A 55,691-nucleotide genomic window follows, 5' to 3' on the forward strand; every position below is an offset into this window, starting at 1 on the left:
GCGGCCAGCTCACCGGTCGGCTTGTCCCCACCGTTGGGCGAGAGGATCTTCCACCACACCAGGTGCAGCGAGTGCCCGGCCAGGTTGAACGCCAGAGTCGTCTCCAACCCGACGATCGACGAGAAGTCGCCCTTGTCCCGCGCCTCCGCGATCTTCTCGACCGTGTCGTTGGCACCCTTGACGTAGGCCGCGTGGTGCTTGCTGTGGTGCAACTCGTTGATCTCACCGGCGATCGCCGGCTCCAACGCCGCGTAGTCGTAATCCAACTCCGGCAGGACGTACTGCTGCGCCATCGAACCTTCTCCCTTCGCTATCAACAGTCTCTAGCTACTGCCACATTCTTGCAACTAGGCCGGATGGAGGCGTTGATCTCATCTGCCGGGCGAGTTGCGCGAACAGCCTTGCTGATCAGCGAAAACACTGCGGTGTGGGGAAATTTGCCCGGTTGACCCGGCTCGGCGGCGTGGTGCAGCATCCTCTGCGACCCCGCGAGTGGGAGAAGTCCGGTCGAAGTCCGGCGCTGACCCGCAACGGTAGGCCGCGCACGTCGCGGCAAGCCCGATCACCTGCTGGCGAGGGATGACTCCAACGACTGCCGCGGTCTGCGGTCGGGGTCTGGGACGCCTGCGTGCGCTCCTGGTCTCGCGCAACCGTGCACGACCCTGGAAGGCACGATGCGCCGCACATTCGCCCTGTTCCTGGCCGCGCTGTTCCTGGCCGGCTGTTCCAGCGCCGAGCCGCAGGCGAACGGTCTGCGCGTCGAGAACTGCGGCAGCGTCGAGACCTTCGCCAACCCGCCGAAGCGCGTGGTGAGCCTCAACCAGCACGCGACCGAGATCCTGCTGGCGCTCGGGCTGGGTGATCGGCTCGTCGGCACCGCCTTCCCGGACGACCACGTGCCGCCGCCGGAAGTCGCCGCCGGTTACGCCGAAGTGCCGTTGCTGGCCGATCGGTACCCGTCCTACGAGCGGATTCTCGAAGCCGAGCCGGACCTGGTCGTCGGCGGCTACGCCAGCGCCTTCGACGAAGCCGAGGGTCGCGGGCGCGAGGCGTTCGAGAAGAACGGCATCAACACCCTGCTGCTGTCGGAGTCGTGCGCGTCCGAGCCGAGCGGAATGGACACGCTGCTCGACGACATCTCGATGTTCGGCGAAGCACTCGGATTGCAGGACAACGCGCGCAAGCTCAACGACGACATCAAGGGGCGGGTGCAGGCGGTCGAGCAGCGGCTGGAGGACGTGCAGCCGGTCGACGTCTTCGTCTACGACTCCGGCGAGCAGACCGCGTTCACCTTGGGCGGCAACGGTGTTGGCAACGACGCGCTGCGCCGGGCCGGCGGGCACAACATCTTCGGCGATGTGCCGAAGGCGTTCGAGGACGTCAGCTGGGAGCAGGTCGCAGCGCGGAATCCGCAGGCCGTCGTGCTCGTCGCTTACCTCGGAGCTCCGGTGCAGAACAAGCAGTCCTACCTGGAAGGACACCCGCTGGTCTCGGGCACGCCCGCGGTGCGGGACCGGCGCTTCAGCACCATCCCGCTCGTCGAGCTCACCGAGGGGATCCGGTTCCCCGCCGCCGTCGAGCGCCTCGCCCGAGACCTGCACGGCGCATGAGCAGGCGAGTCGTGCACGACCGCACCTCAGGGGACCGTGACGCAAACCAGCCACAGGAAACCGTCGAACGCGAGATCACCCCGGGGCGCGACCATAACTGTGATTCGCGGAGAGGCGGGACTGGCATGAGTAGGCGAGTCCTGCGCAACCGCACCTCAGGGGACCGTGACGCAAACCAGCCACAAGAAACCGCAAAACGCGAGATCACCCCGGGACGCAACCACAACTGTGATTCGCGGAGAGGCGGGACTGTGCTGGTGCACGCCGCTCTGCTGATCGCGCTGGTGGTGGTCGGCGGCCTGGCGGTGTCGCTGGGTTCGGTGCGGCTGCCGCTGGGGCAGGTGTGGCGGATCGTGCTGGAGCCGGTGATGCCATGGATCGAGCAGGACTGGACCCCGGCGCGCGCGGCGATCGTCTTCGACTCGCGGATGCCGCGGGTGGTCGGCGGCATGCTGGTCGGCGCGGCCCTGGCGCTGTCCGGCGCGGTCGCGCAGCTGGTCACGGCCAACCCGCTGGCCGATCCGTACCTGCTCGGCGTGTCCGAAGGGGCCGGGTTCGCGGTGTCGCTGACGATCGTCCTGGGCATCGGCGCCGGGACCACGGGCCTGCCGATCGTCGCGTTCCTCGGCGGTTTGGCGGCGTTGCTGATCGTGCTGGCGGTGTCCGGGCATTCCGGGTCGGTGACGGCTTTGGTGCTCGGTGGTGTGGCCGTCGGGCAGGTGGCGTTCGCGATGACTTCGTTCGTCCTGCACGCCTTCGGCACCGGTGACCAGGCCAAGCAGGTGCTGTTCTGGATCAGCGGCGGACTTGGGGGAGTGCGCTGGGATTCGTTGCCGGTTCCCGCTGCGGTGCTGGCGATCGGGTTGATCGCGGCTGTTGCGGCGGGGCGTTGGATGAACGTTCTGCACAGCGGTGACGACGCTGCGGCGGCGCTCGGGGTCAACGCGCGGGTGTTCCGGACGTTCTGCCTGGTCATGATCTCCTTGCTGGCGGGGACTGCTGTTTCGGTGGCGGGCGGGATCGTGTTCGTCGGCCTGCTGGTGCCGCACGCGGCCACGTTCCTGGTGGGGTCCGAGGCGCGGCGGCTGCTGTCGGTGTCGGCGCTGCTCGGCGCGGTGTTCCTGGTGGCGGCGGACCTGGTGGCGCGGCTGGTCGTCGCGCCATCGGAACTGCCGGTGGGCGTGCTCACCGCGTTGGTGGGCGGGCCGGTGTTCCTGGTGATGTTGCGGCGTCGACGGAGGATCGCGTGAGCCTGCGGGTCTGCGGCGTCCAGGTGTCCTTGGGCGGCCGATCAGTTCTGTCCGATGTGGACGTCGAGGTGCGGTCTGGCGAGGTGTTCGGGCTCGTCGGTCCGAATGGCAGCGGCAAGACGACGTTGCTGCGCACGCTCTACCGGGCGGTTCAGCCGGTGGCTGGGACTGTGGAAGTCGCTGGTCTGACGGCTGGTGGTCGGCGCGAGCTGGCGCGCATCTTGGCTGCGACCACGCAGGAGACGGAGGCCCGCGCGGCGCTGACCGTCCGAGAAGTGGTGTCGCAGGGTCGAGTTCCGCACCTCGGCCTGTTGGATCGGATGCGCGCGACTGATCACGAGATCGTCGACTCGGCCCTGCGATCCACGAGCCTGCTCGACGCGGCGGAGCGCGATGTGCGGCTGCTGTCGGGAGGTGAGCGGCAGCGCGTGTCGATCGCGCGGGCGCTCGCGCAGCAGCCGAAGGTCCTCGTCCTTGACGAGCCGACGAATCACCTCGACCTGCGCCACCAGTACGGAGTCCTCGCGCTCCTGCGCTCCCTCGCCCGCGACGGCCTGACGGTCCTGCTGACGCTGCACGACCTGCGCCTCGCCGTGGAGTTCTGCGACCGCCTAGCGGTCCTCGACGCCGGCCACATCAAGGCAACCGGCACACCCCCCGAAGTCCTAGAACCGGGCCTCCTATCCGAAGTCTTCGGCGTAAACGCCCACCTGACCTCCAACAACGGCCGCCAAACCCTCAACATCACCGGCGCCACCCAGCTGCCCCCGGACTAACCCCACCCAACACGCGAACCCCACCAAAACCACCCCAAAGACCAACCCAGATCCGCCGCTTCCTGGGGAAGGTTGCCAATTTCGCGAGAAATCGACCACCCCTAGGGTGACCTAAGTCCTGGGTGAGGTTGGAGGGAATCCCAAGTTTAGGGAAATTTGGGAGGTCCTCAGCCTACGGGCCAGGTGTGGACTGGGGTTCCTTCGTCGGCGAGGGCGATGTAGTGGTCCAGCATGGTGGCCAGGGCTTTGGGGCGGTCCATGCCTCTTTCCTCCAGGCGTGCCACGGTTTCTCGTTGCCAGGTCGCGCCGTTGCGGCGGGCCAGGCAGCGCTGTTCGACCACGCCCAAGTAGTGCTCGCGGGCTTCGTCGGAGACCCCGCACGCTTTGAGGCCTTCGTGCGCCATCGGCAGCAGGCGGCGCATCACCAGCTCGTCAGGGGCGACCCAGCCGGTGCCCGGCCAGTACAGGTGGGCGTCGAAACCACTGCGGGCACCGGAGAACAGGTTCTCCTCCGCCGCCGTGAAGGACATTTGCGTCCACAATGGACGATCTTGTTCGGTGAGCGCCCGCTGGGCTCCGTAGAAGAACGCCGCGTTGGCGACGATGTCCACCACCGATGGGCCGGAGGGCAGCACCCGGTTCTCGATGCGCAGGTGCGGGACCCCGTCCACCAGGTCGTAGACCGGGCGGTTCCAGCGCCAGATCGTGCCGTTGTGCAGCCGCAACTCGTTCAGCGTCGGAGCCCGGCCGGCCTCCAGCGCGGCCACCGGATCCTCCTCCTCGGGATCGGGCAGCAGCGCCGGGAAGTACCGGACGTTCTCCTCGAACAGGTCGAAGATCGAGGTGATCCACCGCTCACCGAACCACACCCGCGGCCGCACGCCCTGGTTCTTCAGCTCCTCGGGCCGGGTGTCGGTGGCCTGCTGGAACAGCGGGATCCGGGTCTCGTGCCAGAGCGCTTTGCCCAGCAGGAACGGTGAATTCGCGCCGATCGCCACCTGCACGCCGGCCAGGCACTGCGCGGCGTTCCAATGCGCGGCGAAGTCCTCCGGGGCGACCTGCAGGTGCAGCTGGACCGAGGTGCACGCCGATTCCGGCAGGATCGAATCGGCATAGGAGCGAAGCCGCTCGGTGTGGTAGGCCTCGCCGAGCGGCTCGCCCTCCATGTCCAACAGCATTTCCTCGCCCCGCGCCAGGAAGATCTGCTCGTTGAGCAGTGAGTAGCGGGGGTTGCGGGACAGCCAGCTCGGATCGAAGTGCGCGCTGCGCAACGTCGGGAGCGTGCCGATCATGACGATCTTCGCGCCGACGTCGTGCGCACCGCCGTCGGCCCGCTGGAGCGCGTCGCGCATGCGTTCCTCAAGTCTCAGCGCACTGTCCCCGGCCAGCACTCGCGGCTCCACGTTGAGCTCGATGTTCTGCTGACCGAGCTCGGTGGTGAACGCCGGTTCGTCGATCTTCTCCAACACCTCGGCGTTGGACATCGATGGTTCCATGCTCCGATCCACCAGGCACAACTCCATCTCCAGCCCCATCTGCTGGTGCGGGAAGGAGAAGTTGCCCTCGGCGAGCATCCGGGCCAGGGCGTCGAGGCCGCGCTGCATCTTGTTGCGATACCGCTGCCGGTCCACCGGCTTGAACGCTCGATCGTCCACGTGCCGTCCCATGCTGTCTCTCCGCTCGATCGGCAGCACGTCAGCGCGCAGCGCTGGGGAAACCACCGTGACACATCGGTACCCGCCGAACCAGCGGCCAAAACGGTGTCGCCGAGCAGGGGGTTAGACGATCACGCAGAGGCGTCGTCGAGGCGCTGAACCTCCTGCGCGGTGAGGTCCAGTTCGGCCCCGCGCAGCAGGTCGGCGAGCTGATCGATGTTGCGGGCACTGGCGATCGGGGCGGTGACGGTGCGTTGCGCGCGCAGTCAGGACAGCGAGATCGACGCCATCGGGGCATTACGCAGCGTTGCGATCTCGTCCAGTGCGGTGAGGACTCGAAGGCCGCGCTCATCCAGGTGGGCGCGGGCGCCTTCAGCGCGTGGGCTGCCGGAGTTGTCCTGGCTCAGGCGGTACTTCCCGGTCAGGAATCCCTTGGCCAGCGCATAATACGGCGCCATGCCCAGGTTCTCCTTCGCGCAGAGATCGGCCAGTTCGCCCTCGAAGTCGTTGCGCTCCACCAAGTTGTACTTCGGCTGCATCGCGGTGAACTCCGCCAAACCTTCGCGGCGCGAGACCTCCAGCGCCTCGGCGAGCCGCGGGGCGGTGTAGTTCGACGCACCGTTGTAGCGGACCTTGCCCGCGTGCACCAAGGCATCGAAGGCCCCGAGCGTCTCGGCGAGCGGGATGGTCGGGTCGTCGTCGCCGTGGGCGTAGTAGAGGTCGATGTGGTCGACGCCCAGGCGGCGCAGTGAATCTTCAGCAGCCGCCGCGATGTTCGCCGCCGACAGGCCGCGCCGCTGCGGCATCTGGCCCACCTTGGTGGCGATCACGACGTCGTCGCGGTTGCTGCGGGCGCGCAGCCACTCGCCGAGGACCGTCTCGGATTCACCGCCCTCGTTGCTCGGCACCCAGACGCAGTACGCGTCAGCGGTGTCGATGAAGTTGCCGCCCGCCGCCGCGTAGCCGTCGAGCACGGCGAACGATTCGTCGCGATCGGCGGTCCAGCCGAAGACGTTGCCACCGAGGCAGATGGGGAAGACGTCGAGTTCAGTGCTGCCGAGTCGAGCCGTACCCCGAACGTGCTCCCGCGAGGCGACCGAGCGTGTCCGCCGGAATCCGGTGCGGGGTGGACCGACCGGGGCGGCGGTGCTGGAGCGGGTGCGAGAATGCGGTGCGTGGCGCACATTGTCGAGATCAGCGAGGCCGACGATCCGCGGGTCGACGACTTCCGCGATCTGTCGCGCGCGGACCGCCGACCGGACCGGCCGGGCGGACGTGGGCTGGTGATCGCCGAAGGCGTCGTGGTGGTCGAACGGCTGCTCGCCTCGCCCTACCTGGTGCGCGCGCTGTTCGGGGTGCGCCGCCGGATCGACGGCCTGGCGGAAGCCACCGCCCTCGACGTGCCCGCCTACGTCGCGAGCGCTGACGTGATTGCGCAGGTCGTCGGGTTCCACCTCAACCGCGGCGTGCTGGCCGTGGCCGACCGCGCCCCGGTGGTCCCGCCGACGGAGCTGATCGGCCGGTCCCGCCGCCTGGCGGTGCTGGAGGGCATCGGCGACCACGAGAACCTCGGCGCGCTGTTCCGCAACGCTGCCGCGCTGGGCGTTGACGGCGTGCTGCTGGGCGCGGGCTGCTCGGATCCGCTGTACCGGCGCAGCGTCCGGGTGTCCATGGGGCACGTGCTGCGGGTGCCGTTCGCGCACCTGGAGTCCTGGCCGGAAGATCTCAAGCTGTTGCGCGACAACGACTTCCGCCTCGCTGCGCTGACACCCCGAGCGGACTCGAAATCCCTTCGCGATGCTGGCCTGGACCAGGGACGGGTCGCGGTCCTGCTCGGCTCGGAGGGTCCTGGGCTCACCGACGAGGCGATCGACTCCGCCGACCTGGCGGTGCGGATCCCGATGGCCAGCGGCGTGGACTCGCTCAACGTCGCGACGGCCGGGGCGATGGCTTTCCACGCGATGAGCGGGGCGTGATGCGCGAGTCAGGCTGGGAACTGCACGCGCGCTCCGGTCGCGCGGTGCTGGTGCGCGACACCGACCACGAGGTGGACCCGGGCCGCCTGCGGCTGCCGGACTCGCTGGTCGACGCCCTCCACGAGTGGGCGCACGTCGCCGAGGCGGCGAACTCCCCGGAAACCGCGGACGCCGACCGCGAACTGATCTCGAAGCGCGGACGTCAACTGGCGGTGCGCCTCGCCGCGGAAACCGGCGGCCAGATCGGCTACCTCGACCCGCTCAGCGGTCGCCTCGACCAGATCGGCCGCCCCCGCCCGGCCCGCCCGACCCCACGCCGTCAACCGGTCCCGGCTCCCGCCGACGAACCAACGCCGTGGGGCCCGGGCCTGTTCGTGAGCGCGGTCATCGCGGCGATCACCACGGTGATCCTGGTGGTGGTGACCCGAGGCCTCGCGGACGTCAGCGGAATCCTGGCAACGGTGGTCAACCTGGCGGTAGCGGCGGGCTTCGCCCCCTCGATCTGGCTGGGCCGCCGAATCGCGGTCTGGCGCTGGGTCGCCTATGGAACCGCCGCTGGCATCGTCCTCGCCTGGCTGGCCCTCCTCTTCAGCCTCCTCGGCGACCCGCCCCCACCCCTCTGACCACATCCGCTCCGCGACTTCCCCGGTCGGGAGTGGCTGCCGTTGAACAGCAGAAGGCCGGGGTGAGCTGGTGCTCGCCCCGGCCTTCTACCGTCTTTTTGAGTTAGCGGTGGGAGCGGACTCCGAGGAGGACGTCTTCCCAGGACGGGACGATCGGGTGGCTCTTCCGCCCCCTCCGCGGCTCCGCCGCGTCCTGTACCTCCGCCTCCTCGGCGGTCGCGCCTTCGGCGCTCTCCGCCGCGGGCTCCGCTTCCGGGGCTCCCGGCTCCGCCGGTCGCTCCGGCGCTCCGGTGTTCAGGTCCAGCGTCGGTGCCTCCGCCAGCAGCGGGGCCGGCACCTCCGGCACCAGCGGAGCCGTCGGCTCCTCGGGCCGTTCCTGGCGGCTCTGCTGGTCGAGCTGGAGCGCTTCGCGGGCCAGCTCGGTGACCGGGCGGACCGTGCGCAGTGGACGGTTGGGCGACGGGTCGAGCAGATCGGCCGCGTGGTCATCGAGGGGTGCCACGGTGCCGCCGTGCGCGCCGGGGTGGAACACCCAGTGCGCGAGGTTCTCGGAGCGGCCCGCCTGCCAGGTCAGCTGGATTACCCACTTGCCGTCCTCGCCGCGCCAGGAGCCCCAATCGGCTTCGGCGTACTCGTGGCCGCGCATGCCGAAGGTGTGCGCGACGACCTCGCCGAGGGTCTGCACGTCCGGGCCGTCCTCGCGGACCGGGTGCGCGCGCTGGGCCATCTCTGCGATCTGGCGGCGTTCCAGCAGGACCGGGTAGGCGTAGCGCTCGATGCGGTGCTCGGGGATGCCGGAGGATTCGGCGATCTGCTCGACGGACGCGCCGGAGCGGATGCGGGCCTGGATCTCGCGCGGCCGCATCTGGGCTTCCATCTCGATCTGGACCTGGCCGAGTCTGGTGAGGTCACCGCGTGCCGCGGCGCGCAGTCGCTCGTCGGCGGGCACGGTGAAACGCTCGCCGTTCTCCGGGTCCTCGCAGATGACGGATTCACCGTCCTCGTCGAGCCCGACCACTCGCAGCGCTCGCATACGTGTGCCTCCCGCCGACCTACATGTCACCAAGCTGTGACGGTAACCCGGCGCGCCGCCTTGACGCGGGAGGCACGCCGGGCACATTGCGTCACTGTTGGCCACTCTCCCGGCATCGATCTTGCCGGAAAGGGGGCGTCGCGGCGAACGAGTAAAACCACTCATGTTTGCTGAGCAATACCCAGAGTGAGTGAATTTTCACTCTGCATGGTGAGATTTGATACAAAACTGCCGGGGCCCGTGGGGGACCCCGGCAGCGCTGCGTCGTCAGGAGAGCTGCGAAACCACCCAGTCGATGGACTTCGTCAGTGAGGTGACGTCATCCGGCTCGATCGCCGGGAACATGCCGATGCGCACCTGGTTGCGGCCCAGCTTGCGGTACGGCTCGGTGTCCACGATGCCGTTGGCGCGCAACGCCTTCGCGACCGCGGCGGCGTCCACCGAGTCGGCGAAGTCGATGGTGCCGACCACCTGCGAGCGCTTCGCCGGGTCGGTGACGAACGGCGTGGCGTACTCCGAGGCCTCGGCCCACTGGTAGAGGCGCTGCGAGGACTCGCGGGTGCGCTGCGAGCACCAGTCCAGGCCGCCCTGGCCGTTCATCCACTCGATCTGGTCGGCCAGCAGGAACATGGTGGCCAGCGCCGGGGTGTTGTAGGTCTGGTCCTTGCGCGAGTTGTCCAGCGCGGTCGGCAGCGACAGGAACTCCGGCACCCAGCGGCCCGAGGCGCCGATCTCGCCGATCCGCTCGATCGCGGCCGGGCTCATCGCGGCCAGCCACAGCCCGCCGTCGGCGGCGAAGCACTTCTGCGGCGCGAAGTAGTAGACGTCGACGTCAGCGGCGTTGAAGGACAGGCCGCCCGCGCCGGAGGTCGCGTCCACCGCGATCAGCGCGTTCTCGGAGCCCTCGGGGCGGGTCGGCGCGAGCATCACGCCGGTGGAGGTCTCGTTGTGCGCCCAGCCGATCAGGTCGACGTTCGGGTCCGACACCGGCTCCGGGGCGTCGCCCGGCTCGGCCGAGACGACCACCGGGTCGCCCAGGAACGGGGCGGTCTTGGCGGCCTTGGCGAACTTCGAGGAGAACTCGCCGTAGGTCAGGTGCAGCGAGCGCTCGCGAATCAGGCCGAAGGTCGCCGCGTCCCAGAACGCCGTGGTACCGCCGACACCGAGCACGATCTCGTAGCCGTCCGGCAGCGAGAACAGCTCCCGCAGTCCCTCGCGAACCTGGCCCACCAGGGACTTCACCGGCTTCTGGCGGTGCGAGGTGCCCATCACGGCAGCGCCCTCGCTGGCCAGCCGGGACAGCTGCTCGCTGCGCACCTTGGACGGTCCGCAGCCGAACCGGCCGTCAGCGGGCTTGAACTCTTCGGGCAGCTTCAAGGTCGTCGGGTCGATGGTCTCGGCCTGCGTCATGCCGGCGCCTCCGGGCGTTGTTGTGGTGATCGTGCAGGGGGCGGGACCGCGCCTCCCCGCGCGCCAGTGGCCTGTTGACCGGCGCCGTTGCCGGTTCGGCTCAAGTCTTGCAGCAGGGTTGGCGGCAGGTGAAGCCGCGTCCGCTGCGAGCAGCCGCCCCGCAACTTACTGCGACCCGCGCTCGTTGGCCAGCACCGCATCAGGCGAAGCCAGGGCCCCGCAGCACTTCTTGTACTTGCGTTCTGAACCGCACCAGCAGGGCTCGTTGCGACCGGGCGGCCACGAGGTGGTCTGGACAGCTTCGGCCACGAACTCCGCGCGGGTCGACAGCTCCTCCAGCGGGAGCTCGCGGGACTCGGCGAAGGCGACCAGCGCGTCGAGCGATCCGGTGGCGAGCAACGAGTTCGGTTGCTCCGCCAGCGTTCGCTGGACTTCCTGGCGGTGCTGGAGGTGGGTGCAGTTCGGGTGCCAGTCCGGGTGTCGGCGCTGGACTTCGGCGAACTCCGCTTCGGGCCAGTAGAGGACCGCGGTCGGGTCGTGCCGGTGGCTGATCTCCTCGATCTGCTCGAAGATCTGGTGGGCGCGCTCCTGGAGGTGGGCGTGCAGCTCGTCGTACTGGTCGGCGGGCATTCCCAGCTCGCGGCGCAGCACGGCGCGCTGCCGCAACACCGCGAAGCCGGGATCGCCGTGCTCCAGCTCGGCGTCGAGGTCCGGGACGAAGCGGGTGACGCCGACGTTGAGCCACCGCAGCGCTTCCTGCGGAGAGCCGATCGCCTCGTAGCCCGCCGCGGCCTCGGCATAGGCCCACTCGCAGTCTGAGCCGCGGCGAAGCAGCTGCGCCAAGAGCTGCTCGCCTTCCTCGTAGCGCCCGTGGGTCAGCAGGAAAGTGGCGTAGGAGGCGTGACCGCTGAGCACGTTCCCGCCGTCGTCGACCTCGGCGGCGGCAGCCAGCGCGCGTTCCTCGCGCTCGTGGTCGCCAGCCATGTGCCAGTAGCCGCCAGCTTCGACAAGGTCGTCGCAACGCTGGTCGCTGTCCTCAGCGTCCTCTTCCAGCGCCTCGGCGTATTGGACGTAGAGCTCGCGCTGCTCGTCGGTAGGTAGTGCTGCCACTTCTCCACGCTACCGCTGCGCCCGACACGCCTGGACGTGTCGGGCGCGGGAACAGTTTTGCCCGGGCGCGTGGGGTGTCAGCTATAGGCAAAACCCCACCCGGAGCGCATCACACCGGAGCGATGAGCTGGTCGAGGTCGTCCCAGCCCTGGACGTCCTGAGGGGAGCGGGGGCTGGGGCCGATGTACTGGGCCGAAGGGCGGACCAGGCGGCCGGTGCGCTTCTCCTCCAGGATGTGCGCCGACCAGCCCGCGAGGCGGGCGCAGGTGAACATCGCGGGCATCATCGCGGTGGGCACCGCCGCGAAGTCGAGCACGACGGCGGCCCAGAACTCGACGTTCGTCTCGATCTGCCGGTCCGGACGCCGCTCCCGCAGCACCGTCAGCGCGGCCTGCTCGAGCTCGCGGGCCACCTCGAAGCGCGGCGCGCCGAGCTTCTCGCAGGTGTTGCGCAGGACTCGGGCCCGCGGGTCCTCGGCGCGGTAGACGCGGTGGCCGAAGCCCATCAGCCGGTCGCCGCGATCCAGGATCGACTCCACCACGCGGCGGGCGTCGCCGGTGCGCTCGGCTTCCTCGATCATCGGCAGCACGCGAGCCGGGGCGCCGCCGTGCAGCGGCCCGGACATCGCGCCCACCGCTCCGGACAGACAGGCCGCGACGTCGGCACCGGTGGAGGCGATCACCCGGGCGGTGAAGGTGGAGGCGTTCAAGCCGTGCTCGGCGGCCGACACCCAGTACGCGTCGAGGGCCCGGACGTGCGTGGGATCGGGCTCGCCGCGCCAGCGGGTGAGGAACTGCTCGGTGGCGGTGGTGGCCTCCGCGATCCGGGACTGCGGGACCGCTGGCTGGTCGCCGCGCGCGGACTGCGCGACGAAGGACAGCCCGAGCGCGCAGGCGCGTGCGAGCTGGTCACGGGCCTGCGTCTCCTCGACGTCGAGCAGCGGAGCGAAACCGTAAGCAGGCGCGAGCATCGCCAGGGATGCCTGCGCGTCGGCGCGTACGTCGCCGGTGCGGACCGGCAGCGGGGTGTCGTCCGCGGCCGGGAGGCCGTTGCCGAACTCGCCGTCCACCAGCAGCGCCCACACATCGCCGAAAGATGCGGTGCCCACGAGATCTTCGATGTCGACCCCGCGGTAGCGCAGCGCGCCGCCGTCGCGGTCGGGCTCGGCGATCTCGGTGCGGAAGGCGACCACGCCCTCCAAGCCGGGGCGGAACTCGGGCTGACCTGCACTGCTCATGGCTACCTCGCCTCCTCGCTGGTTGCGTGCGCGCGGATGCGCGGACGCGGGGAGTGGCGGGGTGCAGGCGTCTTGACCACAGTGCACCTGCCCGGCTCGGCGCACAATCCCGGCCGTTGGAAAAAAATCACATGGTGACCCGAATCATGCGAAGTGCCGAAAATTCCGTTAGCGATGCAAAAGTCTGGAAAAATGGTTGTAATGGGGCAATTGTTCGGTACTAACGCTGCATGACATGGCGGGCGCGGTATTTTTCCGCGTGTTAAACAAGTTTCATGCATCTTGCTCCTCATGAGCGCGACAAGTTGCTCGTCTACGTGGCGGCTCGATTGGCGCGCGAACGGCTGGATCGCGGACTGAAGCTGAACTACCCGGAATCGGTCGCGCTGATCACCGACCACGTGGTCGAAGGGGCTCGGGACGGCCGGACCGTCTCCGAACTCATGCAGAGCGGTCGGCAGGTGCTGCGTGCCGACCAGGTCCTGGACGGCATCCCCGAGATGATCCACGACGTGCAGGTCGAGGCGACCTTCCCGGACGGCACCAAGCTGGTCACCGTCCACGACCCCATCAGCTGAGCGCCGATCTTCGCCCGGGTGGGGAAGCGGTGCTCTCGGTTCCCGCCGCGGGCCCGATTCGCTCACGCCTCGACACACATCGCTAGGGAGATGCCATGCGTCCTGGGGAGATCATCACCGCGGAAGACCGCATCCCGCTGAATCCGGGGCGGGAACGGATCCGCCTCACCGTCGTCAACCGCGCCGACCGCGCTGTGCAGGTCGGCTCGCACTACCACTTCGCCGCGGTCAACCCCGGTCTCGAGTTCGACCGGGCCAAGGCCTGGGGCCACCGCCTGGACGTGCCGTCGGGCACCGCCGTGCGGTTCGAGCCGGGCGTGGCGCGCGAGGTCGACCTGGTGCCGGTCGGCGGCAGCCGGCTGGTGCGCGGCCTGCGCCTGGAGTACGCGGGCGAGCTCGACACCCGCGACCACGAACCCACCCCGTTCACCTACGGCGAGAAAGGCGAGGGACACCACGGTGAGCACATCATCCATTGACCGGTCCCAGTACGTCGAGCTGTTCGGCCCGACCACCGGCGACCGGATCCGGCTGGCCGACACCGACCTGCTGATCGAGGTCACCGAGGATCGCAGCCAGGGCCCCACCGGCTCCGGCGACGAGGTCGTCTTCGGCGGCGGCAAGGTCATTCGCGAGTCGATGGGCCAGTCCGCCGCCATCCGCGCGGAGGGCACGCCCGACGTGGTCATCACCGGTGCGGTGATCCTGGATCACTGGGGCGTCATCAAGGCCGACGTCGGCATCCGCGACGGCCGCATCGTGGGCATCGGCAAGGCCGGTAACCCCAGCGCCAACAACGACGTGGACAGCTCGCTGGTGATCGGGCCGTCGACCGAGGTCATCGCCGGCAACGGCAAGATCCTCACCGCCGGTGGCATCGACTCGCACGTGCACTTCATCTGCCCGCAGGAAGTCGACACCGCGCTCGCCTCCGGGCTGACCACGCTGATCGGTGGCGGCGCCGGACCGGGCGAGGGCAGCAAGGCCACCACGGTCACGCCCGGCGCTTGGAACCTGCGGATGATCATGCAATCCATGGACACCATGCCGGTCAACGTGCTGCTGCTCGGCAAGGGCAGCACCATGCGCAGCGAAGCGCTGTGGGAGCAGCTGCGCGCCGGTGCGGGCGGGTTCAAGATCCACGAGGACTGGGGCGCGACCCCGGCGGTGCTGGACAGCGCGCTGCGCGTGGCCGAGGAATCCGGCGTCCAGATCGCCCTGCACGCCGACACCCTCAACGAGGCAGGGTTCTACGAATCCACGCTGGAAGCGATCAACGGCCGCTCGATCAGCGCGTTCCACGTCGAAGGCGCCGGTGGTGGGCACGCCCCGGACATCATCCGGCTCGCCTCGCACTCCAACGTGCTGCCCTCGTCGACCAGCCCGACGCGGCCGCACACGGTGAACACCATCGACGAGCACCTCGACATGGTGATGGTCTGCCACCACCTGAACCCGTCGGTGCCCGAGGACCTGGCGTTCGCCGAGAGCCGCATCCGGCCGTCGACCATTGCCGCCGAGGACTTCCTGCACGACCTCGGGGCCATCTCGATGATGAGCTCGGACGCGCAGGCGATGGGCCGCATCGGCGAGGTCATCATGCGCACCTGGCAGACCGCGCACGTGATGAAGCGCCGCCGCGGCTCGCTGCCCGGCGACGGGCGCGCGGACAACAACCGGGCGCAGCGCTACGTCGCGAAGTACACGATCAACCCGGCGGTCGCGCACGGCATCTCCCACCACGTCGGATCGGTGGAGGTCGGCAAGATGGCAGACCTGGTGCTGTGGGACCCGAAGTTCTTCGGCGTCCGCCCGCACATCGTGCTCAAGGGCGGGTTTGCGGCGTGGGCGGCGATGGGCGACGCGAACGCGTCGATCCCCACACCGCAGCCGTACATCGCGCGGCCGAGCTTCGGTGTGCAGCCGCGTGCGGCGGCGGCGAGCAGTGTGTTCTTCGTCGCGCCGGTGGCACTGGACGCGAACCTGCCTGAGCAGCTGCAATTGAGTTCGCGGATGGTTGCCGTGGAGAGCACGCGGGACGTCGGCAAGGCGGACATGCGGCACAACGACGCGACGCCGGACATCCAGGTGGATCCGGACAGCTTCGCCGTCCACATCGATGGCGAGCTCGTCGAGCCGGCGCCGGTCTCCGAGGTCCCGATGGCTCAGCGGTACTTCCTGTTCTGATCCGTGTCGTGAGCGGCGGCGGTGGTTCTTACCACCATCGCCACTCACGACGCTTGAACACCGGATCAGTGCGATTTCAATGGAAATCGGACATCTGATTTCCATTGAAGTTGCGTACATGTCACTGGAACGGGTGAAGAGTTTTGCTCGTTCGGAAGGGGGAGAGCGGTGCGAGCCGGTCTCGCGGTGCTTGCACTCGCCGATTCCCGGTTCCCCGGCGGGGGACACGTGCACTCCGGCGGCGTCGAGGAGGCCGCCGCTCGGGGACTGATCACGGGAATCGCCGATCTGCGCGAATTCCTGCACGGGCGCCTGCGCGCTGCAGGCGCCCTGCAGGCGGTGTTCGCCGCCGCCGCGGCGCACGCCGCCACCCGCCGGGTCCGAAGTGGACACTGGCGGGAGCTGGACGTCGAACTCGACGCCCGAACCCCGTCCCCGGCGCAGCGGGAGGCCTCGCGCGCCCAGGGGAAAGGGATGATCCGCGCCGGCAAGGCGGCTTGGCCGTCGCCGGTGCTGGCTGAACTGGTGGCCGCGAGCCCGCGGCCGCATCACCCGATCGTGCTCGGCGTGCTGGCTGCGACAGCCGGTGCCGGGCCGCAGGAAGCGGCGCTGATCGCCGGGTACCTGTCCGTCAGCGGGCCGTCCTCCGCGGTGGTCCGACTGCTCGGGATGGATCCCTTCGCGGCCAACGCCGTGGTCACCGAGATGGCCGATGAGCTGGACCGGATCGCCGCCGAAGCAGCGGCCACGGCCGGGCTCGCCCCGGCCAACCTGCTCGCGCCCGGAGCTCCGGTGCTGGACCTGCTCGCCGAATCGCACGATCGACATCACCGGGAAGAGGTGCGTCTCTTTGCCTCCTGAACACGGCCACGGACACGGTCACGGGCACACGCATCCGGTCAACTTCGACCCGACCGCGACCGAACCCGACCCGTTCTCCGCCGAATCCCAGCACGGGCGGCCGTTCCGCCTCGGCATCGGCGGACCGGTCGGCAGCGGGAAGACGGCGCTGACCGCGGCGCTGTGCCGAGCGCTGGGCCAGGAGATCAACCTCGCCGTCGTGACCAACGATATCTACACCACCGAGGACGCCGATTTCCTGCGCAAGGCGGGTGTGCTCGACACCGACCGGATCGAGGCGGTGCAGACCGGTGCCTGCCCGCACACCGCGATCCGCGACGACATCACCGCCAACCTCGACGCGGTCGACCGGCTCACCGAGCGCCACCCCGGCCTCGAGCTGGTCATCGTGGAGAGCGGCGGGGACAACCTGACCGCGGTGTTCAGCCGCGGTCTGGCCGACAGCCAGATCTTCGTGGTCGACGTCGCCGGTGGCGACAAGGTGCCGCGCAAGGGCGGGCCCGGCGTGACCACCGCGGATCTGCTGGTGATCAACAAGATCGACCTGGCCGAGCTGGTCGGGGCTGACATGGAGGTCATGGTCTCCGACGCGCACCGGATGCGCGGCGAGCTGCCGGTGATCACCCAGTCCCTGACCCGGACACCCAACGCGCCCGACGTGTCGGCGTGGCTCCGCGAGCAGCTCAAGGTCGGCGTCAGTGCGTGAGGCGGGACCGCAGTTTCAATTGAAACTGTGGTCCACCGTGCCTTCACGTTCACAGTTTCAATTGAAACTGTGGCAGACGGAAGGTGGTGCGGCGTGCGCGCTAGTGCGCTGCTGAGCGTTGAGCTCGGGCACGGCGGGCGTAGCATCGTCAGGGAGATGCGGTCGCAGTCCCCGATGACGATGGTGCCCCGCCGGGCCGCCACCACCAGCGCCGACGGCACCGCAGTCGTGCACCTCGTCGGCTCGGCCGCCACCCCGGTCGGCGGCGACGTCGTCGACCTGCGTGTCCACGTCGGCCCCGGCGCTCGGCTGCTGCTGCGCGGCACCGCCGCGACCGTGGCGCTGCCGGGGCAGCACGCTGGGCACAGCCGGTCCACCGTGCACATCGAGGTCGCCGACGGCGGGACGGTCGAGTACCTGCCCGAGGCGACCGTGATCAGCTCGCGGGCCGATCATCAGGCGGAGATGACCATCTCCCTCGGCGAGGGCGCGCGGGCGCGTTGCCGGGAAACGCTGGTGCTCGGCCGGTACGGCGAGCGGTCCGGTCGGTTGACCACCACGACGCACGTGATGCGCGGCAGCACTCCGCTGTTGCGGCAGCGGCTGGACATCGGTGACGAGCGGCTGACCGCGAGCGCTGGTTACTTGGCCGGTGCTCGGGTGCTGGCGACGGAAACCGTTGTGTGGGAACACGATCCGGTCGAGCCGAGCAGCGGTGACTGGTGGTCGCTGGCGCCGCTGGCCGCGGGCGGGGCGATGGCCACCGCTGTGGGCGACGACGCCGTGATCGCCGAGCGGCGGCTCGCCGAAGCCGTTTCGCACCACCCGGATGCGAAGGAACTAGAGGTACAGAGCTGGTGAACGACACCGCTGCAGCGAAGAAGCCGCCTTCGGTGCGGCACGGCGCGCTGGAGTTGCTGCGCGCCGTGCCCACGGGCGTCTCGCAGGTGTACCTGCAGGAGAGCGTGCCGGCCGGGATCGTTTTCCTGATCGCGCTCGCGCTGGCCGGACCGGAGTTCGCGCTCGCCGGGCTGGTCGGCAGCGCGGTCGGGGGGCTCACCGCGACCGCGCTGCGCGTGCCGCGGGAGCGAATATCCCAAGGCCTGTTCGGCTTCAACTCCACGCTGGTGGTGCTGGGGACGGTGGCGTCTTTCCAGCCGCTCGGCATGGCGTTGCTGGTCGGAATCGCGGGGGCGGTCGTCGCGACGGTGCTGGCGCGCGTCGCGGACTTTCTCCTCGCGGTTCCTGCCCGCACCGCCCCGTTCGTGCTCACCTACTGGCTGATCGTCTACACCGGACACCACTTCGGCTGGACCGAGGCCGCGTCCGGCGCCGAGCCGCCGATCCTCGGGCTGGACGGCGACTACCTGAGCCTGTTCAGCGCGGAGGCTGAGGTCTTCCTGTCGAACGGCTGGCTGCCGGGGCTGGCCGTGCTGATCGGTCTGGCGATCGTGCGGTTCCGGCTGGCCGTCGGGGCGTTCTGCGGCGCGGCGGTGGCGCTCGTGGCGGTCGAGCTGCTGCCGGAAACGCCGCTGGACGTCAGCGACGGGGTGTACGGCTTCAACGCCGCGCTGGTCGTCGTGGGTCTGCTGACCACCGGGCGCACCTGGCGGTCCTGCCTGATCGCAGTGCCGGGGGTGGTGCTGCTGCAAGGCGGGATCGAGTTCCTGGGACTGGTGCCGACGACGTCCGCGTTCGTCCTGGCGATGTGGGTCGCAGATCTGCACCGGCTGCGCAGCACTGAATCCGTGCAGCCGTAGCTCGCGGTGGCGGAACTTTGCCTCATTCGGGCGTTTTCGCTGTAGAGAGTGGTTTTCTTCAGTCCGATCGGGTGTAAGAACGATCACTGCATCGGTTGCGGAATCGATCGTGAAACACCGTCGATTCGGCGTCCGTTCCGATCGCGTTTACCGTCATACGTGGTTGGCGCCACCTGGTCCTGTCGCGTCAGCCGGTCCAACCCGTACCGTCCGGCTGCGCAGCCGGAGAAGTTCGAGTCGTGCCGCTGCCGGGCGAGTCAGGGAGGAAAAGGGATGTCGGAGGCCAACGTCGCATTGCCGTCGATGCGGGTGTCCTACGAGGCCGGAGCGCTGGACGAGTCCTCGCTCGCCGCGACCTGGTACGAGCAGCTCCAGCTGTGGTTCGACGAGGCCATGCAGGCCGAGCTGGTCGAGCCGAACGCGATGGTGCTGGCCACCGCCAACGCCGAGGGCATCCCGTCCTCGCGCACGGTGCTGTGCAAGGGCTTCGACGAGCGGGGCGTGGTGTTCTTCACCAACTACACCTCGGCCAAGAGCCACGACCTGAAGTCCACGCGAGTAGCCGCGGCGACGTTCCCGTGGCTGGGCCTGCAGCGCCAGGTCAACGTGCGCGGCACGGTGGAGAAGGTTGAAGCCGCCGAGACCGCTGAGTACTGGGGCGTGCGTCCGCGCGGCTCGCAGCTCGGTGCTTGGGCGTCGCCGCAGTCGCGGGTCGTCGCCAGCCGCGACGCGCTGAAGTCGTCGCTGAACGGCATCGAGCGCCGCTTCGCCGACGCGGAGAAGGTCCCGGTGCCGCCGCACTGGGGTGGCTGGCGGATCCGCCCGGACGTGGTGGAGTTCTGGCAGGGCCGCCCGGACCGGCTCCACGACCGCCTCCGCTTCCGCCGCTCCGACACCAACTGGACGGTCGAGCGCCTCGCTCCGTGACCGTCACCGGCGGAACCGACGCCCAGCCCTCGCGGGGGCTGGGCGTTTTCGCTTTTCGTTGACGCGGGTCACACGGGGCGATAATCCGGGTGCTGTTAGCCGTGCTAACGGCTAGGCTTCCGCTTTCGTGCAGACCAGGAGCGGAACTGAGACAGCCGATCGCCGATCGATCAAGTCCCTGCTGGGCAAGGTCTTCCTCGACACCAGGCCGCTGAAGTACCCGGCCTACCGCCGATTGTGGCTGTCCAACATCGTCACTGCCGTCGGCGCGCAGTTCGCCGCAGTCGCGGTGCCCAAGCAGCTCTACGACATCACCGGCTCCTCCGCCTACGTCGGCATCGCCGGGCTCTTCGGCCTGGTGCCGCTGCTGGTGTTCGGCCTGTGGGGCGGCGCGATCGCCGACACGGTCGACCGCCGCCGTCTGCTGCTGGTCACCAACAGCGGCTTGGCGATCACCTCGGTCTTGCTGTGGCTGGTCGCCGCCTCGGGCATCCGCTCGGTGTGGCTGGTGCTGGTGCTCTTCGCCGCACAGCAGACGTTCTTCGCGATCAACATGCCCGCCCGCGGCGCCGCCATCGCCCGGCTGATCCCCGTGCACCTGCTGCCGTCCGCGCAGGCGCTGGGCGCCACCGTGTTCCAGCTCGGTTCGATCGCTGGGCCGTTGCTGGCGGGCGTGCTGCTGCCGCTGGCCGGGCTCCAGACGCTGTACCTGGTCGACGCGGTGGCGCTGTGCGCGGCGCTGTGGGCGGTGTTCCGGTTGCCGCCGCTGCCGCCGCAGGAAGGTGCGCCGAAGAAGGCCGGGCTGCGGGCCGTGCTGGACGGTTTCCGGTACCTGGCGCTGCACTCCGTGCTGCTGGCGTCGTTCTTGCTCGACATCGTCGCGATGGTGTTCGGCATGCCGCGCGCGCTGTTCCCGGAGATGGCCGAGCGGACCTTCGGCGATCCGCCCGGGGGCGGGGCCGCGCTGGGCTGGCTGTTCGCCGCGATCCCGCTGGGCGCGTTCCTCTGCGGCGTGTTCTCCGGTTGGCTGCACCGATTCAGTCGACACGGCGTGGGCGTCACAGTCGGCGTGATCGCCTGGGGCTTCGCGGTGATCGGCTTCGGCCTGGCGGATTCGCTCTGGCTGGCAGTGCTCTTCATGGCGATCGGTGGCGGGGCCGACCTGGTGAGCATGGTCTACCGCGGTTCGATCATGCAGGCGGCGGCGACCGACGAGATGCGAGGACGCATCCAGGGCGTGTTCACGGTCGTGGTCGCCGGTGGACCGAGATTGGCCGACACCGTGCACGGTTTGTCGGGTGCGGCGCTGGGGACGTCCACAGCGATCGTCGTCGGCGGCGTGCTCGTGATCGTCGGCGCGGTGATCTCCGCGGCCTTGCTGCCCGCGTTCTGGCGCTACCGGGCACCGGCCTCTGACGAGGGATGATTCCGCTCCGAGCGGCGCGATTGTGCATTTCGCCACGTCTGATCCATTCGTCGCAGTGCGATTCGACCAGGGGCGGGCAGCGGAGCCGATCAGCGACGTTGCACACTTTCCAGCTATGGCCAACGAGACGACCGTGAACGACGGCGCGCCCGGCGGTGCGCAAGGCCCAGGCCTGAAGAAGGCGATGGGCCCCAAACTGCTGCTCTTCTTCGTGGTCGGCGACATCATCGGCACCACGATCTACGCCCTGACCGGGAAGATCGCCGGCAAGGTGGGTGGGGCGCTGTGGGTCCCGTTCGTGGTCGCCTTCGTGGTCGCCTTCCTGACCGCGTTCAGCTACCTGGAGCTGGTGGGCAAGTACCCGAAGGCCGGTGGCGCGCCGCTGTACATCCACAAGGCGTTCGGCGTGAACTTCTTAACCTTCATGGTCGCCTTCGCCGTCATGTGCTCCGGGATCACCTCGGCCTCTTCCGGAGCGCAGGCGTTCAGCGGTGAGTACCTCCAGGAGATCGTCCCGGGCGCCCCGTCGTGGCTGGTGGCGATCGGCTTCATCTTGCTCATCGCGGCGGTCAACTTCCGCGGTGTAGGGGAGTCGGCCAAGCTGAACCTGCTGCTCACCATCGCGGTGATGGCGGGCCTGGCGATCGTGATCATCACCGGTGGCTACGCGATCTTCACGGGCGTCAGCGACCCGACGTTCACCCCGGACCCGAGCCGGCTGCTGCAGTTCAACACCGACACCACGCCGCTGACCGCGGTCACCTCGGCGACGGCGCTCGCGTTCTTCGCGATGATCGGCTTCGAGGACACCGTGAACATGGCCGAGGAGACCGAGGACCCGGCCAAGACCTTCCCGCGCGCGGTGCTGCTGGGCATGGCCATCACCGCGGGCATCTACCTGGTCATCGCGCTGATCACCACGGTCCTGATCCCCACCGACATCCTCAGCGAATCCACCGGCCCGCTGCTGCTGGTCGTGCAGGTCGCCGCGCCGTGGTTCCCGCCGATCGTGTTCGCCTTCATCGCGCTGTTCGCGCTGAGCAACACCGCGCTGATCAACATGATGATGGCCAGCCGGCTGCTCTACGGCATGTCGAACGAGGGCATCATCCCGAAGCAGTTCGGCCTGGTGCACCAGGCGCGGCAGACGCCGTGGGTGTCGATCCTGTTCACCAGCGCCCTCGCCATCGTGCTGGTCAGCTCGCTGAAGATCGAGAACCTCGGCGGCACCACCTCGCTGCTGCTGCTGATGGTGTTCACCATCGTCAACGTGGCCTGCCTGGTGCTGCGCAAGGACAAGGTCGAGCACAAGCACTTCAAGGCGCCCACCTGGGTTCCGGTGGCCGGTGCGATCACCTGCGCGTTCTTCGCCAGCCCGCTGACCGGTCGGCCGCTGGTGGAGTACGGGATCGTCGGGATCCTGCTCGGCCTCGGCGTGATCTTCTGGGGCCTCAACTACCTGGTCCACGGCCGCCGGGAGTTCGACGCCGAGAAGCTGGGCAAGTGATTCGATAGCCGCTGAAGCACTTCGGTGGGCCTCCCGGACCGTTCGAGCGGTCGGGGAGGCCCACTTTTATTAGGGTGGCCAGGTGAATGAACCCGTTCCCGCGACCGGGCGGCAGTTCGAGATCGCTTCCGGTCCGATGCGCGCCGTGGTCACCGAGGTCGGGGCGGGATTGCGCGCCTTCGACATCGACGGAGTGCCCCACGTCGAGACCTACGGGCCGGACCAGCTGCCGCCGGGCGGCGCCGGCGCGGTGCTGGTGCCCTGGCCGAATCGCGTGGCCGACGGGCAGTGGGTGCTCGACGGGGAACCGCAGCAGCTCGCGCTGAGCGAACCCGCGCGGCACAACGCGATCCACGGCCTGCTGCGGCACACCGCGTGGAGCGTCGTTGAGCACGCCGAGTCCACTGTGGTCCTGCAGGCGATGGTGGCGGCGCAGCCGGGATGGCCGGTGCCGCTGCTGACCTCGGTCGGCTACTCCGTCGGCCCGGACGGGCTCACCGTCACGCACACGATGGAGAACCTGGGTTCGCGCGCGACGCCCTTCGGAGTCGGCGTGCACCCGTACCCGCGCGCGGGCAACGTCGCGACGGACGACTGCGCACTGCGGCTGTCCGCGTCGAGCTTGCTGCCGGTGGACGCTGAACGGATGGTTCCGGTGCGCCCGCCTCGCGAGCTGCAGGGCGACGAGCTCGATTTCCGCACCGGACGTCCGCTGGCCGGGCTGCTGCTGGACACCGCTTTCGGTGGAGCGGCCCCGGTGCCGGGCGACGAGTTCGTCCGGCACTCCCTGACCGGTCCGGACGGTCGTGGCGTCCAGCTGTGGGCGGATCCGGTGTTCAAGTGGGTGCAGGTCTACACGCCGGACGACTTCCCCGGACGCGGCCGGGCGGTCGCGATCGAACCGATGACCTGCCCGCCGAACGCCCTCAACACCGGCACCGACCTGCTCACCCTCCAACCCGGCGAGACCTGGATCGCCCACTGGGGCCTGACCCCGCTCTGACCGGGCTGTTCGGCTTGGTGAACACCCGTGAGCACTTCGGGTGGCTGTAGCAGCCCGAAGTGCTCACGGGTTTCTCACTTCAGGCCGCGGGCGATGAGCATGCGTTGGATCTGGTTGGTGCCCTCGAAGATCTGCAGGACCTTGGCCTCGCGCATGTAGCGCTCCGCCGGGAAATCGCGGGTGTAGCCCGCGCCGCCGAGGACCTGGACCGCGTCGGTGGTCACCTTCATCGCAGCGTCGGTGGCCACCAGCTTCGCCACCGAGGCCTGCTGGCCGAAGGGCATCCCGGCGTCGCGGCGGCGCGCTCCGTCGAGGTAGCTCGCGCGCGCCGACTGCACCGCGGCGGCCATGTCGGCCAGCAGGAACTCCAGGCCCTGGAACTCGATGATCGGCCGCCCGAACTGGTTGCGCTGCTTGGCGTAGTCCACCGCCAGGTCCAGGGCGGCCTGCGCCAGCCCGACCGCGCAGGCGGCGATGCCGAGCCGGCCGGAGTCCAGCGCGGACAGCGCGATCTTCAGCCCGTCGCCCTCCTCGCCGACGAGCCGCTCCGCGGGCACTCGCGCGTCCTCGAAGTACAGCGGCGTGGTGGGCGACCCGGTCAGGCCCATCTTGTGCTCCGGCGGGCCCGCCGAGAGTCCCGCGGTCGAACCGCTGACCAGGAAGCAGCTGATGCCGCGCGGTCCGTTGTCGGAGGTCCGGGCCATGAGCGTGTAGAAGTCCGCGACGCCGCCGTGCGTGATCCACGCCTTGGCGCCGGTGACCCCGTACTCGTCGTCCTGGCGCACGGCTCGCGTGCTCAGCGACGCCGCGTCGGAGCCCGCGTGCGGTTCGGACAGCGCGTACCCGCCGAGCAGGTCGCCGCCGAGCATGTCCGGCAGCCAGCGGGAGCGCTGCTCGTCGGTGCCGAAGTGTGCTAGTGGGAAGCAGCTCATGGTGTGCACCGACAGGCCGACGCCGACGGTCATCCACGCGCTGCTGAGCTCCTCCAGCACCTGGAGGTAGACCTCGTACGGCTGGGCCCCGCCGCCGTGCTCCTCGGCGTAGGGCAGCCCGAGGAAACCGGACTCGCCGAGCAGGCGGAAGGCGTCGCGCGGGAACTTCTCCGCTGCCTCGTCGCCGGCGGCCCGCTCGGCGAGCTCATCGCGGGCGATCTCCCTGGTCAGCGCGAGCAGATCGGTGGCTTCGGAGGTGGGAAGCAGGCGTTGGACGGGCATGGCGGTTCGCGCTCCTGGTGCCGGGGTGACAGCTGCCGGTAGTACTGATGTCAGTACTGTAGGGCGAACTCCAGTACTGTGGAAGTGTTCGCGGGGAGAACCCGCGAAGTCCTCCGACAGTGCTGTGGCAGGCTTCCAGCGATGACCACCTCCCAAAGCCGCCGACCGGTGAACGCGCGCCGGGCCGAGCTGCTGGACCAGCTGCGCGATCTGTTCCTCGCGGAAGGGTTCGCACACTTCACGCTGGACGACCTGGTGGCTCGGCTGCACTGCTCGAAATCGACGCTGTACACGCTGGCCAGCAGCAAGGAGCAGCTCGCGGTTCGAGTGGTCGCGCACTACTTCAAGTGCGCCACGCAGTGCGTCGAGCAGCGGGTCGAGGCGGTCCAGGACGTGCGGGAGAAGGTCCGGGTCTACCTGGACGCCGCGGCCGAAGCGCTGCGTCCGGCGTCCCGGGAGTTCATCGACGACATGGCCGCGAACCTCTCCACCCGCGCCACCTACGAGGCGAACGCGCACGCCGCCACCGACCGCATTCGCGCCTTCATCGGCGAGGGCGTGCGGCAAGGGGTGTTCCGCGAGGTGCACGCCGGGTTCGTCGGCGAAATGGTCGGGCACGCCATCGCGGGCATCCAGCGCGGCGAGATCGGCGAGCGCACCGGGCTTTCGGACGCGGCCGCGTTCGACGCGCTCTCGCAGTTCCTGCTCGGCGGGCTGGCCCCGGCTGAAGAAGCACGAGGAGGACAGAAGTGATCGTCATCGGCGGTGAGGCCCTGGTCGACCTCGTCCCGGACCCTGCCACAGGGGAGGGCGAGCTCGGGCCGCTGCACCCGCTGCTGGGCGGCGGGCCGTACAACGTGGCCATCGCCCTCGGGCGGCTCGGCGTCCCGGCCGCGTTCTACGCCCGGGTGTCCACCGACCAGTTCGGGGACAAGCTGTTCGAGCGACTGCGGGCATCCAATGTGGATGTCGAGCTGGTGCAGCGCGGCCCGGAGCCGACGACGCTCGCCGTCGTGGGGCTGGCCGAGGACGGTTCGGCGCGCTACAGCTTCCACACCGAGGGCACCGCGACCCGGTTCGTCACCGACCAGGAGCTGCCCGAACGCGCCACCGCGCTCTGCCTCGGCACCCTCGGGATGGTGCTGGAACCCGGCGCCTCGGTGTACGAGCGGGTGCTGTTCCGGGAAGCCGAGCGCGGCCGGTTCATCGCGCTGGACCCGAACATCCGCGCCGATCTGATCGCCGATGCCGACGCCTACCGCGCCCGGTTCCGCTCCTGGCTGCCGTCGGTGGGGCTGCTGAAGGTTTCCGACGACGACGCCGAATGGCTCGCCGACGGCGGGGACGTGCTCGCCACGGCTCGCGAGTGGCAGCGCCAGGGGCCGGCCGCGGTGGTGCTGACCCGCGGTGCGGACGGGCTGACCGCGGTGACTGCCGACGGCGAGTTCACCGTTCCGGGGGAGAAAGTCGAAGTCGCCGACACCATTGGCGCCGGCGACACCGTGCAGGCCGCGCTGCTGGCGTGGTTGCACCGCAACGAAGCGCTTTCGGCGGAGGCCGTGCGCGGGCTCGACGGGACCCAGTGGGAGCGCGCGCTGCGGTTCGCCGCGGCCGCTGCAGCGGTCACCGTCTCGCGTCCGGGTGCCGAACCGCCGTGGTCCGAGGAGCTGCACGCCGACTGAACTGGGCGGACGTGCTCGACGACACCCTGTGAGTCCAACCTCCCGCCGTCCGGTTGGTGCAATCGATGTTGCGCCGTCCGGATGGCCCGATTGGTCACTATGACCGGCGCATACGGTTCCGTAGCGTCGAAAAATCTCTGGCGGAAGCCGCCCGATGTGATGTGATCGTGGTCCCACCTGCCAAAAAGGCGAAACGCGATTGCTGCGCGGGGGGCCCACTGCGGTCTAGCGTGGCTACTGACAGGACCCCAACGGGGTGGTGCTGCGGCGGTTCGGACACCCCGGGCCGCGCGCGGGCGACAACGTAGCTCAGCCGGTCGGCCGGGCACCCGCGGTCGTCACCACACTCACCCCGACGAGCGCGAGAGGTTCCCGAATGCCCGACGACGTGACCGCCAAACGTACCGTCGCGCTGCGCTATGACGCCGGCGAGCACGAGATGCAGGTGACGCAGCCGACCGAGGGTGCGCCTGGCGTGGACCTCGGCAAGTTGTTGGCCAAGACCGGTTTGGTGACGTTGGACCCGGGCTTCGTCAACACGGCGGCCTGCGAGTCCGACATCACCTACATCGACGGTGACGCCGGCATCCTCCGCTACCGCGGCTACCCGATCGAGGAGCTTGCGGCCAAGTCGAACTTCATCGAGGTCAGCTACCTGCTGATCTACGGCGAGCTGCCCACCCAGCAGCAGCACGACGAGTTCGCCTCCCGGATCCAGCGGCACACCCTGCTGCACGAAGACCTCAAGCAGTTCTTCGACGGCTTCCCGCGCGACGCGCACCCAATGCCGGTGCTGTCCTCCGCGGTTTCCGCGCTGTCCACCTTCTACCAGGACAGCCTCAACCCCTTCGACAAGGACCAGGTGGAGCTGTCCACCGTCCGACTGCTGGCCAAGCTGCCCACCATCGCGGCCTACGCCTACAAGAAGTCGGTCGGCCAGCCCTTCCTGTACCCGGACAACTCACTGGGCCTGGTGGAGAACTTCCTCCGGATGACCTTCGGCTTCCCCGCCGAGCCCTACGCGGTCGACCCCACGTTGGCCCGCGCCCTGGACCTGCTGTTCATCCTGCACGCCGACCACGAGCAGAACTGCTCCACGTCGACCGTGCGGATGGTCGGATCGGCCGAGACCAACCTGTTCGCCAGCGTTTCCGCGGGCATCAACGCCCTGTTCGGCCCGCTGCACGGTGGCGCGAACAGCGCGGTGCTGGAGATGCTCGAGGGCATCCACGCCAACGGCGGCGACGTCGACTCGTTCGTCAACCGCGTGAAGAACAAGGAGCCGGGCGTCCGGCTGATGGGCTTCGGCCACCGGGTCTACAAGAACTACGACCCGCGCGCGGCGATCATCAAGAAGACCGCCGACGAGGTGCTCAGCAAGCTGGGTGCGAACGACCCGCTGCTGGACATCGCGATGAAGCTCGAGGAGAAGGCGCTCGCAGACGACTACTTCGTCGAGCGCAAGCTCTACCCGAACGTCGACTTCTACACCGGCCTGATCTACAAGGCCATGGGCTTCCCGACGAAGTACTTCACCGTCCTGTTCGCGCTCGGCCGGCTGCCCGGCTGGATCGCGCACTGGCGGGAGATGCTGGAGGACCCGGCCCGCAAGATCAGCCGTCCGCGCCAGGTCTACACCGGCTCGCCGGAGCGCGCGTACAAGTCGATCAACGAGCGCTGAATCGAAACCTGAATCCTGTCGGCTGCCACGGCAACCGGCACACAAACGGCCCCGGACACCAATGGTGCCCGGGGCCGACCCGTGTCTCGTGAAGGTTTCCAGCCTCGTTCTGCGCGCCGTGGCCACAGTTTCAATTGAAACTGTGATCCGTCGTGCCTGGGATTTACAGTTTCAATTGAAACTGTAACCCCGGGCGTGTCGGGACCTGTGGACAGGTTCCGGGGCCTGTGGACAACTTCCGCGGTTTCAATGGAAATCAGACGTCGGATTTCCATTGAAGTTGCGGGATCAGGCGGCTCGGAGGGCGTCTCGGAGCTTGACTCGGGAGCCTGTTCGGAGGACTGCGTTGGAGTAGACGCGGCCGCCGAGGCGGAGGAGCAGGGTGAAGGCCAGGACGCTCAGGACCAGCGAGACCGCGATTTCCCAGGGGGCTGCGACGCCGAGGGCGATGCGCATCGGCATCAGCGTCGGGGAGAAGCCCGGGATCAGCGACAGAACCGCTGCCATGGTGTTGTCCGGCGAGCCCGGGAGCACCGAGACACCGACGATGAACGGCACCACCAGCAGCATGATCACCGGGCTGATCACGTTCTGCAGCTCCTCGTGGCGGGACACCAGCGAGGCCGCCGAGGCGAGGAGCGTCGCGTAGGTGAAGAAGCCGAGCAGGAACCACACCAGCGCCCAAGCCAGCGTGCTCGTCAGCGCCGCCGACGGCAGCGTCAGCACACCGCCGACACCGGTCGCGATCAGCGCGGCACCGGCGATCACCACCAGCTGGATCAGGTTCGCCAGGCCGATGCCGAGCACCTTCCCGGCGAGCAGCTGGGACGGCTTGATGGTGGACAGCAGCAGTTCGACGACGCGGCTGGACTTCTCCTCCACGACGCCCTGCGCGATCATCTGACCACCCATGATCAGGAACATGTAGAGCACGATCCCGGCGGCGATGGCCATCCCGATCCGCTCCCCGCGGTGCGGGTCGCTGGTCTCCAAGCTCGTCACCGCGACGTGCGCGTTCTCGGCCGCCGCGCGGACCGCGGCCGGATCCACCTCGTAGCGCGCGAGTTCGACGTCCATCGCCCGCTGCTGCACGATCGCGTTCAGCGCGGACTCGACCGAGCTGTCCGGCGTCTGCTTGACGACCAGGCGCGGCTCGTCGGCGGTACCGGTGATCAGCGCGTCCAGGTCGCCGTCGCGCACCTGCTGCTCGCCGGCCGGGGCCGGGACGGTGCTGATCTGGAACGTCTGACCGTGGGCCGAGCCGGAAGCGCGCAGCGGCTCGCTGATGGCCGCGGCTTCCGGGACGACACCGAGCTTGGTGGTGCTGACCTGCTGCCCGATGAACGCCATCAGGCCGGCGTATCCGCCCATGATCGCGATGATCGCCAGGGTGCCGATGATGAATCCGCGGGTGCGCACGCGGGTGCGGATCTCGCGGCGGGCGACCAACCAGACGGGACTCATTCGGCCGCCTCCTCGGTGACGACGTTGCGGAACAGCTCGGTGAGGCTCGGCCGGTGCCGGGTGAACTCCCGGACGGGACCGGTGACCAGCGCGGCCTTGAGCACCGACTGGTCGTCTGCATCATCGGCCAGCTGCAGCGTGGTGCGGCTGCCGTCGACCGACACGACCTGCGCGCCGGGAACGTCGTCGGCCCAGCCGGGCGCGGCGTCGGGGGCGTCGACGACCAGCGTCACCGGCCCCTGATCGCGCAGCTCGGCCACCGAACCGGCGGCCACCATCTGTCCACCGCGGACGATGCCGACGCGGTCGCACAGCCGCTGCACCAGGTCGAGCTGGTGGCTGGAGAACACCACCGGCACCCCGGAATCGCACTTCTCCCGCAGCACCGCGCTCATCACGTCGACCGCGACCGGGTCCAGCCCGGAGAACGGCTCGTCGAGGATGAGCACCTCTGGGTCGTGCACCAGCGCGGCGGCCAGCTGCACGCGCTGCTGGTTGCCGAGGCTGAGCTTCTGCACTTCCTCGTCGCGGCGTTCGGTCAGACCCAGCCGCTCGGTCCAGCGCACGGCGGAGGCCTGCGCGTCGGCGCTCGACATGCCGTGCAGTTCGCCGAGGTAGGCGAGCTGTTCGGCGACCTTCATCTTCGGGTAGAGGCCGCGTTCTTCGGGCATGTAGCCGATGCGGCGGCGGGTAGTGAGGTCCAGCGGCGCGCCGTTCCAGCGCACCTGGCCGGAATCCGCGGCCAGCACGCCGAGCGCGATCCGCATCGTGGTCGTCTTCCCGGCACCGTTGCTGCCGACGAAGCCGAACATCTCGCCAGCCCGAACGCTGAACGTCATCTCCTGCAGCGCAGTGACATCCCCGTAGCGCTTGCTGATCCGGTCGATCTCCAGCACACGATCAGTCACCATCGCCCCCTTCTGCTGTTAGATCAGGAGATCAGTCCATCACACCTTCGAGTGCTCGGTTGACGAGTTCGGTGACAAAAGGTTCCGCGGCGGCGCGATCGGCGGGGTTCAGACCGGTTCGGCTGCGCCGGTCCAGGACGTCGTCGGCGTCGAGCGCACCTTCGTGCCGCACCGCCCACAGCACTTCCGCGGCGGTGAGCGGAACGCTCGATGCGACCGGTTCCGCCAGCTCCGGGTCGAAGTCGGCGAGGGCGGCGATGCGTCCGGCTTCGGTGCCGTACTTGGCGATCAGCCGGGCCGGGGCTTCAACGTCGGCAAGGTGGCGGCGGGGCGCGGCGCCGACCAGCGCGACGGCGGTGGTCCGGGACGGGCCAGCGGACAGTCCGCCCGCTCGCACCGCGGCATCGACGGCTTCGGCGGCCATCTTCCGGTAGGTGGTGAGCTTGCCGCCGACCACCGTCACCACGCCTTCCGGCGAGGTCAGCACGGCGTGCTTCCGGGACAGGTCAGCCGATTCCTTGCGCTGCGTCTGCTCCAGAAGCGGACGCAGCCCGGCGAAGGAGCCGAGCACGTGCTCGCGCCCCAGCGGTTTCCCGAGGACGTCGCGGATGCCGGCCAGCAGGAAGTCCACATCGGACTCCGGAACCTCCGGCACCGAGGGGATGGGTCCGGGGACCGGCTCGTCGGTCAGACCGAGATAAGCACGGCCGTCGGATTGCGGCAGCAGCAGGAGGAACCGGCCGGAGGTGTCCGGCATCGGTGCGACCAGGGCGGTTCCGGCGATGCCGGCGGCGTCGGCGTCGATCACCAGGTGCGAACCGCGCGACGGCCGCATCTTGACGTTGGGCGCGAGCTCCCCGGCCCAGACCCCGGCCGCGTTGACCACCGAACGCGCGCGGATCCGCAGCGTCTCGCCGGTGCGCTGGTCCACGACGTCAGCGCCGTTGCTGTGCAGCTGCTTCGCGCGCACGTGCGTGAGGATGCGTGCGCCGAAGCCCGCCGCAGTGCGCGCCAGCGCGACGACGAGCCGTGCGTCGTCGATGAGCTGACCGTCGTAGCTGAGCAGGCCGCCGCGCAGGCCGGAGGCGCGCAGGCCCGGCACCAGGGCGAGCGCTTCAGCGGCGGGGATGCGCCGAGGCGGCGGGAGCACGTCGGACGGTGTGCGCGCGGCGCGGCGGAGCGCGTCGCCTGCGTGCAGGCCCGCGTTGAGCACGAGCTCGGAGCGGCGGGAGATGTTGCGGTGCAACGGGATCACCTGCGGCATCGTGCGCACCAGGTGCGGCGCGGTCCTGGTCATCAGCACGTTGCGCTCGACCGCGCTCTCGTGCGCCAGGGCGACGTCGCCGTGCGCCAGGTAGCGGAGGCCGCCGTGCACGAGCTTGCTGGACCAGCGGGAAGTTCCCCAGGCGAGGTCCTCGGCCTCGACCAGCGCAACGGACAGTCCGCGGGCGGCGGCGTCGAGGGCGGTGCCGGCGCCGGTGACCCCGCCGCCGACCACCAGCAGGTCGATCTCGGACTCGGCGACGTCGGACAGATCAGTTGCGCGGCGCGCGGCGTTCAGCGAGGTCGCACGCAGCGAACCGGCGGGCAACGGCGTGGTGGTCATCGCAACTCCGGGTGGTTCGGCGGATCGCAGTTCAATTGAAACTGTGGTGTGGGGTCAGGCTTTCGGGGGATCCGGGCGGAGGGCTCCGTCGAGGAGTTTGGTGAGTTCTGCGGCGAGGTCTTCGGGATCGACGTCGGTGGTCGCGGGCCCGGCGGTGACGACGAACGACTGCACGAGCAGCAGCAACGACCGCGCCTGGACCGACGGGTCACCGGGGCGGATGGAGCCATCGGCGTGGCCCGCGACGAGGTACTCGCGGAGGAATCCCTCGGCGGCCAGCTGGGTGCTGCCCAGGCGCTGCACCAGGTAGGGGAGCAGCAGTTCGGCGTCTGCTTCCAGGACGCGTTGGAGCAGCGGCGCGGTTTGCAGCAGCTGCACGCCGTGGACGGTCGCGCTGACCAGCCGCTGGCGGACGTTGCCGGTCCGCTCGGCCTCGCGCGCCAGGTTCAGGATCTCGCCGAACTCGACGGTCACCAGCGCGGTGACCACGCTGTTGACGTCGGGGAACCGGCGGTAGAGGGTCATCCGGCTGACCCTGGCGCGGCGGGCGATCTCGGTCAGCGTGGTCCGCCGGACACCGTTGGCGAGCACGCACTCCCGCGCCGCTTGTAGCAGCTCGGCATCGCCCACCCGGTTCGGGGCGGATCGCGCTCGAGTGCTGTGACATTGCGACGTCATGTGTAACACTGTACTGGTGAGCGCGCTGATCGAACACACCCTCCGCGGAACCTGGACCCCTTCGGGGGGCTCGGCCGCGCCTTTGTCCCCTCGGGCGCTGCGCTGGTTGCGGCAGCGCATCGGGCTGGCCGAGACCACGACCCCGGCCGTACCGGCATCACTGCTGGACGTCCCGGAGAGCGCGCTGCCGGAAGCGGCCGGCAAGGAGCTCGTGTCGCTGATCGGCGAGCAGCACGTGCTGACCGATCCGGCCGGGCGACTGGGCCGCGCGGGCGGCATGTCCTACTCCGACCTGATGCGCCGTCGCAGCGCCTCGGAACTCGCGGTGCCGGACGCCGTGCTGCTCCCGGCCGACCCCGACGCGGTGCAGGCCGTGCTGGAGGTCTGCGTCCGGCACGACGTCGCAGTAGTTCCGTTCGGCGGCGGCACGTCAGTGGTCGGTGGCGTTGACGCGCTGCGCGGGGAGAAGTCCGCTGTGGTGGCGCTCGACCTTGCACGCCTGGACCAGCTGGTCTCGCTCGACCCGACCTCGCGGATCGCCGTGTTGCAGGCCGGAATGCGCGCTGTCGAAGCTGAAGCTCTGCTGGGCGCACAAGGTTTCACCCTGGGCCACTTTCCGCAGTCCTACGAGCGGGCCACCATCGGTGGTTTCGCCGCGACCCGCTCCGCTGGTCAGGCGTCCTCCGGTTACGGCCGTTTCGAGGACATGGTCGCCGGGGTTCGGCTGGCCACCCCGGCCGGGGAATGGCGCCTCGGCGTCGCTCCGGCGTCGGCGGCGGGCCCCGACCTGCGCCACCTCGCGGTGGGTAGCGAGGGCGCGCTCGGCGTGATCACCGAGGTCGCCGTGCGGGTTCGGCCGGTTCCGGTGCACAAGCGCTACGAGGCCTTCGTGGTGGACGGTTGGCAGGGCGGTGTCGACGCCATGCAGACGCTCGCGCAGAGCCGTGTGCTGGCCGACGTCACCCGACTGTCCGATGTGGACGAGACCGAGGTACAGTTCGAGCTCGCCGGGGCCCTGAAGGTCAAGGCCCTGCAGTTCCTGTTGCGCAGCAGGGGAATCAAGCAGCCCTGCCTGCTGATCCTCGGCTGGGAAGCGGGTTCGAGGGAAGAACTCTCGCGGCGTCGCGAGGCGAGTCTGCGGGCGCTGAAGAAGACGCGAGCGATTCGTCTCGGCCGCGCGGTCGGCGAGTCCTGGCGATCGCACCGGTTTTCCGGGCCGCGTCAGCGCGACGCCCTGCTGGACCGCGGGGTGTGCGTGGAGACCCTGGAAACCGCGACGCACTGGACCGGGATCAGTGAGCTGCGCTCCGCGGTGCGCAACGCGCTGGTGCGCAGCCTGCGGACCGGTGGCAAGAAGCCGATCGTCATGTGCCACATCTCGCACGCCTACGAGACCGGCGCGTCGCTGTACTTCACGGTGCTGGCGTCGCGCAACGAGCAGGATCCGCTCGGTCAGTGGCAGCGGGCCAAGCAGGCGGCGGGCGACGCGATCGCCGGGCGCGGCACGATCTCCCACCACCACGCCGTCGGCGCCGACCACCTGCCGTGGCTGGTCGAGGAGATCGGCGAGGTCGGCGAAGCGGTGCTGTCGGCGGCCAAGCAGGCGGTGGACCCGACCGGAATCCTCAACCCCGGCAAGCTCATCCGGCCAGCACGCTGATCGAGTGGTAGCGGAAACCGAGCCTGCGGTACACCTTGAGCGCGGGTTCGTTGTCCGCATCCGCCATCAGCGCCACGGTCCCCTCGCGGGCCAGTTCCCGGGTCAGGAACGTGCAGACCTGCGTGGACAGGCCCGCGCCGCGATGATCGGGGTGGGTTGCGACGCCGGAGAGGTAGCGCACGCCCGGCGCCGGCCAGCAGTCGCCGCCCACCGAGAGCACCGTCCCATCGGCCCCGCGGACGCCCGCCCAGCGGCGGGCCCCGGGGTCGTCCGGGAACAGGTACGAGCGCGGATTCGCCTTGCGCAGCAGGCTTTCGACGGCCCGGGTGTCGTCGGCGGTCAGCCACTCGACGTCGGGCGTCGGAGCGGTCGGTGCCTCGGCGGCCAGCTCCATCCAGCCGAACGTCGCCAGGACCTCCAGCTCCAGCCGCTTGGCCACCTGGTGCGCCAGCGCGGTCCGGCCCAGCGGGCGCAGCTTCTCGCTCTCGAACGTCGGCAGCACATCTGCAAGCAGCTCAACGCAGTCGTCGGGTGAACCGGTGAAGATCACGCGGTCGACCTGGTTCAGCTTCGGCGCGTACACCACGACAGCACTCCCGTGCTGCCAAGCAGTACCGGCTTCGTGCGGGTAGCCCGGCGTCAGCACTTGCGCGGCCCAACGAACAAGCAGGTCATCGGTGCCATCAGCGACCTCAGCGGCAGAACGGAGCTCTCGCATGCCTCAATCGTCCCCGCCGCAGGCCACGCCGGGAAGTGAATTTCCTCTGACATCACCTCAGCGCTGACGTTCGGTGGGCAGTTGGCTCCGCCGTAGTGGTGGCACCACTGGTCGGGTCACTACTTCTGCGACGTCGGCTCCGAAAGTGCCCTCCGCGTTCAAAGCCATGAGGTTCCCCAGCTGACCGCAGATCAGCTGGGGCGGGCGGCGTCGAAGGTTATCGACGACATGGCTAGCTGTGCGAGTAGTGCGGCGCTTGCTCCGTTGGGGTGATCTACCTGGGTGGATTGCGAATTTGTCTCGTATTGACCTGTTGGACGAGGTCGCCGGTGTTAGGTTCACGGCTGTTTGCGACAGACCGGACAAACTTGGGGGACTCCGATGGCGGGACCAGCTGGACCATGTTGATCAGGTTCAATCGCCTGATCACTGGCGTGGGGCTGCTGGAAATGCACCTGCCACAGCTGTCAGGAACCGGGCTGATCCTCGACCCGGGATCGGAGCAAGTGCTGGCGCTTTCGATCATCAGCTCACGCTGCACACCGGGCCCTCGCAGGCGTTTACGTCGGCCGATCAGCCACGAAGTGAGGCAATGGTGACCTCCCCAAAGATGACGGCCGCGGCAGCACGGCCGCGCGCGGGTGATCGCGTGTTGACCTGGACCGGATCACTGGCAGAAGACGGCCCTGCCGCTCAGACCGAGCTCGTCGACGCCGCAGCGCAGTTCGCTGCCACCGGCCAGGGCCTGAGCGAGCTGGCCCAGGCGTTTCGCGGCGCGTGGGTGTGGGTCGAGGTGTCCGAACAGGACGGCGCAGCCGCCGTGGACACGGTGGAGCTCCACGGGCTGCCGTGGCTGCCGGTGCGCACCACCACCCCCGCCGATGAGGCCGGGGTTTGGATGGGGATGACCGGCTCGGAGGTGATCGAGCTACTGCTGCCGCAGCTGCCACGCGGCACGGGCATCACGATCGACCCCGGTGCTGAGCACGCCGCCATCCTGCCGCCGATCGCTGAGGTGCTGCCCGCCGATCTGGTCATCAGCCCCGACGAACTCCACGGAGCGATGTCATGACGGACGGATTTTCCGTTGATTTGGAGGCCTTGGACGCCGCGGCCAACGGCGCGCAAGGCCTTGTTGACGAGCTCGCCTCGATTAACGGGTTCGGCGGTATGGGCGAAACCCTCGCCAGCAACGGCCGAGGTCTACAGGACGGGCTGATGGAGGCGGGGCCACGAGTCGGCGGTGACAGCAGCGGGCTCGGTGGGGCGCTCATGGTGTTCGGCCGCAGCTGGGAATGGGGCCTGCGGCAGCTGGTCGAGGACGGCCAGGCCGCCGCGGACGCGCTCAGTGAAACGACCGGCGAATACCGGATCCGCGACGCCGAGGCCGCCAAGCACATCCAGCGCGTCATTGGTGACGACGGCGGACCGTAGATCAGGTGACAGGACAAGGGGGGACTGGGGTGGCGTGGACGAATTCGTCCTCGTGGAGTGAGGACTGGGACGCGGCGGGCAAAGAGCTCACGCGCCTTGGGCAGGCGGTCGGGCTCGTCGAGCAGGACCTGATTCCCGGAGAGCCCGAGGTCTCGCTGGAATGGGCCGACCACTTGAGCAAGATCGGTGATGCCTGCGAGCAGTGCGCTACCGGGTTCGCCAAGATCGACGCGGGGGGATGGACCGGCCAAGCCGCTGATGCCGCCCGCGAGCAACTGCAGCAGGTTGCGCCCGCGGCTTACCGCAATGCCGCAGACGCTTTCCATGCCGCAGCGGATGCACTACGCACTTTCGCGGGCGTGCTCGCCGATGCGCAGCGGCGAGCAGCCGAGGCGCAGAAGGCGATCGAGGCGGCCGACGTCACAACTGAACAAGCCCAGATCCAGCACCAGCGCAGCGGCAACCCGATGCCGTTCCGAGATCCCTCAGCCGCCCAGCGCGCCGCAGCGCAGAACACCATCGCCACCGCGAAAGCCGAAGTCGCGCGCGCTGACGCCGAAGCCTCGCGCATCGTCATGGAAGCCACGGGGAGAGCACCCGAGGCGCCCTCCTTCGGACGTCAGATGTGGGAAAACGCCAAAGACGGCTTTCAGACGGCCGGTTCGGCGCTGTGGAGTTTCGGTGCCGGTGTGGTCGATGCCGGTGTGGGACTGGGCACGATGGCCTGGCAGGCCGTGAAAATCACTTCACCTGGTTTTGCCATCACGCACCCGGAGGAAGCGCAGCAGTTCAACGCCACGATCGCCGCTGGAGTGCAGGGTTTCCAGAGCGATCCCCTCGGATCACTCTGGAAGACCACCAAAACCGTCGTCGATGTCGACGGCCTGCGCCAGGATCCGATGCGATGGGCAGGCAGCCAGGTCGACAGCGTCGCTGTCGCCACCAAGGTCGCCAAACTCGGCAAGCTCAGCAAACTCGGCAAGCTGGCCGACGAGGTTCCCAACGCGCCGACACCACATCCGCCCAGCGTCCAGCCTCAACACGCCCCCCAACCAGGCGGCCCCACTCCACCAGCACACAACCCCGTTCCATCGCGGCCTGACGCACTCGCACCGTCCACACCGAACGGCTACTCGGCACCCCAGCACCTTCCGGGAGGCCCTGGCGTTGCGCCGCACTACGGTGGCCCGGCCCCGCACCCAGCCCCACTGGGCATGGACGCGCCTCACGGGCCCGGTAATCCGCCTTCTGCACCCCACCCCGAGCCCAGCGCAGGACACCATCCTCCCGAACCGCCCACGCCGGAACGCCGGATCCAGGACGCCCTGGACAACGTGCGCGCCACGGGTAGCGATGGCCTCGGCCGAGGCCACAACCCGTACGACTTCACCCCGGGCACCGATCACCTGCCTGAAGGCCTGAGCCGCAGCAACCCCGACCCCTGGGGCCTGGACTCAGCCATCCAGCGCGGCGGCGTCGACGATCCGAACTTCGTTTACCGCAACGTGGATCCGGCAGATGAGGCCAACGCCCTGTGGCGCGCCGCCCACTCCAGCGACATTGACGAACTCTTCCGCACTGGTGAACTGCCCCGGAGCTCGGAAGGTCACGCCGATTTCGAGGCCCTGGACGGGCACGTGGGCGGCAACACTCACAGCCGTTTCGTATCCACTTCGGACTCCCTGGAGCACGTGCTCCACCGGGCGCAGATGGACCCCGATACCTACGGCGACATTCTCAAAATCCGCTCTGGTGGCGGCATCGACGTGGACGCGACCATGCATAACCTGGTGGGAGACTCGCCGCTTGGCTACGTCGGTCACGGCGAACGCGAGGTCGGCATGGCCGACGGCATCAACCCGGCCAACATCGAAGGCGTGTTCCGGCCGGTCGAATTCGACCCAGCCGGGCGCCCATCGCGGTACACATGGATACCGAACCCGAATTTCAATCCAGCCGTTCTCAGGGGGACCAGCCACTCATGAGCATTGACCGCAGCAGCATGATCGGACCGTTCCCGTTGCCAGCGATCGACTCCTTGCGGGAGCGCGCTCGCGCGCTGGCCGGGACCGGTCGGCAGTGGCTGGCGATCGAGGACCCCGCGGTACCCACCGGCGGGCCGCTGCCGAAAGCCGCGATCCAGGGCGGGTACGAGGTCACCGCGGACGGTGAACTGACTGGCCGGTACCAGATCAACCCGTCTTACCGGCCCAGTGTCCAGGTCGCTGGAATGCCGCTGACCACCACGGACTTGGCGCTTTGGCGCGCACTGCACGGGTACAGCCCGCTCGGGATGATGGTCGACACCCTCTATCGGTCTGAGCTCGCGCTCTACGCCGAACATGAGGGGGACCACCAGCTGGCGGTGACCCGTACCTCCGACGGTCAGGCGGTGCTGACCGCGTTCACCGCCACCCAGCACATCCCCGCCGAATGGGCCCACCACCAGCGCGTCCCGGCCTGGACCATCCTCGACACGATGCATGGACAGCCGGTGTTCCTCTCCCTCAACCCCGGAACGCCGCTCGCGTTGAAGATGCTGATCCACGACCTGGCGACGTTGACCACCGACCGCACCCGACAGCGCCGTGACCTGGGAGCCATACCGCTCGATACTGTCCCCGCTGCACCGCAGAACGACCAGGCCGCCGAGTAGCGCCAGGCTGCCGCCCGCACCAAAGACGATATGCCCAAGGTCGATGCTGTCGAGACACCGCAGGTGTTCCGCGACATCGTCGTCTCCGATCGGGATCTTCCAGGACTGCTGGAGCGCTACAAGCCCGGCACGGACATCGAGGAGCCAGCGTTCACCTCGGCCTCCAAGGACACTCCTCCACAGCAGTTCTCCGAGCCTCGGGAGGGCAAGGACCGTGTGCTTCGGTTCATCTTCGACGATCCGAAGAACGCCCGGGATCTGTCCGTGACGAATCCGGACGAGCTGGAAGATGTAGATCCCGAAGTCTGGGAGGAGGCGTAGGAAGCCAAGCGCTACATGCAGGAGAAGATCGACAAGGGTGAGGTGCTGAAGTCCTGGAGCAAGGACAACTTCCCGATCGGCCTGGATAAGAACCTGAACCCATTCCCCCACCGGACCAGGCAGGGAAGGAAACGCGGACAGCGAAACAGGCGAGCCCTGATCAAGGGGATGAGGTTCGTCGGTGATCCACTGACGTCCTTGTGAGAAGCAACCCCGGCATCCCGCTGTTACTGACAGCTCATGATCCGGGACTTGGCGCTGCTGCTCACCAACTACAAAGAGCAGCAGCGCAGCAGCGGAGGCAGTCCTTCGCGGATGATCAGCGGCTTCGGGTCGACAGGAGTAGGGCGACTGCGGCGAGGCCTGCGGCGATCGGGCCGAGGAGCTCAGGTCCGGACCAGGCGATTCCCGCCGCGCCGAGGATTCCCGACAGCGCGATCGCCAGGTAGAGGATCGCGGCGTTGAGCGACACCAGGACCGGCGCCGACTCCGGGGACAGCGTGATCAGCCGGTGCTGCTGCGGCGTCGTGATCGCGAAGGCCGCGATGCCGTAGAACGCGATCTCGGCCATCGCGAAGCCGAAGTTCCCCGTGGTCAGCGGCAGCACGAGCAGGCTGACGACCAGCCAGACCAGTGCGAACGCCACCACCCGGCTGCTGCCGAACCGGTCGGCGAGCATCCCGGCGAGGTAGTTGCCGACGTGCCGATGACCCCCAGCAGGAACATCAGCACCGCCAGCCGAACTCCGCTCCCGCCGGTCGCCGGGCCGAACACCGCACCGATGTAGGTGTAGGGCAGGTAGACCGCGGTGAACGCGATGAGCGTGGTCGCCAGCACCACCAGCACCCGGCGCCGCTGCCAACTCGCGGTAGCAGTGGCGAGCACCGGCGCGAGCAGAGCGCAGGTCAGTGCGAAGGCGGTGACCACCTGGCCGGCGGCGCCGATCGACACGTCAAGGGCCTTGCTGAGCTGCGGCAACAGCCCGGCGAGCACGAACTCGCAGGTGCCCACGGCGAAGGTCCCGAAGCCGAGCACCGGCACTGCCCACCGGCTCGGTGTCATGTCCACAGTGGAGGTCACGAGCGTGCTCCGATCCGCTGTGCCAGTTCCGACGTTGCCAGGCCGACCGCGATGAAAACCGCCGCCACGATGGGCAACGAGGTGGGGGAGAGCTCCAGAACCGCAGCACCGAGAGCCCCGGACAACGACACCGCCAGGTAAGCGCTGGAGGCGTTCAGCGAGATGACGAACGAGGTCGCCGCAGGCGCGGCCTCGATCAGCCGGTGCTGCTGCGGCACCGTCACCGACCAGGCCGTCAGTCCGAAGACCACCACCGCGACCCCGGCGCTGAGCAGGGTGCTCGTGGAGAACGGGAGCAGCAGGAAGTTGACCAGCGCGACCGCCATCGCCACCGCGATCACCCGCCGGGCGCCGAACTTGTCGGTCCACCCGCCGCTGACCAGGTTGCCGATCGTCCCCGCGGTGCCGGACAGGAACAGCAGCACCGCCAGCAGCGCGCCGCTGCCGCCGGTGGCGGGCTCGACGATCACGCTGATGTAGGTGCTCACGAGGTAGATGCCGACGAACAGCGCAACCGTGGTCAGCAGGATCAGCACGATCTTTCCGCCGCGCAGCGGTGCGAGGCGTTCGCGCAGGCCCGCGGCGGGCGGTGCCGGGATCGTCGGGAGCAGCACGGCGATGCCGAGTCCGGCGGCTGCGCCGAGCGCGGCGACGAACCACATCGTGCCGCGCCAGGTCGTGACCGATCCGAGCAGCGTGCCCAGCGGAACGCCGAGCGCTGTGGAGGTGGTCAGGCCCAGCGTGACCAGCGAAATCGCCCGCGCCCGTTGGGATTCTGGGGCGAGTGCGGCAGCCGCTGCCCCGGAGATCGGCGTGACCATCGCAGCACCGGCAGCGGCGATGACGCGCGTCGCCAGCACTGCGCCGTAGGTCGGCGCGAGGGCTGTCGCGACGTTGCCGAGCACGAAGACCGCGAGCGCGGTGAGCAGGACCTGGCGGCGCGGCCAGGTGCCGGTGAGCGTCGCGAGGACCGGTGAGAGCACGGCGTAGGCGATGGCGAAGACGGTCACCAGCTGGCCCGCCTGAGCGATCCCGACGCCCAGGTCGGTCGAGATCTCCGGCAGCACACCGGCGACGACGAACGCGTCGGTGCCCACCGCGAAGGTGCCCAGTGCCAGCACCGATACCCGGAGCGGGACGCGCGCGGCGGGTTCAGCGGTCGTGGTCAACGGGACTCCCCAAAACGGTACCGATCGTTTCCATGCTGGAGGACGGTACCGATCGTTTCCGTTTTCGCGCAAGGTGGGATATCGTGCGGACATGGCGACACGAGCCCGAGAACGCCTGGTCGAGGCCGCGGAGCAGCTCTTCTACAGCGAGGGCATCCGGGCGGTCGGCGTTGAGCGGCTGGTCGCCGTCTCCGGGGTCGGCCGCGCCTCGTTCTACCGGCACTTCGCCAGCAAGGACGACCTGGTCGTGACCATGCTGCGCGGCTACGACGAGCGCTTCCGGACCTGGTTGGCCGATGCGGTCGAGGCCCGCGGCGGTGGACCGCTGGCGGTGTTCGACGCGCTCAGCGAGAGCTTCGAGGCCGAGGACTTCCGCGGCTGCGCCTCGATCAACGCGATGGTCGAAATGGCCGATGTGGACAGTGCGGCCCACCAGGTCGCCGCCGAGCACAAGGCAAAGGTCATCGACTACCTGGATGGCCTGCTGACTGCGGCCGACCAGCCCCGCCACCGGGACCTCGCGGAGCAGCTCATGCTCCTGATCGACGGAGCCATCATCACGGCGCTCCGCGAGCGCACCGCAGAACCTGCCTACCGGGCCAAAGCCATCGCAGAGTCCCTGCTGAAGGCTTGACGCCGTCGAGGAAATCGACGGAAAAAGCGGGGAAACCGTTCTCCCCGCCTGTTTCAAGGTATAGCGCACCAGGGGGCTTGCGGCAAGACCCGGGGCGTCCCGCAGAATCGTCGTCCGAAGCCAGGACCAGCGGAAACCCGTGTCCTCGGAAGCCCAAGCGCGTTCGAGGGGCGGTACCTGCTGCCCGGACACTCTCCTCGGATGGAGCGTTGCGAATGATCGACGTGATCGTGGTCGGTGCTGGACCGACCGGTTTGATGCTGGCCGCCGAATTGCGGCTGCACGATGTGAACGTGGTCGTGCTGGAGCGCGATGCCGAGCCGACCAAGGTCGTCCGCGCGGGTGGCCTGCACGTGCGCAGCATCGAGCTGATGGACCAGCGCGGTCTGCTGGATCGCTTCCTCGCGCTGGGCACGCGGCACGAGGCAGGCGGCTTCTTCGCCGGCATGGACAAGCCCTGGCCCCGGATGGACACCGCGCACGGCTACGTCCTCGGCATCCCGCAGCCGATCGTCGACCGCCTGCTGGCCGAGCACGCCACCGAGGTCGGCGCCGAGATCCGGCGCGGCTGCGAGCTGATCGGACTGAGTCAGGACGAGGACGGGGTGACCGCTGAGCTGGCTGACGGCACGCAGCTGCGCTCGCGCTACCTCGTCGGCTGCGACGGAGGCCGCAGCGCGGTGCGCAAACTGCTCGGCGTCGACTTCCCCGGCGAGCCCAGCAAGGTCGAAACGCTGTTGGGAGAAGTGGAGGTGACCGCGCCGCCGGTGGAGTTGACGGCCGTGGTGACCGAGGTCCGCAAGACCCAGAAGCGATTCGGCGCCGTACCCCTCGAAGGCGGCGCGTACCGCGTGATCGTGCCCGCTGCGGGGCTGACCGAGGATCGCGCGGTCCCGCCGACCCTGGACGAGCTGAAGCGGCAGCTGGTGGCGGTTGCGGGCACCGACTTCGGCGCGCACTCACCGCGCTGGCTGTCCCGCTTCGGCGACGCCACCCGGCAGGCCGAGCGCTACCGGGTCGGCCGGGCGCTGCTGGCCGGCGACGCGGCGCACATCCACCCGCCGATCGGCGGGCAGGGCCTCAACCTCGGCGTCCAGGACGCGGCCAACCTGGGCTGGAAGCTGGCCGCCGAGATCGGCGGCTGGGCGCCGGAGGGGCTGCTGGACAGCTACCAGGCCGAGCGGCACCCGGTGGCCGCCGACGTGCTGACCAACACCCGCGCGCAGATCGAGCTGATGTCCCTGGCCCCAGGTCCGCAGGCCGTGCGCCGACTGCTGTCCGAGCTGATGGACTTCGAGGAGGTCAACCGGTATCTGATCGAGAAGATCACCGCGATCGGCGTCCGCTACGACTTCGGCGAGGACCACGACCTGCTCGGCCGACGCTTGCGGGACGTCGAGCTGAAGCGCGGGCGCCTGTACGAGCTGATGCGCAGCGGTCGCGGTCTGCTGCTCGACCAGACCGGGCGCCTCTCGGCGGAGGGCTGGGCGGACCGCGTCGACCACGTCGTGGACGTCAGCGAAGAACTCGACGTCCCCGCCGTGCTGCTGCGCCCAGACGGCCACGTCGCATGGGTTGGCGAGGATCAGCAGAGCCTGCGTGACCAGCTGCAGAAGTGGCTCGGGCGCTGAAGACCTGATAGTTCAGCTGAGAACCCGTGAGCACTTTGTGGTGTCATAGCCCCACAAAGTGCTCACGGGCTCGCGAGCTCACCGCTCGAAGCGACCGGTCTTGATGGCGGTGAGGAAGTTTGACCACTGCTGGTGGTCGGCGACGAAGTAACCGGCGGCGCGGTTCTTGGTGTCACGGACGGCGGCGCCGTCGGCTAACGCACCAACCTCGACGCAGTTGGTCTGGTTTCCGCTGTAGCTGGACTTCCGCCAGTTCGTGGCCCTGTTCATTCCGCACTCTCCATGTCGTCTGCGATTTGCCTGATGAGCGCAGTGGTGAGGTCTGCGCTCAACGCATTTCCACGGAGAGTATCCGCGGCAGCCTGGTAGTCCCTGACGTCGTTGGCGTCCGTGATGGTCGTGCTTGAGCGGTAGTGCTCCAGGTGCACGACCGGCTTGGCGCGCTCGAACTCGATCAGTACAAAAGGCCCCTCAACCGCAGGTGAATAACTGTGGTTGAACGGAATCGCATGAAGGCTGACGTTGCCCCGCTCTGCCCACTTCTCCAGGTGGTGGAGCTGGTCGAGCATCACGTCGCGTCCGCATGGCGGGTATCGGAGTGCGTGCTCGCCGATGAAGGCGACCAGCTCCACGGGGTTTCGACGTGTGAGGACGTCTCGTCGACCGAGCCGGAAGGTCACCCTCCGATCAGCCTCTCCGCGCGTGGTCCCGGAACCGATCATGATCGACCGCGCATAGTCAGCGGTCTGCAGGAGTCCAGGAATGAGCAGCGGCTGAACATCGGTGATGGTTCGCGCTGTTCGTTCGTACTCGGTCAATGCTGCCAGCTGACGATCGACTCCCGGTGCCACCCAGTTTGGATCTCCGGCATCTTTGGCGAGTTGCAGGAGTCTCTCGCGCTCTTCGCCGGTCACTCCGAGGATGCCCAGCACGGCGCCGGTGTCGGCCTCGCTCGGCGTGAGCTTGCCGTTCTCCCAACGAGAGATGTGGGTATGGGAGCGTCCCAGCTTCGTGCCGAGTGCTTGGGTCGACATCCCGACCGCTTTGCGGGCTGCGCGAAGCTCGACTCCGAGCTGTCTCGCTCGCGGTGTGTCGGCGGTGCTGGCCATGACCGAATCCTAGCTACGCCGCTTCACCCGATCACGATCACGCGATTGGGGAATTGCTGATCAGGTGCATGCACATCCATTCTGTGCATGCACAAAACAGTGATGGAGAGGTGATGGCTATGTATCCCTTCCACTGGGTTCCGGCTGCTGGGTGGCGGCATGCGAGTACCGATCGGCGGCCGGAGGGGGCTTTGGCCTATCCCACCGGGACTTCCGTGCGGACCTTGTGCCGGGAGCAGTTGAGCGCCGACAACTCCGAGATCGGGTGGTTGTGGCCCACCTGCGACAGCTGCAACTCCGAGGCTCATCGGATCGCTCGCGAACTCACCGCCAGCTCGATCGAGAGGACCATCTGACATGGCTATCGCTCTGCCCGGGATCGTGATGATCACCGCTGGGATCGTGTTCTACCTGTTCGCGATCGATTGGAGGAGCCGCGCGCCGCAGCACTCGGGTGGCGGCGAAGGCGTGCCGACGGTGTGGCAGCTCATCGCCCACGTTGAGGCTGAACAGCGGAAACGCGAACAAACCGGCCGACACCGGCTCCGCGAGCCCGCGCCACCACCATCCACTTCGGACGGTCCGCCGCCGCTGGAACTCCAACAGCGAATACTCGAACCGCTCCACCGCCTCTAGCCCCCTGACCAGGGCTCGGCCGCAGCTGCCCCCGACCGCGCGGCCCGGGCTCTGCCGACCGGTCGGCGCTGCGTTCCCTCCCCCCAGCGCCGACCGGTCACCCAAGCGTTCGTGAGTGGTTGTGGTTCAGCGAGGCCGTCGGCTGAGGAGCACGTGAGTACTTCGGGGCGCCCTAGCACCCCGAAGTACTCACGAGGACTTCTTGCGGCGGGGGAGAATTCCCGAGCCGAAGCGGGGTCTTTCCAGGGCGTTGAGGAGCGCTAGGAACGCGTCGTGGACATCTCGGCGGGAGTCGTCCGGGGTTGCCGGGGGCGCCGTCAGGTCGGGGTCGGGCATGCCCTTGACCTGCATCCAGCGCTCGTCCCACAGCGCTTCCATCGCGGCCTTCCAGCGCTTTCGGACGTCTTCGACGACCTGGTCGCGCTGTTCGGCCGCTGCGTCCTTGCGCTGCTGGCCCTCCGCGACCGCTTCGCCGAGCTCGGTCGCTCGGGCGCGCTCGTGCTTGCGGAGGTCCTGCGCGGCGGTGGACGCCAGCGCGGTGAGCTCCTTGTACCGGATCGACGCCGGAACCAGGTCAGTCACCAGCTTCCTCCCAGACCTCGATCTCCTCGGCCGCTCGCGGCTCCGGCACCTGCGGGGCGTCCGGGGCGCCGAGGTCGAACGGCAGGATCACCTCGGGGCGCGAATGCACCGCTCGGTCGAAGAAGAGGCCACGTCGGGCTCGCGGCGACCAGCTGACCACCTGGCCGGCTGCGAAGGTCGCCAGTTCCTGGCCGTGCACGTCGAAGGCCACCCACGCGCCGATGTCGTCCACCGGGCCCATGCCGAGGGTGTTCTTCACCCGGTTCGCGCTGCGCCACCAGCCGATCACGTGCACCCGGGATTCCGGGCCCTGCTTGAGGATCTTCCGCAGGTGGTCCATGCCGCTAACCCTGGTGGTCGGGTCCTTGCGTTCCAGGGTGGTCTGCGCCGCGTCGGCCGCGTACAGCACCAGGCAGTGCGGCACGTCCGCGCCGGAACGGCCGTCGATCGAGTCCGCCGTCGCGGCCATCGCCGCCTCGATGCCGTCGAGTCCGACCAGGTCAACGTCGTGCGCAGCGGCGCGCAGATCGTCTACGACCCGCTGCACGTCGTCGTCGACGTCGTCCAGCAGGCCGGCGATGGTGAACTTGATGTCGCCAGGAAGGTGTTGACGTGCGAGGGAAAGCGTCGCTGCGCCGAGCACGCTCACCGCGTCCACCCGGACTGAGCCGATCACCGCGATGTTGCGCCCCGGCGAGCGGCTCAACCGAACCCGGGCGGCGGTGCCGTTAACGTCGATGATCTGCCCGAGCAGCACCTCGGGCGTGTTCACCGGCGCCGACAGCTGCTGGTAGTCATCCAAAGTGGACAACGCGGGCAGGTTCGAGCCGTCGAACAGCCTTGGCGGCACGGCGGAATCATTTAGCTGCTTCCACAGCTCCACCTGCAGCGCGTCGAAGGTGTCGCGGGCGGTGGCGTCCGGGATCCGGGCGATCTCGTTGCCGTGCTTGACGCCGGACTCGTGGTTGACCACCGCGTGCCAGCGCGGCAGCTCCATGGCGGCCGAGTTCTGCTCGCCCAGCACCCGGCGCGCCTTGGGCAGCGCGATCCGCAGGATGAACTGCTCGAAGATCGCCGGCTTGCCCCAGAACGCCTCGATGCCGGACACGTCCTGGCTGGCCAGCACCAGGTGGATGCCCTGCGAACGGCCGCGCCGAGCAACGTCTTCCAGCAGCGCGGTGGCCTGCGTGGTCACGTTGTCACGGTCGGCGAACAGGTACTGGAACTCGTCGATCACCGCGACGATCCGCGGCCACCGACCGTTCGGATTCTCGGCGCGCAGCTCTTCGAGCTTGGTGACCTCGTGCTTCTTCGCGGCCTCCGCGCGCCGCCGCATCTCGTCGGCCAGGAACCGCAGCAGCGCCAAGCCGAACTCGCGGTCGGTGTTGACGTTCACCCCGACCAGCTGCGCGTGCGGCAGCCAGCTCGGATCCCGCCTGCCCGGGGTGAACTGGGCGAACGACACGCCTTCCTTGAAGTCCAGCAGGTAGAGCTCCAGCTCGTCCGGCGAGTAACGGGCGGCGAGCCCGCCGAGCATGCCGTACAGGAAGTTCGTCTTGCCCGAACCGCTCGGCCCGCCGATCAAGGTGTGCGGGCTGCTGTCGCCGAGCGTGATCCACACCGGCTCGCCCTCGTCGAACCCGACCGGCGCCTGCAGTCCGGACGTCGAGCTGTGCGCCCAGTACTGGTCGGGCACCAGGTCGTCGAAGGTCCGCACCCGCGCGCGGCGGGCCAGGAACGCCTCCGCGATCGACGTGCAGGCCTTGGTGACCTCGTTGCGCGACGGCGATTCGTCCAGCTGCACCACGGCTTCCGGTCCGGTGGTGCTGATCCGCGCGCGGTCCTCGCCGATCAGCCGGACCGATTCGATCGCGCTGCTCACGCTCAGGGACATGTCCACGACGATCAGCTGGATGCCGCAGGCCGGTCCGCTGCGGGCGATCCGCTGCAACTGCTGCTGCTGTTCCTCGCGCAGCGGCTCGCCGTTGCCGAACAGCACCCCGATGCGCCACGGCTCGGAGCGGTGCCCCTTCTCAGCGGCCAACGCGCGCAGCGAGGTGTGCCCGCCGAGCAGCGCGCCGGTGTGGATCCGCCGGATGTGGTCGGACAGCGCGTCCAGCATCTCGTCGAGCCGAGTCGGGTCGTGCGCGGTGAGCAGTCCGGCGCGGGTCAGCGGGTACAGGCCGGGCAGTGTGCCGGTCAGCTGCGCGACGTCCCAGATGTGCAGGCGCACCGCGCCCGGCTGGAAGTGGCTGAGCAGCCGCAGCAGCAGGTTCTGCACCAGGGTTTCGGCGGCTTCCGGGTTGCCGTCGGTGGTGATCCGCAGGTGCGACTCGTCGAGCAGCGGGACGGCGGCGGGGAACGGCTGCGGGTCCGGCGAGTCCGGCACGACCGCAGTGCCGAGGCGCCACACCTCGGGCGGCGGAGCGGAGGATTCCCGCGTGCCCACCTCGCCGAGCCAGTCCGACCAGGGAAGCCCGGCGGATCCCGGCGCGACCTCGGCCATCAGCTGCGCCAGCTGATCCGGCCCGTTGGCGGTCCACTCCGAGAAGATCTCCGCGCGATCGGTGAGCGCTTCCCGCATCGCAGCCTGGAACGCGCTGCTGCTCGGATCGCCGATCTCCTGCGGATCGCGTTGTGCGGCAGCCGTCCCGGCCTGCGCGATGCGTAGCGCGTAGTCCTGCTGCGCGCATTCGGCGAGGACCCTGGCGTGCTCGTTGTCGGCGGCACCGAGCGCGGTGGCGATGCTGGAGCGCAGGCGCTCGAAGGCTGCTTCGACGCGGCTACGCCGCTCGTTGCGTTTACCCACACCCCACCTCGGGAAGCAGAGTTACTAACTGTGATCAAACTACCACTAGGCGGATGACGGGGCAGAACCCCATCTGGCGCATTCACTTGGCGTAATGCCGTTTCACTGCGCGAGATGGGGCGCCCGACGCCGGTGGCCTAGAGCTGGGTGACGAAATCGCGCAACGTGTTCGTCAGGTGCTCGACCATGCCCTGGGCTCGCTCGATCTGGTCATCCGCTCGGTGCAGGCTCGGCGGCACCACGGTTTCCGGGTGCTCCGGGTCGAGCTTGATCATCGCCTGCTCGGCTTCGCCCAACGCCGTGCGGCTGGTGCCCAGGTGCGCGCCGGCGTCCGCCAGGTGCTGCTCCACGACACCCAGCGCCTGCACGAGTTCTTCCAGCACCGACACGTCGCTACAGCCGACCCGCGTACGCCTCGGCGGAGGACATCGTGGCCTGGATGGAGCCCTGCGCGCCGCTGACCATCTGCATCGTCTCGGCGAGCATGCCGTGCGCGTGCTGCATGTCCTCCTGAGCGCTGCCCTGGGTGGCGGAGACGAGTGCGGCTTGGGCCTCTTCCAGGACGAGGTTCGCTTGTTGCAGGGCGGCGATGCCCTCCTGCATCTTCTGGTTGGCCAGCGAAATGCCTGCGCGAACTTCTTCCACGCCTGCCATTTTGGGTCCGGTCCTCCGAGGGTGGCGGTGCTGTAATGGTGCACAAGTTAACCGCTCGCTCGTCCGGCGGCGCAGGCAGGGCCATGGAGTTGATCACAGTTTGATCGCGGTGGGTGATGACTTACACAGGTGATCACTCGACGGGGTGACGAAAGCTGAGGGGGTTCCGCATTTGCCGTGCTTCCAACGGAAATCGGACATGTGAGCCTTCGCGCTGGTCGGCGCCGTGGGCGCGGCGCGAGACGCCTCGGGGCGCTGGGCATCGGAGGCGCTTTCGGGTGCACCTCCGCGTTCGGCGTCGAAATCCCGCTACGTGAAACGAGGTTGACGGATCCGGGTCAGATCCGGTCGGCGTCTACTGTGGATTTCGCGGTGACCTCGATCGCGGAGACGCCTGACGGAGGCATCGGTGCCGCGGACCACCGCGCGGTCGCGCCCGATTCGTCGGTCGACATGCGGGACCAGCCGTTGCCGCCGAGGGTCGACACCGCGCCTTGGACTATCTCCGCAGGTTTGCCGACTGCCGGGCCGAGGTCCAGCGAAACCCGCACTACCGGCGGTTCGACCGAGTACTCGACGACGTCAGCGGTGCGCGACAGGCGACTGGCCACTGCGCGCGCAGGCCACTCCGCGCCCGCGCGGCGATCGGTGACGACATCCACCACTAGCGCCAGCCGGGGCCGCGTCCGGCCGTGCTCGTCCCGTTCGGCAACCACCGGAGCGGTCGGTGCGGGTGGCTCGTCGGGGTCGACGGTCTCGGCGCGACCGAACATCAGCGAATCGCCCGCCCAGACCTCGACCAGCAGGCGTTCCCCGCCGCTGACCAGCGCGCCCACCAGCTCGGGGTGGTCCACCACGGTCCACGCCGTCGGTGGTTCGCAGGCCACCCGGTGGCGGGCGTAATCCGGGCCGAGCTCGCGCAGGAAGTTGCGCACCGCGCGTGACAGCCCGGCCACGTGCTGCCCGGTCTCCGCGCAGTCCCGGCTGATGGTGACCGACCAGCAGCCCGGTTCCTCGTCGGAGCAGTCGCCGGACGCCACGACCCGGCCACCCACGTTCTGCACCAGCTCGCGGCAGGCCGTGCGCGCCGAACGCTCGTCATCGGCCCCGACGACCACGGTGATCAGCAGCTCGAGCTCGTTGTTGTTCTTCATCGCAGTCGAATTGTCCCGCACCGGCAAGGGGGCGGATCAATTCGGCTGCGGGATCACTCCGGCGGCTCCTCGAACTGCTCGGTGTCGCTCTGGTCGACGCCGTAGTAGTGGTAGAGGTCGCGGCCTTCCTCCGGGGAGAGGTGGCCGTGCTCGGCCTCGACCTGGGGAGCGTTTTTCACCCGGTCCTTGTCCACGCCGAGATCGAGCCGGTTCTCCTCGGTGCTCGCGCCGGTGAGCGGCGCGAAGGTCTCCTTGACGCCGAGCAGTCCGATCCGGACGGTGACCCATTCCGGTTGCTGCGTCGCGTCGTCGACGTAGACGTTGCCGACCCGGCCGACCCGCGAGCCGTTGCGGTCGAAAACCGGTGTGCCGATCAGGTCCTGAGCGCGCTCCACGTCCATGGCTGCCTCACTCGATCCACCCCGCCCGGGCGGGAAGTCCGTCCGCCGGCCGACCCCCGTCGGCCCCTTCAAGCTCCCCGCGCCACAGTGGACCTGCAACCGCGCAAGCGACACGCCTCACCCGATCGAGTAATGATCGAGATTATCTGCGTGGACTAGTAGTACTGAATGTTCCTCGTCTTGGGCTTTGAAGCGGCGTTAGCCGCTCACGAGTACCGGTTCTGTGCCTGTACCTGCGGGCCATGACCCGTCAGATGCGCCTTGGCGTGGCCGTCAAACGACCGGCGGCACCGCCTCCGACACATCGACCAGGAGGCGCTCGACCTCCGCGCCCCAGCGCGAGACGATCACCAGCTCGCGTGCCGGGTCCACCCACAGCAGGTGGCTGCCCGCGTTGCCGCGGGCGCAGCGGCCGGTGTGCGGTGCCTGGGGCCATACGGAGCGGTCGCCATTGAGCCACCACGACAGGCCGTAGTTGGGCTTGACGGGGCAGGGCGCCCACAGTTCCTCGATCCAGCGGTGCGAGAGGACACGCCGCCCGCCCCACACTCCGCCGTGCAGGCAGAGATGGCCGATCCGGGCCAGGTCCAGGGCGCTGATCCACAGGCCGCCGCCCCAGTGCGCGCCGCCGGAAACCACCGGCACCCGGGTGCCGTCGAGATCGACCGTCGAGTTCCGGTAGCCGTGCCAGGACCAGTCATCGGAGGCTCCGATCACCGTCATGACGCGTGCGCGCAGCACGTCCGGAAGGGCGCGGCCGAACAGGACCGTGAGCGCCAGTGCCGTGAGGTTGACGCGGACGTCGTTGTAGGCCCAGCCCTCGCCGGGAGGCCCGCCCCCCGACTCGGTGCCCTCACGCGTGCTCTGCGCGTCCACCCATGTCGGCTTGCCCCACAACTCGCCCTCCCACTGGCTGGTCTGGTCGAGGAGGTGGCGCCAGGTGATCGCACGCCCGTGGGCGTCACCGAACTGGGGCAGGTCCACCGACCGTGACACCGGTTCGTCCAGGCGCAACGTCCCGTCGTCGAACGCGACGCCGCCCACCAGCGACAGCACGCTCTTGGTGGCGCTGAATGCCATCTCCGCACGCGTCGGTTCGCCCCACGCGGCGATGACCGTGCCGCGTCGCACCACGACACCACTGGCCCCCCTGCCCGTCCAGGAGCGGGCCCACCACCTCGCGGTGCGCGGCGTCCGACACCTGGGCGGTGAGGTACGACGCCATGTCCTCGACGCCGGGCACCGGCCGCGCCGCCTGCGCACGGACCGCCCGCGCCAGTGCCGCTTCGTCGACTCCCTCCCAGGGATCGACGGGCCGATCGCTCTGCTCCAGGACCTCCTGGTCGGGCCGCGACGTCACTGCATCCAACTCCACACCGAACCTCCGGTCTTGTCGCCGTCAGGGCGAGGTGGCGTGCACATCAGCCACCGGAGACCGTCTTAGGAGTTGAGCTCGCGGCCGATGAAGGTGAGGACATCAGTCATGACCTCGTCCTTGTTGGTTTCGTTGAACAGCTCGTGGCGGCCGCCCGGGTAGATGTGCTCGTGGAACTCGTGGCCGCGGATGCGGTCGATGCCCGTGCGCGTGTCGGCTTCCGGGACCAGTTCGTCGTCCTCGCCGTGGACCCACAGGGTCGGCTTGTCGATCGCCGGGCCCTCGTTGATGGCCAGCAGGCAATTGTCGATCGCCTGCAGCGTCGGGCGCTTGAACGGGCCGTGCCAGACCAGCGGGTCCGCGACGTAGGACGCGCCGGTGGCGGAGTCGCGGGACAGCGTCGAGGGGTCGATCGGGGTGTCCGGGATTTCGTCGTGCTCGAGCAGGTCCAGCACGTGCCAGGTGCCCACGACCGGACCCGAGAGCACGACCGCGGCGAGGTGCTCCTGGTGCTCCTGCGCGTAGCGGGCGGCGAGCATCCCGCCCATCGAATGTCCGATGAGGACGACCGGGAGGCCGGGGTGCTCGGCGGTGACCTGCTGGCGCAGCGTCTCCAGATCGGCCACGAGCGACTCGGCGTCGGCGAAGTGGACCCGCTCGCCCTCCGAACGCCCGTGCCCGATGTGGTCAGGCGCGTAGACCTGCGCGCGGGCGGACACGAGTTGCTCGGCGACCCACTGGTAGCGGCCGGAGTGCTCGCCGTACCCGTGCGCGATCAGTGCGATCCAGCCCGGGTTGGTCGCGGCCCACTCCCGCACCACCAGGTTGCCGTGACGTCCGATGATCTCTCGATCCGTTGGCTCGATCATGCTGCCACCACAGCACATTTGATCGAGCCAAGCCAAACCCCTGTCGCGTTTCGTCAGAGACGCGCCGACGGCGTCACTGGTGGTATGCGCTGCCGTTGATGGTTCCGCCGCCGCAGACCGGGCCGGAGTTCCAGGCGACCGGGAGCGGGTCGGTCTCGTCGGGCGGGATGACCTGGAGGCGGGACGGGGTGGGCTCGCACTGCCCGTCGGTCGGCTCGCCCTCGCTCGGGACGACGGTCCAGTGCAGCGTGGCGCTGGCCGAGGCGCCCGGGGCCAGGCTGATCATGGACGGACCGGGGTTCGGGGTGCGCTCGGCGTTGGTCGGCAGCGCGCGACCGGAGGAGTCGACCAGCTGCATTCCGCCGTAGCCGTACAGGGTGCAGGTCTCACCGCTGTTGTTGGTCAGCGTCAGCTCGGCGTAGCGCTGTCCGGCGCCGGCATCGGCGTTCTGCAACGAGCCGTTGAGCATCGACGTGTGGCAGCGCGTGACCTTGCTGACCTGCGGCTCCTGCTTCTTCGGAGGCGCCTGAGCGGTCGGGGTGTCGGAGGTCGCCGGGCTCGGCCGGGGGTTCTCGGCCTGCGGGGCGTCCGGCGTCTCGGCGGCGGGTTGCTGCAGGTCCAGGGCCGCTGCGGGTGGCTGGGGGGGCGCGATGGGTGCGGCTATGACCTTGCCTGTCTGGGGTGTCTGGCTGCAGGCCGCCATCAGCCCGGCGGCCAGCAGGGCGCCGGATGCCTGGAGCGTCCGCAATCCGATGTTCCGCAGTCGATGCGCGGTCATCACGACCACCTCCCGTCCCCACCCTGCGCGGCGGGGTCCGTCGGTAACTGCTCTGCTGTTGTGTAGACGCTTGGCGGGCGGGAGGGTTGCCCACCAATTCCCGATTCCCGATTCTCCGCCTTCACGAGCTGTGCGAGTTGAGAGCGGAGCTACTCCGCGGGGTTGAACTGCGGTCCGCCGCGGATGGGCTGATCGGGTGCATTCAGTGAGGCGCTATTACTCGATGGGCGGAATTGCCGGTTCGCGAATTGAGAGATTCTCTTTTCCGGTAGCCCGACTGGGTGGTGATATTCACCTGAACGGCGGGACTGCGGGTTTGTGCCACTTCGATATCTTTGGGCCCGCTAGCAGGCTGAACTCAGGGGGTTTGACATGGCCGAACGCATTCCCGGCGTGGACGTAGCGCGATATCAGGGGGAACCGGATTGGGGTGCGGTTCGCGGCGCCGGATACGTCTTCAGCTACATCAAAGCGACTGAAGGCATCGGATATGTGAGTCCGACGCTGGACGGGCAGTTGGCCGGCGCCCGCGGTGCGGGGATGGTCACCGGGCTCTACCACTTCGCACGCCCGGACACGAATTCCCCGGAGCAGGACGCGGCCGATTTCGCCGCGCAGCTCGGGCGGCTCAACTCCAGTGCGGCCGGGAACCTGCCGCCGTGCCTGGACATCGAGACCGACGCGCCGAACCTGGGCGCCTGGGTCAAGGGCTTCATCAACGCCATCCGCGGGCACACCGGCCGCAACGAGGTCGTCGTGTACGCCTCGACGTCGTGGTTCCAGGAGAAGCTCGCCACCGACACCTGGGTGGACCCCGGGGTGTTCCTGTGGGTCGCTCACTACGGCCGCCCGCCGGGCGAACCGGGCTACCTGACCGACCGGGTGGCGATCCACCAGCACGCCTCCGACGGGCAGGTGCCGGGCATCGGCGGCAACACCGACCTGAACGTCTCGCTGGTACCGCTGGAGGTGCTAACCGGGGCCGGGGCGCCGCCGCCTCCGCCCGCGCCGGAGACCTACGTGGTGCAGCCGGGCGACACGCTGTCCGGGATCGGCCAGAAGCTCGGCGTGGACTGGCGGGAGATCGCCCGGGTCAACGGGATCAGCAACCCGGATCTGATCTACGTCGGCCAGGTGCTGAAGATTCCGCGCT

Annotated in this window: 57 protein-coding genes and 1 pseudogene (1 of these 58 running past the window's edge); 31 read left to right on the top strand and 27 right to left on the bottom strand. The window is 69.0% G+C overall.

Annotated elements, in window-relative coordinates:
- A partial coding sequence (locus ACWCO2_RS20460; protein ID WP_450129334.1) for a superoxide dismutase occupies window positions 1-293 on the bottom strand: 293 nt, incomplete at its 3' end.
- A gap of 381 nt (window positions 294-674) precedes the next feature.
- Between ACWCO2_RS20460 and ACWCO2_RS20465 the strand changes: the two genes are divergently transcribed.
- From ACWCO2_RS20465 to ACWCO2_RS20475, 3 genes are all read left to right on the top strand, one after another.
- Window positions 675-1,610: an ABC transporter substrate-binding protein gene (locus ACWCO2_RS20465; RefSeq protein WP_450129335.1), complete on the top strand. Its 936-nt coding sequence runs from the start codon at window positions 675-677 to the stop codon at window positions 1,608-1,610.
- Window positions 1,611-1,861: 251 nt separating this feature from the next.
- Window positions 1,862-2,860, top strand: coding sequence for a FecCD family ABC transporter permease (locus ACWCO2_RS20470; protein WP_450129336.1), 999 nt, complete (start codon window positions 1,862-1,864; stop codon window positions 2,858-2,860).
- Window positions 2,857-3,636, top strand: coding sequence for an ABC transporter ATP-binding protein (locus ACWCO2_RS20475; RefSeq protein WP_450129337.1), 780 nt, complete (start codon window positions 2,857-2,859; stop codon window positions 3,634-3,636). The genes ACWCO2_RS20470 and ACWCO2_RS20475 overlap by 4 nt, the downstream gene beginning before the upstream one ends.
- A 167-nt stretch (window positions 3,637-3,803) precedes the next feature.
- On the opposite strand, the gene ACWCO2_RS20480 is transcribed toward ACWCO2_RS20475, so the two are convergent.
- Complete coding sequence (locus ACWCO2_RS20480; protein ID WP_450129338.1) at window positions 3,804-5,303, bottom strand: glutamate-cysteine ligase family protein; 1,500 nt, start codon at window positions 5,301-5,303, stop codon at window positions 3,804-3,806.
- Window positions 5,304-5,422: 119 nt separating this feature from the next.
- Window positions 5,423-6,322, bottom strand: a pseudogene (locus ACWCO2_RS20485) (aldo/keto reductase).
- Between the two features lie 135 nt (window positions 6,323-6,457).
- On the opposite strand from ACWCO2_RS20485, the gene ACWCO2_RS20490 reads away from it, so the two are divergent.
- Both ACWCO2_RS20490 and ACWCO2_RS20495 read left to right on the top strand, forming a co-directional pair.
- Window positions 6,458-7,267 (top strand): TrmH family RNA methyltransferase, encoded by an 810-nt coding sequence (locus tag ACWCO2_RS20490; protein WP_450129339.1) that lies wholly within the window; start codon window positions 6,458-6,460, stop codon window positions 7,265-7,267.
- Window positions 7,267-7,890, top strand: coding sequence for a DUF2537 domain-containing protein (locus ACWCO2_RS20495; RefSeq protein WP_450129419.1), 624 nt, complete (start codon window positions 7,267-7,269; stop codon window positions 7,888-7,890). The genes ACWCO2_RS20490 and ACWCO2_RS20495 overlap by 1 nt, the downstream gene beginning before the upstream one ends.
- Window positions 7,891-7,993: 103 nt before the next feature.
- Here the strand turns inward: ACWCO2_RS20495 and sepH are convergent, their stop codons facing one another.
- The 4 genes from sepH to ACWCO2_RS20515 form a co-directional block, all read right to left on the bottom strand.
- Window positions 7,994-8,923 (bottom strand): septation protein SepH, encoded by a 930-nt coding sequence (gene sepH / locus ACWCO2_RS20500; protein WP_450129340.1) that lies wholly within the window; start codon window positions 8,921-8,923, stop codon window positions 7,994-7,996.
- A gap of 267 nt (window positions 8,924-9,190) precedes the next feature.
- Window positions 9,191-10,333, bottom strand: a complete 1,143-nt coding sequence (gene serC / locus ACWCO2_RS20505) for a phosphoserine transaminase (RefSeq protein WP_450129341.1) — start codon at window positions 10,331-10,333, stop codon at window positions 9,191-9,193.
- 165 nt (window positions 10,334-10,498) lie between these two features.
- On the bottom strand, window positions 10,499-11,443 hold the full coding sequence (locus ACWCO2_RS20510; RefSeq protein ID WP_450129342.1) for an SEC-C metal-binding domain-containing protein: 945 nt from the start codon (window positions 11,441-11,443) through the stop codon (window positions 10,499-10,501).
- Between the two features lie 109 nt (window positions 11,444-11,552).
- Complete coding sequence (locus ACWCO2_RS20515; protein ID WP_450129343.1) at window positions 11,553-12,680, bottom strand: citrate synthase 2; 1,128 nt, start codon at window positions 12,678-12,680, stop codon at window positions 11,553-11,555.
- A gap of 275 nt (window positions 12,681-12,955) precedes the next feature.
- On the opposite strand from ACWCO2_RS20515, the gene ACWCO2_RS20520 reads away from it, so the two are divergent.
- The 11 genes from ACWCO2_RS20520 (at window position 12,956) to ACWCO2_RS20570 (ending at window position 23,635) form a co-directional block, all read left to right on the top strand.
- Entirely contained in the window at window positions 12,956-13,258 is a 303-nt protein-coding gene (locus ACWCO2_RS20520) for an urease subunit gamma (RefSeq protein ID WP_450129344.1), read from the top strand.
- Between the two features lie 95 nt (window positions 13,259-13,353).
- Window positions 13,354-13,737, top strand: coding sequence for an urease subunit beta (locus ACWCO2_RS20525; protein ID WP_450129345.1), 384 nt, complete (start codon window positions 13,354-13,356; stop codon window positions 13,735-13,737).
- A complete protein-coding gene (locus ACWCO2_RS20530; protein WP_450129346.1) occupies window positions 13,718-15,445 on the top strand; it encodes an urease subunit alpha in 1,728 nt (575 codons plus the stop codon). The genes ACWCO2_RS20525 and ACWCO2_RS20530 overlap by 20 nt, the downstream gene beginning before the upstream one ends.
- 168 nt (window positions 15,446-15,613) lie before the next feature.
- On the top strand, window positions 15,614-16,306 hold the full coding sequence (locus tag ACWCO2_RS20535; RefSeq protein WP_450129347.1) for an urease accessory protein UreF: 693 nt from the start codon (window positions 15,614-15,616) through the stop codon (window positions 16,304-16,306).
- Window positions 16,296-17,012, top strand: a complete 717-nt coding sequence (ureG, locus tag ACWCO2_RS20540; RefSeq protein WP_450129348.1) for an urease accessory protein UreG — start codon at window positions 16,296-16,298, stop codon at window positions 17,010-17,012. Before ACWCO2_RS20535 ends, ureG begins: the two co-directional genes overlap by 11 nt.
- Before the next feature lie 93 nt (window positions 17,013-17,105).
- The gene (locus ACWCO2_RS20545) at window positions 17,106-17,873 is read left to right on the top strand and encodes an urease accessory protein UreD (protein ID WP_450129349.1); all 768 of its coding nucleotides are present in this window, start codon (window positions 17,106-17,108) and stop codon (window positions 17,871-17,873) included.
- Window positions 17,870-18,772: an urea transporter gene (locus tag ACWCO2_RS20550; RefSeq protein ID WP_450129350.1), complete on the top strand. Its 903-nt coding sequence runs from the start codon at window positions 17,870-17,872 to the stop codon at window positions 18,770-18,772. Before ACWCO2_RS20545 ends, ACWCO2_RS20550 begins: the two co-directional genes overlap by 4 nt.
- A gap of 273 nt (window positions 18,773-19,045) precedes the next feature.
- Window positions 19,046-19,699 carry a pyridoxamine 5'-phosphate oxidase gene (gene pdxH / locus ACWCO2_RS20555; protein ID WP_450129351.1) on the top strand — a complete coding sequence of 218 codons (654 nt, stop codon included), beginning with the start codon at window positions 19,046-19,048 and terminating at the stop codon, window positions 19,697-19,699.
- Window positions 19,700-19,826: 127 nt separating this feature from the next.
- On the top strand, window positions 19,827-21,125 hold the full coding sequence (locus tag ACWCO2_RS20560) for an MFS transporter (RefSeq protein WP_450129352.1): 1,299 nt from the start codon (window positions 19,827-19,829) through the stop codon (window positions 21,123-21,125).
- Window positions 21,126-21,240: 115 nt separating this feature from the next.
- Entirely contained in the window at window positions 21,241-22,632 is a 1,392-nt protein-coding gene (locus ACWCO2_RS20565) for an APC family permease (RefSeq protein ID WP_450129353.1), read from the top strand.
- Window positions 22,633-22,714: 82 nt separating this feature from the next.
- A complete protein-coding gene (locus ACWCO2_RS20570) occupies window positions 22,715-23,635 on the top strand; it encodes an aldose 1-epimerase family protein (protein WP_450129354.1) in 921 nt (306 codons plus the stop codon).
- Between the two features lie 74 nt (window positions 23,636-23,709).
- Here ACWCO2_RS20570 and ACWCO2_RS20575 read toward each other — a convergent pair whose 3' ends face one another.
- Window positions 23,710-24,849, bottom strand: a complete 1,140-nt coding sequence (locus ACWCO2_RS20575) for an acyl-CoA dehydrogenase family protein (protein WP_450129355.1) — start codon at window positions 24,847-24,849, stop codon at window positions 23,710-23,712.
- A gap of 141 nt (window positions 24,850-24,990) precedes the next feature.
- Here ACWCO2_RS20575 and ACWCO2_RS20580 point away from each other — a divergent pair, with 141 nt between their 5' ends.
- From ACWCO2_RS20580 to ACWCO2_RS20590, 3 genes are all read left to right on the top strand, one after another.
- Window positions 24,991-25,602: a TetR/AcrR family transcriptional regulator gene (locus ACWCO2_RS20580; protein WP_450129356.1), complete on the top strand. Its 612-nt coding sequence runs from the start codon at window positions 24,991-24,993 to the stop codon at window positions 25,600-25,602.
- Window positions 25,599-26,531 carry a carbohydrate kinase family protein gene (locus tag ACWCO2_RS20585; RefSeq protein ID WP_450129357.1) on the top strand — a complete coding sequence of 311 codons (933 nt, stop codon included), beginning with the start codon at window positions 25,599-25,601 and terminating at the stop codon, window positions 26,529-26,531. Before ACWCO2_RS20580 ends, ACWCO2_RS20585 begins: the two co-directional genes overlap by 4 nt.
- A gap of 376 nt (window positions 26,532-26,907) precedes the next feature.
- Window positions 26,908-28,212: a citrate synthase gene (locus ACWCO2_RS20590; protein ID WP_450129358.1), complete on the top strand. Its 1,305-nt coding sequence runs from the start codon at window positions 26,908-26,910 to the stop codon at window positions 28,210-28,212.
- A gap of 288 nt (window positions 28,213-28,500) precedes the next feature.
- On the opposite strand, the gene ACWCO2_RS20595 is transcribed toward ACWCO2_RS20590, so the two are convergent.
- Genes ACWCO2_RS20595 through ACWCO2_RS20610 form a run of 4 tightly spaced genes read right to left on the bottom strand, consistent with a single transcriptional unit; the run spans window position 28,501 to window position 32,868 of the window.
- Entirely contained in the window at window positions 28,501-29,676 is a 1,176-nt protein-coding gene (locus tag ACWCO2_RS20595) for an ABC transporter permease (protein WP_450129359.1), read from the bottom strand.
- The gene (locus tag ACWCO2_RS20600; protein ID WP_450129360.1) at window positions 29,673-30,587 is read right to left on the bottom strand and encodes an ABC transporter ATP-binding protein; all 915 of its coding nucleotides are present in this window, start codon (window positions 30,585-30,587) and stop codon (window positions 29,673-29,675) included. Before ACWCO2_RS20600 ends, ACWCO2_RS20595 begins: the two co-directional genes overlap by 4 nt.
- A gap of 28 nt (window positions 30,588-30,615) precedes the next feature.
- Window positions 30,616-32,190, bottom strand: a complete 1,575-nt coding sequence (locus tag ACWCO2_RS20605; RefSeq protein WP_450129361.1) for a glycerol-3-phosphate dehydrogenase/oxidase — start codon at window positions 32,188-32,190, stop codon at window positions 30,616-30,618.
- Between the two features lie 54 nt (window positions 32,191-32,244).
- The gene (locus ACWCO2_RS20610) at window positions 32,245-32,868 is read right to left on the bottom strand and encodes a TetR/AcrR family transcriptional regulator (RefSeq protein WP_450129362.1); all 624 of its coding nucleotides are present in this window, start codon (window positions 32,866-32,868) and stop codon (window positions 32,245-32,247) included.
- A gap of 16 nt (window positions 32,869-32,884) precedes the next feature.
- On the opposite strand from ACWCO2_RS20610, the gene ACWCO2_RS20615 reads away from it, so the two are divergent.
- The gene (locus tag ACWCO2_RS20615) at window positions 32,885-34,528 is read left to right on the top strand and encodes an FAD-binding oxidoreductase (RefSeq protein ID WP_450129363.1); all 1,644 of its coding nucleotides are present in this window, start codon (window positions 32,885-32,887) and stop codon (window positions 34,526-34,528) included.
- Here ACWCO2_RS20615 and ACWCO2_RS20620 read toward each other — a convergent pair.
- The gene (locus ACWCO2_RS20620; protein WP_450129364.1) at window positions 34,509-35,246 is read right to left on the bottom strand and encodes a GNAT family N-acetyltransferase; all 738 of its coding nucleotides are present in this window, start codon (window positions 35,244-35,246) and stop codon (window positions 34,509-34,511) included. The two genes, ACWCO2_RS20615 and ACWCO2_RS20620, sit on opposite strands and share 20 nt — an antisense overlap.
- A gap of 649 nt (window positions 35,247-35,895) precedes the next feature.
- Between ACWCO2_RS20620 and ACWCO2_RS20625 the strand changes: the two genes are divergently transcribed.
- The 6 genes from ACWCO2_RS20625 to ACWCO2_RS20650 are packed head-to-tail and all read left to right on the top strand — an operon-like array spanning window position 35,896 to window position 39,861.
- Window positions 35,896-36,318 carry a hypothetical protein gene (locus ACWCO2_RS20625; protein ID WP_450129365.1) on the top strand — a complete coding sequence of 141 codons (423 nt, stop codon included), beginning with the start codon at window positions 35,896-35,898 and terminating at the stop codon, window positions 36,316-36,318.
- Complete coding sequence (locus ACWCO2_RS20630) at window positions 36,315-36,680, top strand: hypothetical protein (protein ID WP_450129366.1); 366 nt, start codon at window positions 36,315-36,317, stop codon at window positions 36,678-36,680. The genes ACWCO2_RS20625 and ACWCO2_RS20630 overlap by 4 nt, the downstream gene beginning before the upstream one ends.
- A gap of 29 nt (window positions 36,681-36,709) precedes the next feature.
- Window positions 36,710-38,665: a putative T7SS-secreted protein gene (locus tag ACWCO2_RS20635; RefSeq protein WP_450129367.1), complete on the top strand. Its 1,956-nt coding sequence runs from the start codon at window positions 36,710-36,712 to the stop codon at window positions 38,663-38,665.
- The gene (locus ACWCO2_RS20640; RefSeq protein WP_450129368.1) at window positions 38,662-39,336 is read left to right on the top strand and encodes a hypothetical protein; all 675 of its coding nucleotides are present in this window, start codon (window positions 38,662-38,664) and stop codon (window positions 39,334-39,336) included. Before ACWCO2_RS20635 ends, ACWCO2_RS20640 begins: the two co-directional genes overlap by 4 nt.
- 30 nt (window positions 39,337-39,366) lie before the next feature.
- Window positions 39,367-39,657: a hypothetical protein gene (locus tag ACWCO2_RS20645; protein ID WP_450129369.1), complete on the top strand. Its 291-nt coding sequence runs from the start codon at window positions 39,367-39,369 to the stop codon at window positions 39,655-39,657.
- A 15-nt stretch (window positions 39,658-39,672) separates the two neighbouring features.
- The gene (locus tag ACWCO2_RS20650; RefSeq protein ID WP_450129370.1) at window positions 39,673-39,861 is read left to right on the top strand and encodes a hypothetical protein; all 189 of its coding nucleotides are present in this window, start codon (window positions 39,673-39,675) and stop codon (window positions 39,859-39,861) included.
- A 115-nt stretch (window positions 39,862-39,976) separates the two neighbouring features.
- Here the strand turns inward: ACWCO2_RS20650 and ACWCO2_RS20655 are convergent, their stop codons facing one another.
- From ACWCO2_RS20655 to ACWCO2_RS20665, 3 genes are read right to left on the bottom strand one after another with little or no spacing between them, the layout of a single operon-like run.
- Window positions 39,977-40,303, bottom strand: a complete 327-nt coding sequence (locus ACWCO2_RS20655) for a hypothetical protein (RefSeq protein WP_450129371.1) — start codon at window positions 40,301-40,303, stop codon at window positions 39,977-39,979.
- Window positions 40,252-40,737 carry a hypothetical protein gene (locus ACWCO2_RS20660; RefSeq protein WP_450129372.1) on the bottom strand — a complete coding sequence of 162 codons (486 nt, stop codon included), beginning with the start codon at window positions 40,735-40,737 and terminating at the stop codon, window positions 40,252-40,254. The genes ACWCO2_RS20655 and ACWCO2_RS20660 overlap by 52 nt, the downstream gene beginning before the upstream one ends.
- Window positions 40,734-41,906 (bottom strand): MFS transporter, encoded by a 1,173-nt coding sequence (locus ACWCO2_RS20665; protein WP_450129373.1) that lies wholly within the window; start codon window positions 41,904-41,906, stop codon window positions 40,734-40,736. The genes ACWCO2_RS20660 and ACWCO2_RS20665 overlap by 4 nt, the downstream gene beginning before the upstream one ends.
- Before the next feature lie 91 nt (window positions 41,907-41,997).
- Between ACWCO2_RS20665 and ACWCO2_RS20670 the strand changes: the two genes are divergently transcribed.
- Both ACWCO2_RS20670 and rox read left to right on the top strand, forming a co-directional pair.
- On the top strand, window positions 41,998-42,540 hold the full coding sequence (locus ACWCO2_RS20670) for a TetR/AcrR family transcriptional regulator (RefSeq protein ID WP_450129374.1): 543 nt from the start codon (window positions 41,998-42,000) through the stop codon (window positions 42,538-42,540).
- A 215-nt stretch (window positions 42,541-42,755) separates the two neighbouring features.
- Window positions 42,756-44,171, top strand: a complete 1,416-nt coding sequence (rox, locus tag ACWCO2_RS20675; RefSeq protein WP_450129375.1) for a rifampin monooxygenase — start codon at window positions 42,756-42,758, stop codon at window positions 44,169-44,171.
- A gap of 78 nt (window positions 44,172-44,249) precedes the next feature.
- Here the strand turns inward: rox and ACWCO2_RS20680 are convergent, their stop codons facing one another.
- Entirely contained in the window at window positions 44,250-44,441 is a 192-nt protein-coding gene (locus tag ACWCO2_RS20680; protein WP_450129376.1) for a DUF397 domain-containing protein, read from the bottom strand.
- Window positions 44,438-45,280 (bottom strand): helix-turn-helix domain-containing protein, encoded by an 843-nt coding sequence (locus ACWCO2_RS20685; protein ID WP_450129377.1) that lies wholly within the window; start codon window positions 45,278-45,280, stop codon window positions 44,438-44,440. The genes ACWCO2_RS20680 and ACWCO2_RS20685 overlap by 4 nt, the downstream gene beginning before the upstream one ends.
- Before the next feature lie 119 nt (window positions 45,281-45,399).
- Here ACWCO2_RS20685 and ACWCO2_RS20690 point away from each other — a divergent pair, with 119 nt between their 5' ends.
- Window positions 45,400-45,636 (top strand): zinc finger protein, encoded by a 237-nt coding sequence (locus tag ACWCO2_RS20690; protein ID WP_450129420.1) that lies wholly within the window; start codon window positions 45,400-45,402, stop codon window positions 45,634-45,636.
- Window position 45,637: 1 nt separating this feature from the next.
- Entirely contained in the window at window positions 45,638-45,916 is a 279-nt protein-coding gene (locus tag ACWCO2_RS20695) for a hypothetical protein (RefSeq protein WP_450129378.1), read from the top strand.
- 189 nt (window positions 45,917-46,105) lie between these two features.
- On the opposite strand, the gene ACWCO2_RS20700 is transcribed toward ACWCO2_RS20695, so the two are convergent.
- The 9 genes from ACWCO2_RS20700 to ACWCO2_RS20740 form a co-directional block, all read right to left on the bottom strand.
- Window positions 46,106-46,498 (bottom strand): hypothetical protein, encoded by a 393-nt coding sequence (locus ACWCO2_RS20700; RefSeq protein ID WP_450129379.1) that lies wholly within the window; start codon window positions 46,496-46,498, stop codon window positions 46,106-46,108.
- A complete protein-coding gene (locus ACWCO2_RS20705) occupies window positions 46,491-49,307 on the bottom strand; it encodes an FtsK/SpoIIIE domain-containing protein (protein ID WP_450129380.1) in 2,817 nt (938 codons plus the stop codon). The genes ACWCO2_RS20700 and ACWCO2_RS20705 overlap by 8 nt, the downstream gene beginning before the upstream one ends.
- A 137-nt stretch (window positions 49,308-49,444) precedes the next feature.
- Complete coding sequence (locus ACWCO2_RS20710; protein ID WP_450129381.1) at window positions 49,445-49,696, bottom strand: hypothetical protein; 252 nt, start codon at window positions 49,694-49,696, stop codon at window positions 49,445-49,447.
- A 4-nt stretch (window positions 49,697-49,700) separates the two neighbouring features.
- Entirely contained in the window at window positions 49,701-49,961 is a 261-nt protein-coding gene (locus tag ACWCO2_RS20715; protein WP_450129382.1) for a hypothetical protein, read from the bottom strand.
- A 338-nt stretch (window positions 49,962-50,299) separates the two neighbouring features.
- A complete protein-coding gene (locus ACWCO2_RS20720; RefSeq protein ID WP_450129383.1) occupies window positions 50,300-51,115 on the bottom strand; it encodes a hypothetical protein in 816 nt (271 codons plus the stop codon).
- A 53-nt stretch (window positions 51,116-51,168) separates the two neighbouring features.
- Window positions 51,169-51,516: a PRC-barrel domain-containing protein gene (locus ACWCO2_RS20725; RefSeq protein WP_450129384.1), complete on the bottom strand. Its 348-nt coding sequence runs from the start codon at window positions 51,514-51,516 to the stop codon at window positions 51,169-51,171.
- Between the two features lie 273 nt (window positions 51,517-51,789).
- Window positions 51,790-52,647 (bottom strand): serine hydrolase domain-containing protein, encoded by an 858-nt coding sequence (locus ACWCO2_RS20730; RefSeq protein ID WP_450129385.1) that lies wholly within the window; start codon window positions 52,645-52,647, stop codon window positions 51,790-51,792.
- 309 nt (window positions 52,648-52,956) lie between these two features.
- Window positions 52,957-53,760 carry an alpha/beta hydrolase gene (locus ACWCO2_RS20735; RefSeq protein ID WP_450129386.1) on the bottom strand — a complete coding sequence of 268 codons (804 nt, stop codon included), beginning with the start codon at window positions 53,758-53,760 and terminating at the stop codon, window positions 52,957-52,959.
- Window positions 53,761-53,833: 73 nt separating this feature from the next.
- On the bottom strand, window positions 53,834-54,538 hold the full coding sequence (locus ACWCO2_RS20740; protein WP_450129387.1) for a DUF4232 domain-containing protein: 705 nt from the start codon (window positions 54,536-54,538) through the stop codon (window positions 53,834-53,836).
- Window positions 54,539-54,910: 372 nt separating this feature from the next.
- Here ACWCO2_RS20740 and ACWCO2_RS20745 point away from each other — a divergent pair, with 372 nt between their 5' ends.
- Window positions 54,911-55,691, top strand: partial view of a GH25 family lysozyme gene (locus tag ACWCO2_RS20745; RefSeq protein WP_450129388.1) — the 5' portion only. Its footprint extends 2 nt past the window's final position; only the first 781 of its 783 coding nucleotides appear in the window; its start codon is at window positions 54,911-54,913; only part of the stop codon is in view: it crosses the right edge, with 1 base visible at window position 55,691.

Source organism: Saccharopolyspora sp. NPDC002376, from assembly GCF_053593195.1.

What these genes read in the sequence shown, in the direction of transcription:
- ACWCO2_RS20465 (WP_450129335.1), top strand. Translation starts at nt 675, where the DNA reads ATGCGCCGCACATTCGCCCTGTTCCTGGCCGCGCTGTTCCTGGCCGGC.
- ACWCO2_RS20480 (WP_450129338.1), bottom strand. Translation starts at nt 5,303, where the DNA reads ATGGGACGGCACGTGGACGATCGAGCGTTCAAGCCGGTGGACCGGCAG.
- ACWCO2_RS20490 (WP_450129339.1), top strand. Translation starts at nt 6,458, where the DNA reads ATGCGGTGCGTGGCGCACATTGTCGAGATCAGCGAGGCCGACGATCCG.
- ACWCO2_RS20495 (WP_450129419.1), top strand. Translation starts at nt 7,267, where the DNA reads ATGCGCGAGTCAGGCTGGGAACTGCACGCGCGCTCCGGTCGCGCGGTG.
- sepH (WP_450129340.1), bottom strand. Translation starts at nt 8,923, where the DNA reads ATGCGAGCGCTGCGAGTGGTCGGGCTCGACGAGGACGGTGAATCCGTC.
- serC (WP_450129341.1), bottom strand. Translation starts at nt 10,333, where the DNA reads ATGACGCAGGCCGAGACCATCGACCCGACGACCTTGAAGCTGCCCGAA.
- ACWCO2_RS20515 (WP_450129343.1), bottom strand. Translation starts at nt 12,680, where the DNA reads ATGAGCAGTGCAGGTCAGCCCGAGTTCCGCCCCGGCTTGGAGGGCGTG.
- ACWCO2_RS20520 (WP_450129344.1), top strand. Translation starts at nt 12,956, where the DNA reads ATGCATCTTGCTCCTCATGAGCGCGACAAGTTGCTCGTCTACGTGGCG.
- ACWCO2_RS20525 (WP_450129345.1), top strand. Translation starts at nt 13,354, where the DNA reads ATGCGTCCTGGGGAGATCATCACCGCGGAAGACCGCATCCCGCTGAAT.
- pdxH (WP_450129351.1), top strand. Translation starts at nt 19,046, where the DNA reads ATGTCGGAGGCCAACGTCGCATTGCCGTCGATGCGGGTGTCCTACGAG.
- ACWCO2_RS20565 (WP_450129353.1), top strand. Translation starts at nt 21,241, where the DNA reads ATGGCCAACGAGACGACCGTGAACGACGGCGCGCCCGGCGGTGCGCAA.
- ACWCO2_RS20575 (WP_450129355.1), bottom strand. Translation starts at nt 24,849, where the DNA reads ATGCCCGTCCAACGCCTGCTTCCCACCTCCGAAGCCACCGATCTGCTC.
- ACWCO2_RS20580 (WP_450129356.1), top strand. Translation starts at nt 24,991, where the DNA reads ATGACCACCTCCCAAAGCCGCCGACCGGTGAACGCGCGCCGGGCCGAG.
- ACWCO2_RS20590 (WP_450129358.1), top strand. Translation starts at nt 26,908, where the DNA reads ATGCCCGACGACGTGACCGCCAAACGTACCGTCGCGCTGCGCTATGAC.
- ACWCO2_RS20595 (WP_450129359.1), bottom strand. Translation starts at nt 29,676, where the DNA reads ATGAGTCCCGTCTGGTTGGTCGCCCGCCGCGAGATCCGCACCCGCGTG.
- ACWCO2_RS20600 (WP_450129360.1), bottom strand. Translation starts at nt 30,587, where the DNA reads ATGGTGACTGATCGTGTGCTGGAGATCGACCGGATCAGCAAGCGCTAC.
- ACWCO2_RS20605 (WP_450129361.1), bottom strand. Translation starts at nt 32,190, where the DNA reads ATGACCACCACGCCGTTGCCCGCCGGTTCGCTGCGTGCGACCTCGCTG.
- ACWCO2_RS20610 (WP_450129362.1), bottom strand. Translation starts at nt 32,868, where the DNA reads ATGACGTCGCAATGTCACAGCACTCGAGCGCGATCCGCCCCGAACCGG.
- ACWCO2_RS20620 (WP_450129364.1), bottom strand. Translation starts at nt 35,246, where the DNA reads ATGCGAGAGCTCCGTTCTGCCGCTGAGGTCGCTGATGGCACCGATGAC.
- ACWCO2_RS20630 (WP_450129366.1), top strand. Translation starts at nt 36,315, where the DNA reads ATGACGGACGGATTTTCCGTTGATTTGGAGGCCTTGGACGCCGCGGCC.
- ACWCO2_RS20640 (WP_450129368.1), top strand. Translation starts at nt 38,662, where the DNA reads ATGAGCATTGACCGCAGCAGCATGATCGGACCGTTCCCGTTGCCAGCG.
- ACWCO2_RS20645 (WP_450129369.1), top strand. Translation starts at nt 39,367, where the DNA reads ATGCCCAAGGTCGATGCTGTCGAGACACCGCAGGTGTTCCGCGACATC.
- ACWCO2_RS20650 (WP_450129370.1), top strand. Translation starts at nt 39,673, where the DNA reads ATGCAGGAGAAGATCGACAAGGGTGAGGTGCTGAAGTCCTGGAGCAAG.
- ACWCO2_RS20670 (WP_450129374.1), top strand. Translation starts at nt 41,998, where the DNA reads ATGGCGACACGAGCCCGAGAACGCCTGGTCGAGGCCGCGGAGCAGCTC.
- rox (WP_450129375.1), top strand. Translation starts at nt 42,756, where the DNA reads ATGATCGACGTGATCGTGGTCGGTGCTGGACCGACCGGTTTGATGCTG.
- ACWCO2_RS20680 (WP_450129376.1), bottom strand. Translation starts at nt 44,441, where the DNA reads ATGAACAGGGCCACGAACTGGCGGAAGTCCAGCTACAGCGGAAACCAG.
- ACWCO2_RS20685 (WP_450129377.1), bottom strand. Translation starts at nt 45,280, where the DNA reads ATGGCCAGCACCGCCGACACACCGCGAGCGAGACAGCTCGGAGTCGAG.
- ACWCO2_RS20690 (WP_450129420.1), top strand. Translation starts at nt 45,400, where the DNA reads ATGTATCCCTTCCACTGGGTTCCGGCTGCTGGGTGGCGGCATGCGAGT.
- ACWCO2_RS20695 (WP_450129378.1), top strand. Translation starts at nt 45,638, where the DNA reads ATGGCTATCGCTCTGCCCGGGATCGTGATGATCACCGCTGGGATCGTG.
- ACWCO2_RS20715 (WP_450129382.1), bottom strand. Translation starts at nt 49,961, where the DNA reads ATGGCAGGCGTGGAAGAAGTTCGCGCAGGCATTTCGCTGGCCAACCAG.
- ACWCO2_RS20720 (WP_450129383.1), bottom strand. Translation starts at nt 51,115, where the DNA reads ATGAAGAACAACAACGAGCTCGAGCTGCTGATCACCGTGGTCGTCGGG.
- ACWCO2_RS20725 (WP_450129384.1), bottom strand. Translation starts at nt 51,516, where the DNA reads ATGGACGTGGAGCGCGCTCAGGACCTGATCGGCACACCGGTTTTCGAC.
- ACWCO2_RS20735 (WP_450129386.1), bottom strand. Translation starts at nt 53,760, where the DNA reads ATGATCGAGCCAACGGATCGAGAGATCATCGGACGTCACGGCAACCTG.
- ACWCO2_RS20740 (WP_450129387.1), bottom strand. Translation starts at nt 54,538, where the DNA reads ATGACCGCGCATCGACTGCGGAACATCGGATTGCGGACGCTCCAGGCA.